Source organism: Chryseobacterium sp. CH25 (genome assembly GCF_004119455.1).
Taxonomy (GTDB): domain Bacteria; phylum Bacteroidota; class Bacteroidia; order Flavobacteriales; family Weeksellaceae; genus Chryseobacterium.
In genome coordinates this window covers 1-57,671 of sequence record NZ_NRQT01000005.1, presented here as the reverse complement: position 1 = coordinate 57,671, position 57,671 = coordinate 1, and the positions used below count along the sequence as shown (strand labels likewise).

At 35.5% G+C, this 57,671-nt stretch carries 46 protein-coding genes, 1 tRNA gene and 1 pseudogene (1 of these 48 running past the window's edge); 22 read left to right on the top strand and 26 right to left on the bottom strand.

The features are described 5' to 3' along the window. Nucleotides 1-956 carry the 5' portion of a tetratricopeptide repeat protein gene (locus BOQ64_RS13150; protein WP_129057299.1) on the bottom strand. 1,345 nt of this gene lie to the left of the window's left edge, so 956 of the gene's 2,301 nt are visible here — the first part of the coding sequence; its start codon is at nucleotides 954-956; the stop codon falls past the left edge of the window. Between the two features lie 314 nt (nucleotides 957-1,270). Here BOQ64_RS13150 and BOQ64_RS13145 point away from each other — a divergent pair, with 314 nt between their 5' ends. From BOQ64_RS13145 to BOQ64_RS13130, 4 genes are all read left to right on the top strand, one after another. Next, nucleotides 1,271-1,948 carry a hypothetical protein gene (locus tag BOQ64_RS13145; protein WP_228448367.1) on the top strand — a complete coding sequence of 226 codons (678 nt, stop codon included), beginning with the start codon at nucleotides 1,271-1,273 and terminating at the stop codon, nucleotides 1,946-1,948. A 167-nt stretch (nucleotides 1,949-2,115) separates the two neighbouring features. Continuing rightward, complete coding sequence (locus tag BOQ64_RS13140; protein ID WP_129057297.1) at nucleotides 2,116-2,868, top strand: hypothetical protein; 753 nt, start codon at nucleotides 2,116-2,118, stop codon at nucleotides 2,866-2,868. Between the two features lie 130 nt (nucleotides 2,869-2,998). Further along, nucleotides 2,999-3,943 carry a WG repeat-containing protein gene (locus BOQ64_RS13135; protein ID WP_129057296.1) on the top strand — a complete coding sequence of 315 codons (945 nt, stop codon included), beginning with the start codon at nucleotides 2,999-3,001 and terminating at the stop codon, nucleotides 3,941-3,943. A 156-nt stretch (nucleotides 3,944-4,099) separates the two neighbouring features. After that, the gene (locus BOQ64_RS13130) at nucleotides 4,100-4,546 is read left to right on the top strand and encodes a KTSC domain-containing protein (protein WP_129057295.1); all 447 of its coding nucleotides are present in this window, start codon (nucleotides 4,100-4,102) and stop codon (nucleotides 4,544-4,546) included. 373 nt (nucleotides 4,547-4,919) lie between these two features. Here BOQ64_RS13130 and BOQ64_RS13125 read toward each other — a convergent pair. The 4 genes and pseudogenes from BOQ64_RS13125 to BOQ64_RS13110 all read right to left on the bottom strand — a co-directional run bounded on the left by BOQ64_RS13125 (nucleotide 4,920) and on the right by BOQ64_RS13110 (nucleotide 11,212). Beyond that, a pseudogene (locus tag BOQ64_RS13125) lies at nucleotides 4,920-8,104 on the bottom strand (efflux RND transporter permease subunit). 7 nt (nucleotides 8,105-8,111) lie between these two features. After that, on the bottom strand, nucleotides 8,112-9,173 hold the full coding sequence (locus tag BOQ64_RS13120; protein WP_129057293.1) for an efflux RND transporter periplasmic adaptor subunit: 1,062 nt from the start codon (nucleotides 9,171-9,173) through the stop codon (nucleotides 8,112-8,114). 6 nt (nucleotides 9,174-9,179) lie between these two features. Beyond that, entirely contained in the window at nucleotides 9,180-10,532 is a 1,353-nt protein-coding gene (locus tag BOQ64_RS13115; RefSeq protein ID WP_129057292.1) for a TolC family protein, read from the bottom strand. A gap of 86 nt (nucleotides 10,533-10,618) precedes the next feature. Next, a complete protein-coding gene (locus BOQ64_RS13110; RefSeq protein WP_129057291.1) occupies nucleotides 10,619-11,212 on the bottom strand; it encodes a TetR/AcrR family transcriptional regulator in 594 nt (197 codons plus the stop codon). 177 nt (nucleotides 11,213-11,389) lie between these two features. Between BOQ64_RS13110 and BOQ64_RS13105 the strand changes: the two genes are divergently transcribed. Next, on the top strand, nucleotides 11,390-14,719 hold the full coding sequence (locus BOQ64_RS13105; RefSeq protein WP_129057290.1) for a T9SS type B sorting domain-containing protein: 3,330 nt from the start codon (nucleotides 11,390-11,392) through the stop codon (nucleotides 14,717-14,719). 33 nt (nucleotides 14,720-14,752) lie between these two features. Here the strand turns inward: BOQ64_RS13105 and BOQ64_RS13100 are convergent, their stop codons facing one another. Then, nucleotides 14,753-15,580: a S1 RNA-binding domain-containing protein gene (locus BOQ64_RS13100; RefSeq protein ID WP_129057289.1), complete on the bottom strand. Its 828-nt coding sequence runs from the start codon at nucleotides 15,578-15,580 to the stop codon at nucleotides 14,753-14,755. A 130-nt stretch (nucleotides 15,581-15,710) separates the two neighbouring features. On the opposite strand from BOQ64_RS13100, the gene BOQ64_RS13095 reads away from it, so the two are divergent. Further along, nucleotides 15,711-16,157, top strand: coding sequence for a hypothetical protein (locus tag BOQ64_RS13095; RefSeq protein WP_129057288.1), 447 nt, complete (start codon nucleotides 15,711-15,713; stop codon nucleotides 16,155-16,157). A gap of 367 nt (nucleotides 16,158-16,524) precedes the next feature. Here BOQ64_RS13095 and BOQ64_RS13090 read toward each other — a convergent pair whose 3' ends face one another. From BOQ64_RS13090 to recQ, 6 genes are all read right to left on the bottom strand, one after another. Next, a complete protein-coding gene (locus tag BOQ64_RS13090) occupies nucleotides 16,525-17,361 on the bottom strand; it encodes a DUF4476 domain-containing protein (protein ID WP_164975807.1) in 837 nt (278 codons plus the stop codon). 546 nt (nucleotides 17,362-17,907) lie between these two features. After that, nucleotides 17,908-19,311, bottom strand: a complete 1,404-nt coding sequence (gene lpdA / locus BOQ64_RS13085) for a dihydrolipoyl dehydrogenase (protein WP_045497739.1) — start codon at nucleotides 19,309-19,311, stop codon at nucleotides 17,908-17,910. 127 nt (nucleotides 19,312-19,438) lie between these two features. Further along, complete coding sequence (locus BOQ64_RS13080) at nucleotides 19,439-19,786, bottom strand: hypothetical protein (protein ID WP_129057286.1); 348 nt, start codon at nucleotides 19,784-19,786, stop codon at nucleotides 19,439-19,441. Between the two features lie 83 nt (nucleotides 19,787-19,869). Beyond that, a complete protein-coding gene (locus BOQ64_RS13075; protein WP_129057285.1) occupies nucleotides 19,870-20,262 on the bottom strand; it encodes a cupin domain-containing protein in 393 nt (130 codons plus the stop codon). A gap of 18 nt (nucleotides 20,263-20,280) precedes the next feature. Next, the gene (locus BOQ64_RS13070; protein ID WP_129057284.1) at nucleotides 20,281-21,363 is read right to left on the bottom strand and encodes a glycosyltransferase; all 1,083 of its coding nucleotides are present in this window, start codon (nucleotides 21,361-21,363) and stop codon (nucleotides 20,281-20,283) included. A 441-nt stretch (nucleotides 21,364-21,804) separates the two neighbouring features. Next, a complete protein-coding gene (gene recQ / locus BOQ64_RS13065) occupies nucleotides 21,805-24,009 on the bottom strand; it encodes a DNA helicase RecQ (RefSeq protein ID WP_129057283.1) in 2,205 nt (734 codons plus the stop codon). Nucleotides 24,010-24,167: 158 nt separating this feature from the next. Between recQ and BOQ64_RS13060 the strand changes: the two genes are divergently transcribed. The 7 genes from BOQ64_RS13060 to BOQ64_RS13030 all read left to right on the top strand — a co-directional run bounded on the left by BOQ64_RS13060 (nucleotide 24,168) and on the right by BOQ64_RS13030 (nucleotide 34,490). Beyond that, entirely contained in the window at nucleotides 24,168-25,127 is a 960-nt protein-coding gene (locus BOQ64_RS13060; protein WP_129057282.1) for an SIS domain-containing protein, read from the top strand. Between the two features lie 15 nt (nucleotides 25,128-25,142). Continuing rightward, entirely contained in the window at nucleotides 25,143-25,706 is a 564-nt protein-coding gene (locus BOQ64_RS13055) for a Crp/Fnr family transcriptional regulator (protein WP_129057281.1), read from the top strand. A gap of 100 nt (nucleotides 25,707-25,806) precedes the next feature. Then, nucleotides 25,807-26,493, top strand: a complete 687-nt coding sequence (locus tag BOQ64_RS13050) for a type 1 glutamine amidotransferase domain-containing protein (protein WP_129057280.1) — start codon at nucleotides 25,807-25,809, stop codon at nucleotides 26,491-26,493. A gap of 206 nt (nucleotides 26,494-26,699) precedes the next feature. Beyond that, a complete protein-coding gene (gene tatC, locus BOQ64_RS13045; RefSeq protein ID WP_129059730.1) occupies nucleotides 26,700-27,527 on the top strand; it encodes a twin-arginine translocase subunit TatC in 828 nt (275 codons plus the stop codon). 248 nt (nucleotides 27,528-27,775) lie between these two features. Next, entirely contained in the window at nucleotides 27,776-30,721 is a 2,946-nt protein-coding gene (locus tag BOQ64_RS13040) for a reprolysin-like metallopeptidase (protein ID WP_129057279.1), read from the top strand. Nucleotides 30,722-30,867: 146 nt separating this feature from the next. Further along, nucleotides 30,868-32,499: a M1 family metallopeptidase gene (locus tag BOQ64_RS13035; RefSeq protein ID WP_129057278.1), complete on the top strand. Its 1,632-nt coding sequence runs from the start codon at nucleotides 30,868-30,870 to the stop codon at nucleotides 32,497-32,499. Nucleotides 32,500-32,633: 134 nt separating this feature from the next. Further along, complete coding sequence (locus BOQ64_RS13030) at nucleotides 32,634-34,490, top strand: peptidase M61 (RefSeq protein WP_129057277.1); 1,857 nt, start codon at nucleotides 32,634-32,636, stop codon at nucleotides 34,488-34,490. 119 nt (nucleotides 34,491-34,609) lie between these two features. On the opposite strand, the gene BOQ64_RS13025 is transcribed toward BOQ64_RS13030, so the two are convergent. The 4 genes from BOQ64_RS13025 to pepE all read right to left on the bottom strand — a co-directional run bounded on the left by BOQ64_RS13025 (nucleotide 34,610) and on the right by pepE (nucleotide 38,831). Beyond that, entirely contained in the window at nucleotides 34,610-35,776 is a 1,167-nt protein-coding gene (locus tag BOQ64_RS13025; RefSeq protein WP_129057276.1) for a sensor histidine kinase, read from the bottom strand. Nucleotides 35,777-35,782: 6 nt separating this feature from the next. Continuing rightward, nucleotides 35,783-37,156 carry a D-alanyl-D-alanine carboxypeptidase/D-alanyl-D-alanine-endopeptidase gene (gene dacB / locus BOQ64_RS13020; RefSeq protein ID WP_129057275.1) on the bottom strand — a complete coding sequence of 458 codons (1,374 nt, stop codon included), beginning with the start codon at nucleotides 37,154-37,156 and terminating at the stop codon, nucleotides 35,783-35,785. A gap of 119 nt (nucleotides 37,157-37,275) precedes the next feature. After that, nucleotides 37,276-38,139 carry a hypothetical protein gene (locus BOQ64_RS13015; RefSeq protein WP_129057274.1) on the bottom strand — a complete coding sequence of 288 codons (864 nt, stop codon included), beginning with the start codon at nucleotides 38,137-38,139 and terminating at the stop codon, nucleotides 37,276-37,278. After that, the gene (gene pepE, locus BOQ64_RS13010; RefSeq protein WP_129057273.1) at nucleotides 38,139-38,831 is read right to left on the bottom strand and encodes a dipeptidase PepE; all 693 of its coding nucleotides are present in this window, start codon (nucleotides 38,829-38,831) and stop codon (nucleotides 38,139-38,141) included. Before pepE ends, BOQ64_RS13015 begins: the two co-directional genes overlap by 1 nt. A gap of 183 nt (nucleotides 38,832-39,014) precedes the next feature. On the opposite strand from pepE, the gene BOQ64_RS13005 reads away from it, so the two are divergent. Next, nucleotides 39,015-39,572: a tetratricopeptide repeat protein gene (locus BOQ64_RS13005; RefSeq protein WP_129057272.1), complete on the top strand. Its 558-nt coding sequence runs from the start codon at nucleotides 39,015-39,017 to the stop codon at nucleotides 39,570-39,572. A gap of 62 nt (nucleotides 39,573-39,634) precedes the next feature. Here BOQ64_RS13005 and BOQ64_RS13000 read toward each other — a convergent pair whose 3' ends face one another. Further along, nucleotides 39,635-40,123, bottom strand: coding sequence for a YdeI/OmpD-associated family protein (locus BOQ64_RS13000; protein WP_129057271.1), 489 nt, complete (start codon nucleotides 40,121-40,123; stop codon nucleotides 39,635-39,637). A gap of 372 nt (nucleotides 40,124-40,495) precedes the next feature. Here BOQ64_RS13000 and fsa point away from each other — a divergent pair, with 372 nt between their 5' ends. After that, nucleotides 40,496-41,149 carry a fructose-6-phosphate aldolase gene (gene fsa, locus BOQ64_RS12995; protein WP_123856173.1) on the top strand — a complete coding sequence of 218 codons (654 nt, stop codon included), beginning with the start codon at nucleotides 40,496-40,498 and terminating at the stop codon, nucleotides 41,147-41,149. 58 nt (nucleotides 41,150-41,207) lie between these two features. On the opposite strand, the gene BOQ64_RS12990 is transcribed toward fsa, so the two are convergent. The 5 genes from BOQ64_RS12990 to BOQ64_RS12975 all read right to left on the bottom strand — a co-directional run bounded on the left by BOQ64_RS12990 (nucleotide 41,208) and on the right by BOQ64_RS12975 (nucleotide 44,972). Then, nucleotides 41,208-41,774: a sugar O-acetyltransferase gene (locus BOQ64_RS12990; protein ID WP_129057270.1), complete on the bottom strand. Its 567-nt coding sequence runs from the start codon at nucleotides 41,772-41,774 to the stop codon at nucleotides 41,208-41,210. Between the two features lie 145 nt (nucleotides 41,775-41,919). Then, nucleotides 41,920-42,825 (bottom strand): GLPGLI family protein, encoded by a 906-nt coding sequence (locus BOQ64_RS12985; protein WP_129057269.1) that lies wholly within the window; start codon nucleotides 42,823-42,825, stop codon nucleotides 41,920-41,922. A 55-nt stretch (nucleotides 42,826-42,880) separates the two neighbouring features. Next, the gene (locus BOQ64_RS12980; protein ID WP_262708758.1) at nucleotides 42,881-44,104 is read right to left on the bottom strand and encodes a M56 family metallopeptidase; all 1,224 of its coding nucleotides are present in this window, start codon (nucleotides 44,102-44,104) and stop codon (nucleotides 42,881-42,883) included. Between the two features lie 254 nt (nucleotides 44,105-44,358). Next, a complete protein-coding gene (locus BOQ64_RS23950; RefSeq protein ID WP_228448365.1) occupies nucleotides 44,359-44,601 on the bottom strand; it encodes a hypothetical protein in 243 nt (80 codons plus the stop codon). A gap of 5 nt (nucleotides 44,602-44,606) precedes the next feature. Continuing rightward, entirely contained in the window at nucleotides 44,607-44,972 is a 366-nt protein-coding gene (locus BOQ64_RS12975; RefSeq protein ID WP_129057268.1) for a BlaI/MecI/CopY family transcriptional regulator, read from the bottom strand. A 317-nt stretch (nucleotides 44,973-45,289) separates the two neighbouring features. On the opposite strand from BOQ64_RS12975, the gene BOQ64_RS12970 reads away from it, so the two are divergent. From BOQ64_RS12970 to BOQ64_RS12960, 3 genes are all read left to right on the top strand, one after another. Further along, nucleotides 45,290-45,631 carry a DUF2511 domain-containing protein gene (locus BOQ64_RS12970; protein WP_129057267.1) on the top strand — a complete coding sequence of 114 codons (342 nt, stop codon included), beginning with the start codon at nucleotides 45,290-45,292 and terminating at the stop codon, nucleotides 45,629-45,631. 289 nt (nucleotides 45,632-45,920) lie between these two features. Further along, nucleotides 45,921-48,281, top strand: coding sequence for a TonB-dependent receptor (locus BOQ64_RS12965; protein WP_129057266.1), 2,361 nt, complete (start codon nucleotides 45,921-45,923; stop codon nucleotides 48,279-48,281). Nucleotides 48,282-48,287: 6 nt separating this feature from the next. Beyond that, a complete protein-coding gene (locus tag BOQ64_RS12960; RefSeq protein WP_129057265.1) occupies nucleotides 48,288-49,490 on the top strand; it encodes a hypothetical protein in 1,203 nt (400 codons plus the stop codon). A gap of 148 nt (nucleotides 49,491-49,638) precedes the next feature. Here BOQ64_RS12960 and BOQ64_RS12955 read toward each other — a convergent pair whose 3' ends face one another. Continuing rightward, nucleotides 49,639-51,762 (bottom strand): TonB-dependent receptor domain-containing protein, encoded by a 2,124-nt coding sequence (locus BOQ64_RS12955; protein ID WP_129057264.1) that lies wholly within the window; start codon nucleotides 51,760-51,762, stop codon nucleotides 49,639-49,641. Nucleotides 51,763-51,773: 11 nt separating this feature from the next. Then, complete coding sequence (locus BOQ64_RS12950) at nucleotides 51,774-52,982, bottom strand: PepSY-associated TM helix domain-containing protein (protein ID WP_129057263.1); 1,209 nt, start codon at nucleotides 52,980-52,982, stop codon at nucleotides 51,774-51,776. 458 nt (nucleotides 52,983-53,440) lie between these two features. Here BOQ64_RS12950 and BOQ64_RS12945 point away from each other — a divergent pair, with 458 nt between their 5' ends. Continuing rightward, nucleotides 53,441-54,022, top strand: coding sequence for a hypothetical protein (locus tag BOQ64_RS12945; protein ID WP_129057262.1), 582 nt, complete (start codon nucleotides 53,441-53,443; stop codon nucleotides 54,020-54,022). 333 nt (nucleotides 54,023-54,355) lie between these two features. Here BOQ64_RS12945 and BOQ64_RS12940 read toward each other — a convergent pair whose 3' ends face one another. After that, nucleotides 54,356-54,802 carry a GNAT family N-acetyltransferase gene (locus BOQ64_RS12940; RefSeq protein ID WP_129057649.1) on the bottom strand — a complete coding sequence of 149 codons (447 nt, stop codon included), beginning with the start codon at nucleotides 54,800-54,802 and terminating at the stop codon, nucleotides 54,356-54,358. A 193-nt stretch (nucleotides 54,803-54,995) separates the two neighbouring features. On the opposite strand from BOQ64_RS12940, the gene BOQ64_RS12935 reads away from it, so the two are divergent. From BOQ64_RS12935 to BOQ64_RS12925, 3 genes are all read left to right on the top strand, one after another. Next, nucleotides 54,996-55,709 carry a 2OG-Fe(II) oxygenase gene (locus tag BOQ64_RS12935; RefSeq protein ID WP_129057261.1) on the top strand — a complete coding sequence of 238 codons (714 nt, stop codon included), beginning with the start codon at nucleotides 54,996-54,998 and terminating at the stop codon, nucleotides 55,707-55,709. Between the two features lie 85 nt (nucleotides 55,710-55,794). Further along, nucleotides 55,795-56,055, top strand: a complete 261-nt coding sequence (locus tag BOQ64_RS12930; protein WP_129057260.1) for an Ada metal-binding domain-containing protein — start codon at nucleotides 55,795-55,797, stop codon at nucleotides 56,053-56,055. Nucleotides 56,056-56,107: 52 nt separating this feature from the next. Then, on the top strand, nucleotides 56,108-56,914 hold the full coding sequence (locus tag BOQ64_RS12925; RefSeq protein ID WP_129057259.1) for a class I SAM-dependent methyltransferase: 807 nt from the start codon (nucleotides 56,108-56,110) through the stop codon (nucleotides 56,912-56,914). Between the two features lie 632 nt (nucleotides 56,915-57,546). On the opposite strand, the gene BOQ64_RS12920 is transcribed toward BOQ64_RS12925, so the two are convergent. After that, nucleotides 57,547-57,619, bottom strand: a tRNA-Met gene (locus BOQ64_RS12920). Nucleotides 57,620-57,671 lie beyond the last annotated feature (52 nt).

Here is a 57,671-nt window from a genome sequence, read left to right as displayed (position 1 = left end):
TCATATAGGAATGTTCCTGCAAAATGATATCCTGAGAACAGTTCCGGATGGGAACTGATAACCTCAAGGGCATGATGATAGTAAAATTCCGTAGCAATATTCAGAAATTCAGGGTAGTTTCTCTCAATAATCAGCTGGTAATAGAAAACCTCAGGATTATTGTATCCGTTTCTTATGAGTTCTGCAAAGCGTTGATGCCACTCTGCTAATTTTTCATGAATATGAACTGCTGAGTTTTCTCCTTTGATCGCCTTCATCATCATCTTCAGAGAAAGGTCAGGAGCATTATTTTCAAATGCAATATCGGCAAGGTTGATCAAATCATATTCATTGTGGGTCACAAAAGTAGAATGTTCCTTCTCAATAAGGTTTGTAAGCTCTTCACCGGAAACCATTTTTGTACGGTCCAGCAAATAGATCTTTTTCATCCAGAAAAGTGAGGTATTCTTATCTCTGATCTCACGATTGTTGGCATGTGCTTTTTGAAAATAATATATTCCAGCTTCAAGACTGTTCAAAAGTGCTTTATTTTCTTCCAGAGATTCATATATTTTAACCAAAAAATCATACCCATATCCTGTGTAGTCAGGATCTTCCAGCATACGTTCTGCATAGCTTATAAACTCTGCTTTATTTTCCTGAGTAATATGTTTTTTGCTTCTGGCGATCTGCATCAGGGCATATTCATTGCCTAAAGGATAATCCAGGATATTGTAAAGTGCTTTTTGATGATTTGGATTCACCTGAAGTATTCTTCGTAAATAAGGAATAACATAATCTCTGATGGCATCATAAACCGCTTCATGTCCCTCATAGTAAACGATATCATGGTAAGCTACCGCCATTAAAAATAAGACTTCTTCGTCTTGGGGATGAGATAATAAGTATTGCTCTCCTTCTATAATACACTGGTCCAGATCTCTTCTGTAAAACAGTTGTTCTAAATTGTGGTACATTCTTAATATTTTGTTCTATAATTCAATCATTATATTTCCTGTCTGTCCCGGCAGTATCTGGAATTTATAATATAAGGGGTGCAAAATATAAAAAACACAAAGAAAAACAAATGACAAGCCTTATAAATCCCGGAAACCAGTGAGTAAATAATCCCGGATTATCACCGGATTTGAGATTTTAAGTTTTAATTTTGATCCGGAATTCAAAAAATAAATTTTTCAACGATACAGAACATGAAAAAATTATATACAGGGCTTTCCCTGGCATTCTCCGTGATGATGATTGCTCAAAAAGTTCCTGCTAAAAAAATCCTTTGGTTCTCTACGCTTATCAAACCTTTGGATGTGATGTTAAAGGGTATTTTGACCCTTCAAAATATAAAAAAGAAGAGATTGATGGCACTTACAGACTTTTATCTCCTTTAACCTTCTCTCCGTTTACTTCTCTCATTGTCTTTAACCCTGTAAAATACAATAAGGTTCGCAACAGCAGCACTCAGCTTTTAGAGCAAAATGAAAAAGAATATGTGGAGCGAAAAAAAGAACTTGAAGAACTCAAACCTATCAATCTTCCGATATGGAAAAAACAGCAGGAAGAAGCTCTTACCCTTTTGGAAAACGAGTATCAGCTCAATAAAGCATTACTTTTAGGCTATGCTGATCCGCAATCTCTTCCAAAAAGCAAGTTTTATACTACCTGTAAAGAGTATGTGGATGCCATGACGACTAAGGATAAAGAAAAAATGTATTCAGTATGGAAAGGTTTATTTGAGCCTAAAAAAGGCGAAGAAGTTTATTCCGGAACAAAGGATGCTTTTACTGCCAAATGGAATGATCCGAGAAAGGATGAGTATGCCATCATTGATCTTATGAATGCTTTCAATAATTGCGCAAACCATAGTTTCAGACCTAAAGCGGATGAGGATAACACTTTATTTACAACTTTTGAAAAAGTTTTCGTTACCATAAAAAGAGATTGTGATGAGCCTTAAAATGACAGAAAACGTCCTGTTTAAAGCAAAAAATTAAAATTCTCATTAAATAAGAAAAATAACTGTATAAAATTGGTTAAATTCTTTAGTTTTCGGATTTAAAGCCTTAATTTTGTGGGGAAATTTTAGAAAATTCGGATTCTTTCTACAACTATGCGCATGGAAAAATGATGGTCGGGCTCTCCCTGGCTTTATCTGCTATTGTTTCGGGGCAAAAAGGCCCTGTAAAAACCAACCTGACACCGTACAGCTATCAGACATTCAATTGTGATAACAAGGGATATTTTGATGCTTCCAAATATGAAAAAGAAGAAATAGACGGCGTTAATAAACTTTTATACAAATTCAATGGGGTTCATTTTGATACGAATCCTATTTTCAAAATTTCCAGCCTTGAAGAAATCCGCAGAAACAAAGATCAGCATCTGGAAAATCTGGAAAAACAGTACCAGGAGAAAAAACAAGAACTTTACAGCCTTAAAGTAATCAATCAGCCGGTTTGGAAGAAGTTGTATGAAAATGCCATTCAAACTTTTGAGAATGAATATGAGCTGAATAAGGAAGAAATCCTGGCCTTTTCTGACCCTACTACCCTTAAGAACAGTAGATTCTATGAAACCTGCAGAGAATCCATTGATGCTATATCTTCTCCCGACAGAGAGAAAATGTTTGCTTCATGGAAAGCCTATACCGAACTAAAAAGCAAGAACAACTCTGATCCACAAGGAGTAATGAACCGCTTCAATGCTAAAATGGAAGATCCACAAAGAGAAGATTATGCATTAATCGATATGATTGGACTTAGTTTTCACAATTGTGCCAACAGCAGCTTCAGACAGAAGCGCGATGAGGAAGGTAATGTTTACAGAGATTTCGACAAGATTTTCACAAAACTGAAGAAAAATTGCGACGAACCTTAGGATAATTGAAAGATTAAAATAATATATAACAGTACTCATTTTGGGTACTGTTTTTTATGCGATATAAATATTAAAACATACCTACTTTAAATGATCCGGATTTACTATTTTTATCGGCTAACTGATAACTATGAAAAAAGGACTGTACTGTTTTTGTATTTTTTTGTCTGTGATCTCTGTAAAGGCTCAAATTGATATCCCATTTAATCTCGTTACTCTGGTAAAAAACACATCCTCTCAAACTCCTAAGGACAGCATTCTTCCCACTTACCAAAATGGAGCCTTCATGTATATCAATCTGAAAGACGGACAGCCTGTTTTCAATAAAAAATTTAGAGAAGCCTACCCTTTTTACGGGAAATATGCTCTGGTTTTTGATTCTGAAACAAAATCATATAATGTAATTGACCATACAGGGTCTTTTATTTTAGACAAAGGAGTTTATACCAGGATTAATAACCGAACAACATGCAGCACTAATTTCATCAGCTTTTTAATGAATGAAAATAGCACTGAATACACTTTCAATAGGCACAATGGAGAATTTGAGCGCTGTTTAGGAACTTCCTGTGGTTATCCGGTTTTATTAAGATTCCCTTTCATAAAAAATGAAACAGGCCAGTATATTCTTTATACCAACAAATTTGAAGTTGAAAATGCTACGCCATTGGATGGCAATTATTTCATGGTACGAAAAGATGGAAAAATAGGGATTATCGACAGAACCGGAAAAATCCTGGTTCCCTTTGAATACGAAGAATCACCAGTCAATTTTATCCCAAACCGTGTCAATGTTGTCAATATACTTCCTCTTAAAAAAGATAATGTGTGGTACTATTATAATCCTGAAGGGAAATTGATTACCCAAAGTCTATGGCTATGTCAGACATTGTTATATGCACAAACTAAACTGGGAATTTATCAAAACGGACAAAAGTATGGCTTGCTTTATACCGATGGAACGACACTAGAGAAAGAATACGACTGGATTTCCGAGGATGGTATTTTAGCCAGAACAGGAAATGATTTCTATTTTATTTTGGATAAGAGAATTGTTCCTTATTATGTAAAATAATTTTGAAAGACTTCATCATCTTTAAAATTCAATTTTATCCACTTCTCTAACAATAACTTATTTCCAAAAAATCACAAAATAAATTAATAATGAATAAGTTACAGTTTATTCAATTAATTTCCTTAATTTTGCACCCCGAAAATAAGAATTCAAAATATGAAACGAATTGGTGAGCACAGAACCCTTCTTGGAGTTGATAAAAATGTAACTTTAAAAGAGTTAAAGACCATTTACAGAAATGTGATGAAAGATACACATCCTGATAAATTTATCAATGATGAAGCAGGAAAAGTGGCAGCAGAAGAAAGAAGTAAGTCTGTAATTGAAGCTTATCATTTCCTGGTAAGCATCAATCCTGAAACTCAGGAAAAATATAAAGAAGAATATACTGAGACCATTACCCAATCTAATATTCAGGATTTTTATCTTGAGAAATCGATTTTAACGGTTCAGCATTTGAATGGAAAAACCTATGAATACATGGGCGTTCCAAGAAATACTTATATCAAAATGGTTAACGCTGATTCTCCAAGCCGTTTCGCAAGAAGACACGTCTATGGAAACTTTATCTATAGAAAAGCTGGAGAGGCTATGGCAGACTAATTTTTTCAGATACAATATATGAAGGCTTTCGGTGGACACCGGAAGTCTTTTTTATTGATAAAATATACAAAATATTATGTTTTGGCTAAAGCCAATATTCATTATGTAATATTAAGCGGGCTAAAGCCCGCTCCTATTGATCCTGTTGATAGGTTATTATATAGAACATATCTCGGAAAAATTCTTTTTACAATTTACCTTATAACATCAATAGACATGGGCTTTAGCCCATGTTATAAGTTCAAAAATCCATACGGCTTTAGCCAAAACTTACAACTCATCTATTATCTTTACAACAACTATTCATATCAAAAACAAAAAAGCGCCTCAGAAATTCTGAGGCGCTTTCGATTAATTAAAGGTATATGATATTTTATTTGTCTAAATGTTTAGGCGTAAATCCGTCTTCATTTAGTTCTCTGTGTACATAATCTGCCTTCATTTCAGCTTCGTAGTCTACTTTGGTATCTTTACCCATTCTTCTTAGGATAGAGTCAAATAGAGAGTATACTACCGGTACAATAATCAAGGTAAGGAATAGAGACGATGTAAGACCACCGATTACTACCCATGCAAGACCTTTGTTCATCTCTGCTCCGGCACCTGTTGCCAATGCGATCGGTAACATACCGAAGATCATCGCAATAGTTGTCATCAGGATCGGACGAAGACGGGCGTGGTTAGCCTGAATTAGTGCATCATGTGTTGTTGCTCCAGCTGCTTTTCTGGCATTAGTAAAGTCAACAATCATAATCGCGTTCTTCGCTACCAATCCAATCAACATGATCATCCCTAGCATCGTGAAGATGTTCAATGAGTTAGCTGTTAAGGCAAGGATTACCATTACCCCGATCATTGCCAACGGAATAGAGAACAATACTACGAAAGGATATACGAAACTGTCATATAATGATACCATTACAAGATATACCAATACGATAGCCGCTAATAAAGCAATTCCTAAAGTACCGAAACCTTCCTGCTGGTTCTCCATATCCCCACTCCAGATGTAATCTACACCGATAGGTTTTTTCTCATTCATGAACTTAGCAGCCCATTCGTTCGCTACGTCTCCAACTGGTCTACCTACTGCTTTAGCTCTTACTTTTACTGAAGGAGACTTGTCTCTACGTTCAAGCAAACTTGGCCCTGAACCCATTTTTACTTCAGCAAACTGGCTCAAACGAACCTGCTGCCCCTGAGGGTTTGTAAACATCAGGTTTTTAACATCATCAATTGACTGTCTGTTCAAATCTCCGAAACGGATGTTAATGTCATATTCGTACTCTCCTGCTCTGAATTTCCCATCTGTATTTCCGTTAAATGCAGTCTGCATTGTCTGTCCTACACTTGAAAGATTTAAGCCTAGAGAAGCCATTTTATCTCTGTCGATATTTACCTGTACTTCCGGGTTACCAGAGTCCGTTGATAATTCTGCATCTACTGCTCCAGGAACTTTTTTCAATAGATCCAGGATTCTTGTAGCTTCTTTTACCGCTGTTGCGTTATCAGGAGCCGTTACTACCATTTCAATTGGAGCATTTTCTGCACCCATGATACCGATTGGAGCTGTTTTAAACTCTACTCCTGTAAATTTCTCTTCTAAGGCTCTTTTTACTTTTGCAGCCTTGATGTTGGTACTTTCAGAACGTTCAGATTTGTCTGTTAAGTTAACCTGAACCTCAGATTGGTAAGTTGTTGCCTGAGCTCCACCAAAACCTGTAGATTGCTGTCCAACAGTTGTAATTAAGTCTACAACATCTTTATCATTTCTCAGGTATTTTTCAACCTCTAATGTTAATTGGTTGGTCTTTTCAACAGTAGCATCTTTAGAAAGCTCCATCTGTACTAAGAACTGACCACGGTCAATTGGTGGGAAGAATTCCCCTCCAATGAATCCGAAGATTACTAACGAGAATGAACTGATTAAAACAATGAATGTAATAACCACTGTAGAAATTCTTCTTAAAGTTGTTTTCAGACACCATTCAAGAATATCTGTAATCCAGTGAGTGAACTTGTCGATTAGACCTTCAAACCAAAGGATGAATTTCTCAAACCAGTTTTTCCCTGTTAAATGCTCCAGTTTACCGAATCTTGATGATAACCAAGGGATGATGGTAAATGAAGCTAATAATGACAGTAACGTCGCAATAACCACCGTGACGCAGAACTGTGCTAAGATGTTAGCTACAAGCCCTGAACTCATCGCAATCGGTAAGAATACCACCACAATTACCAAGGTAATCGCAGCAACGGTAAATCCAATTTCTGATGCTCCGTCATATGCCGCTCTGATCTTGCTTTTCCCCATCTCCATGTGACGGTAGATGTTTTCCAATACCACAATCGCGTCATCCACCAGGATACCTACCACAAGGGAAAGACCTAGTAAACTCATTAAGTTCAAAGTATATCCCATCAGGTTCATTCCGATGAACGCTGCCACCAATGAAGCCGGGATGGAAACCATTACGATGAATGCGTTTCTGATACTGTGAAGGAACAATAGCATTACAATCGCCACAAGAATAATTGCTAAGAATAAGTCGAAAATTACGTGGTTAGCTGATTCAAGGGTAAATTCTGTAGTATCATTTACGATTTTTACTTTTACTCCCTGAATTTGTAAGCCTCTTCTACGGTTTTAATCGTTTTCTGAATACTTTCAGATACTGCTACTGCGTTCGCATCAGACTGCTTTTTAACCTGCATTAAGATCGTTGGAAACTGGTTGAATCTCGCTACTTTTTCAACATCTTTCTGAGAGTCAAAAACAGTGGCAATATCAGATAAACGAACCTGTGCTCCATTTTTGTTGGAAACGACAAGGTTGTTCATTTCCTCAGTAGACTTATATTTTCCTGATAATCTGATCGTAGATTTAGTAGTTCTTGTTTTCAAGCTACCTGTAGGGAAATCTAAGTTTGAAGAAAGGATTGCCTGCTGAACATCTCCAATAGAAAGTCCGTATCCCTGCAATTTCTTTTCATCCAGATTCACCTGAATTTCTCTCTCCTGCCCACCTACAAGGTCAACCTGAGCAACTCCGTTTACACGGGAGAAAATAGGTTCAATCTTTTTATCCAATAAGTCGTAAAGATCCTTACTGTTTAATTTATCAGATGAAATACTCATCGTGATAATCGGTAAATCATCTAAGGAGAATTTATTCAGTGAAGGGGCTTTCACGTCGTCCGGAAGATCTCCCAAGATTGCGTTTACCTTTCTCTGAGCATCATTCAAAGCAAAGTCTACATCGGCACCATTGTTCAGCTGAACCATGATAACGGATAAACTTTCATATGAAGAAGATTCTACTTTTTTTACGTTTTCCAAAGAACCTACAGCATCCTCAATCTTTCGGGTGACGGATGTTTCCACCTCGGCAGGTGAAGCTCCCGGATACACCGTGGAAATGGTTACCATGTTGGTTTCAAACTTCGGAATCAATTCGTATCCCATGAGCGTATAACTCAGGATACCTCCCAGCGTCAGAATTGTAAATAATACAATTACCAACGAGGGTCTTTTAATCGATATTTCTGCTAACTTCATATATCGTTTACTTTATAATGTTCACTTTAGATCCGTTGTCCAGGTTAATCTGTCCGCTGGTTACTATTTGCTCACCACCATTCAGCCCGCTTAATACCTGTACTTTGTCTCCGTAAACTTTTCCTACAGTTACTTTAATCAATTTAGCAACACCGTTCTGAACAACGAATAACTGTCCTGAACTTACTCCGTTTACAAACGCTTCAGCAGGAACAGTCAGCATATTCTGAGTTTCTGCACCATGGTTTGTTTTAAAGGTAGCGGTTGCGTACATCCCTGCTTTCAGGTTTCCTCTGTTCTGAACTTCGATTTCAACCGGGAAATTCAAAGATGCATCACTTTTAGGAGCGATAAATGTAATTCTACCTACGAAAGAGTCTTCCGGTAAAACGTTTACTTTAATTGGAACTTCCTGACCTAACTGGATTTTTCCAACCTGGCTTTCATCTACTAAAACAGAAAGTTTTAAGCTGTTGATATTAACGATCTCAAACATTGCTGTTCCCGGAGAAACTACAGTTCCCGGCTCCACCATTTTCTTATTAACTGTACCACTGATTCCTGCACGGATGCTTGTATCGTTTACTTTAACGCCTTGTGCTCTCACTGCAGCCTGCATATTTTTCAGTTGCAGTCTTGAATTATCAAGCTGTTGTTTAGTAACTCCACCTGTTTTATATGCATTTTCGTAACGTTGGTTATCGATAATGGCATTTTGTAGATTATTCTGAGCCTGAGTAACGTCAACTTCGATAGCATCTCTTTTGATGGTTGCTAAAACCTGACCTGCTCCTACTCTTGAACCTTCTTTCACTAAAACGCTAACAATACGTCCTGAAATCTCAGAAGCCTGATTCATTTCCTGCTTAGGAAGGAAGGTACCGTTTGCAGAATAATCTGTATCAATATTTTCTCTTGCTACCGTTACGATATTAACGTTGATTTTATCTACCTGCTTGGCAACCTCTTTTACTTCCTGAGTCTGCTTCTCTTTGTTACCTGCAATCTTGTAAGCTGCCAACCCAACCAGTACAGCTGCTACGATGATATATATTAAAGTTTTTTTCATTGCTTATTATGGGTTTTGTAGTGTGTTTAATTCTCCTTTTGCTTTCATTAACTGAATTTCAGCCTGCTTATAATCCAATAGAGCATTGGCATAGTTTTGCTTTGCTTCTGTTAATGAGTTATCTGTATCCAATAGATCTGTAAGTGTTGCTAAACCGTATTGATAGTTGGATTGTGTATTCGCCTGTACTTTTTCTGCCAGTGCAACGTTATCCTTCATACTCTGAATATTGATTAAAGCATTCTCCATATTGGTAGTTGCATTTTTATAATCTAAATTCAGACTTAACTGAGTGTTTTCAATATCCTGATTTAAATCCTGGATATCAATTTCGGCCTGTTGAATCTTAGATTTTGTAGCTCCACCCGTAAAAATCGGAATGTTTACATTTAATCCTACAGAGGCTGCATCACTCCAGTTTACACCATTACTGATACCGTTGAACCAAGGGAATTTTGTTCCCATTCCGTACCAACCGTAGTTCGCCTGAAGGCTTACAGTAGGATAAAGGAATGCTTCAGTAGCTTTTTTATTGAACTGTAAAAGCTCCATTTGTTTCTTAAGAACTTTAATTTCAGATCTGTTATCTAAACTAATCTGTCCTGAAATAAGCTCAGGTTTTGGTTCGATGCTTTTTTCTTCCAGTTCAATCTGAGAGTCTATTGGAATTCCCATATAAAACTTCAATGCATTTTTGGTAAGTTCTACTCCATTGATAAGCTTTTGCTTATTGGAAGCAATGTTTGTAAGCTGAACATTGGTTCTGTCAAGATCAATCGGCTTTGCTAAACCATTATCAACTAAACTTTTAATAACATTTCTTACTTTCTCTGTGTTGGCATAGCTTGTTTCCAATGTTTTCAGGTTTTCTTCCTGTACAAATACATTGTAATAGGCTGTAGCTACATTCACAATGATCTGTTCATTGGTAAGCTGAGAGTTAAGCACATAGAATTCTCTGGTAGACTTTGCAGCTTTTAAACCAATGAAAACTCTCTGATCAAACAATGCCTGGTTCAATGAAGCGGAAATATTGGAGTTCCATGGCTGTCCCATTTTGAAAATGTTTCTCTGCCCCATAATCTCTACCACAGTTTCCTGGATAATCGGGTTATAAGAAACACCACCGGCTACACTAATCTGTGGAAGAGCTCCAGCTTTAGCCTCATCAATCTTATATTCGGCTTTTTTTACCTGTAAGGCTGCTTTTTTAGCTTCTGCCTTATTCTGGAGTGCCTGTTTTATTGCTTCCTGCAGAGAAACCTGCTGCTGGGCAGACACCGATGAAAAACCGAAAATCATAAATGCTGCAGCTATCCCAATCTTTAGCTTTTTAGCAGTTATACGTTTTCTTTTCATAATTTTATACTTCGTTTATTTTTTTAATTTTTTCCTTGCTTTTATTTCTAACTGACGATTCATTTTAAGAAATACTTTAGATTTTGTTAGTTTTTAAATAACATATTGATAATAATCTCTTTTCTTTCTGAAATAATCTTATCATATTCTTCGTCACTAATCATCAGATTCTCCATAAACAAAGGTCGTATTGCACTTGGAAAAACCAGTAATGAAACCATATTCAGGATAAACTGAACGGGAGCCATTTTTTCAATATTTCCCAATTCCATTTCTTTTTCAATATCTTTATACATGGTTTCAAGAATATCTTCTTCTATTTCTCTCTGATGGCAGGTTCCTTTATTGATCTGTGAAACGATATACGTTTCCAGATATGGATACTGAAGGCTCGTAGAAAGGCTGCTTTCTATAAACTTGCTGATCTTCTCCTTAAATGGAAGATCCGAATTCTGAATGATCTTTGATTTTTCCTGCTCTACTTTCTGTGCTTCATCAAAGATGATCTGAATCAGTTTGTCTCTTGATCGGAAATAATAATTAATAAGGGTTCTATTTACTCCTGCTTCATCTGCAATCTCCTGCGTAGTAGCATCAAATTTTCCTTTCACAAAGAATAATTTCTTCGCTGTCTCCTTGATCAATTCCTGTGTTTGGTCTTTTTTTGCTTGATTTGACATTTTTGTTAAACAAATTTGTGCAAATTTAAACCGAATTTTGTTTTTGACAAAATTGTTAAACAAAAAAATTAAACAAATTTGTTATGATTACATCATGTTTTTGAAATAAAATTTTGATTATTCACTATTTAACGAAAAATCAATTTTTATATCTTTGCCGCAAAAATTAATAACCTGATGAAGAAAATTCTTTCGCTGTTCATGATTTTGAGCGCCGTACTTCTATTTTCACAAAATCTGCTTTGGGATTTTCAAACTAAAAGTCATATTATAGAATCTCAGCATTTTATTGCTTTTAGCGATACAGATTCACAAGGAAACATTTATGTAGGAGGAAGATATGGTCGTTTTGCATTTCCCAGCATCAATGCTATTACATTTGATAACATCACGAAAACAACCACTGTTGATGAAGATTCAAGGGTGGTTATTGCAAAGTTTGACAAGAACAAAAATGTAATCTGGGTAAAAGAGATCAGATCAAAATATTATTCTTCATTAAATTCCTTAGTTGTAGATAAGCAGGATAATCTCTTACTTACAGGATATACAGATGGAAACGATTTAAAATTAGATCCTAATTCTGAGACTATTTTTAATACAGGAATTAACCAAAGCAGTTCATTTATGGTAAAATTAGACTCTAATGGAAATTTTGTCTTTGGAAATATTTACAACTATGTCTCTAATATGACCTGTACTATTGATTTGAATAACAATATTATCTCTACAGGAAATTATATTAATTATCCTCCATCATTTCTTACCGATTTGAATCCCGATCCTAATGCGGTATTTCATCTGCCACCTCCAAATGGGTTATTTATTATGAAAAATACCTCTACCGGAGCTTTTTCGTGGGCCCGTCCTCTTCATGCTCACAATACCCCAACAATACATACTGTAAAAACAGATCATAACAATGATATTATTGTTCTTGGAAATTTTGAAGCTTATTTAAAAATTGATAATAATACTTTTCCGTCCAGTAGCACTAATTATAATCAAAGTTTTCTAGCGAAATTCAATACGAATGGAAATTTTACGTGGTATCAGCCATTGACTTATTTCAGTGCTTATCTGGGTACTTCAAACTCAAAGATTGAAATTGATAACACCAATAATATTTACACTGCAAGTAATAATTATCATACTCAAAATATTACCTTTCCAAATACTACGATAAATATTCCTATGGATGGACGTACAGTGATTTATAAAATAAACACAAATGGACATTTGGTATGGAATTCACTCATAAAAGGAGATGTAAGCTATGACTTTCGTTCTATTAAACTCAATGCTGACAATACCATTAATTTTTTTGTACGTTATGCTGACAATATGATTAAAGTTATCAATGGAAATAATAATGCAACTGAAATTGTAAAAAGAATAGACATAGGTCTTAATTACAGCTATTTATCAAATGATTCTCAAACATATTATTTAAAGTTCAGAAATGATGGCAAATTAATATTCAATAAAAGCGATTTTTCTTCTTATACTTTTGACCAGAGTATAGATTATGAAGGAAACATGATTCTTGTCGGAAATTACACAGGATATCAAGACTTTAATCCAGATCTGGATATTAAAGATATAAAATATACAAATAATAATATAAGCTCTTTCATTCAAAAGTTCGGGAAGTGTTATAATGGTACACCAGATGGAGATAAAACACAAACATTTTGTTCATCAATCAATCCAACAATAAACAATCTATATCCTAATACATCTTATACAACCTGGTATGATTCTTTAACATCAACAACTCCTTTGAGCAGTACAACTCCTTTACAAAACAACAGTACTTATTATGCTTCCGTTCAGGATGAATCTTGTCCTTTTAATAATAAAAGATTAGCTGTAAAAGTAATCATCAAAAATGCACCACTCAAATTGACTGTAAACGATTTCTATTTTTGCAGTAATGTTAATCAAATGACCCTGCATCAACTGAACATTAATAATAATCAAAATACCAGATTCTATGATGCTGCCGGTAATTTAATTAGCAGTACATCCTATATTACTGGAGGGGTTCAATATTACGTTTCTCAATATAATTCGGATTGTGAGAGCGAAAAAGTTCCTTTTAAAGTATTTTCAATACAAAATACTATTCCAACAGCGCCCCAGCAGCAAACATTCTGCGCCACAAACAACCCTAAAGTTTCAGATATCCAGATCACAGGCCAGGATATAAAATGGTATGATGCAGCAGGTGTAAATTTACCTGTAACATCACCTCTGGTAAATGGACAGACTTATTACGCTTCTCAAACAATAAATAGCTGTGAAAGTAGTAAAATTGCTATTCAGGTTACTGTAAACAGTACACCTAAACCAGCAGCCAATATCAATCAGGATTTCTGTTCTTCAGCAAATCCTACACTGGAAAAATTAATTGTTGCAGGAACTTCATTAACCTTCTACGATGCTGCAGGAAATATTCTTCCTGTTACAACAACTCTTGTACATGGACAGACTTATTATGTAACCCAAAAACTAAACAATTGCGAATCCGAAAAGCTAGCCATTTCAGTAACCTTATCTTCAAATAATGTTCCGGCTAAAGGCTATGCACAGACATTATGTAATGACAATACAGGAAATACAATGATAGTTAATCTTCATACTTATGATGGTAATATCATTAATAACCCTAATAATTATATTTTCTCTTATACAGATGCAGCAGGAAATATTATTTCCAACCCTTCTGCTTATATTTTAAATATTGGTTCCAACCTTATTAATGTAAAGGTTAGTACTGCTGAAGGATGCTTTATAATGGTAAGACTGAGTCTAACACTTAATCCAAAACCTGTGGTTACATTACCTGAAAAATTGGATTTTTGTGAAGGTAAATCTGCTGTATTAGATGCTGGAACCGGATTCAAATCCTATCTATGGAATACGGGGGCAACAACTCAATCTATTACAGTATCTCTACCCGGGACCTATTCGGTAAAAGTAATCAACAATTTTGGCTGCGAAAGTACCAGCTCTACGAAAATAAATTATTCAGTTTTACCTCAAATTGTATCTGTAAATATTACCAACAATACAGCAACGGTTATTATTTCTGAAACAGGTAATTATGAATACTCTCTTGATAATACCACTTGGCAGGATTCCAATATTTTCACCAATTTACATTTGGGCGAATACACTGTATATGTAAGAACAAAATCCGGATGTGTAATTGGAAAGAAAAGCTTTTCTATTTTTAATATTCCAAATACAATTACCCCTAACGCTGACGGAATTAATGATATCTGGAGAATTGCAGGACTAGAAAACTATCCGGAGACTGAAGTTTATATATATGACAGAAAGGGACTTCTTCTCTATAAAGAAATAATCAAAAAGAAACCTTTCCAATGGGATGGAAAATATGATTTACAACCGATAGCGACAGGAAGCTACTGGTATACAATAAAAGTTTCTGATGGGAGAAATTACAGCGGTTGGCTGTTAGTTAAAAACAGAGAATAAAAAAAGGAGCAGAAAATTCTGCTCCTTTTTATTTTATAATAATTTTATTTTGTCGTCTGAAATATCGATGATTTTATCTTTATAAAGACCACCGATTGCTTTCTTAAAGTTCTTTTTACTCATCTGAAGTTCATCTTTAATCTCTTCAGGAGTAGATTTATCTGAAACATACAGAAGTCCATAATTTTCTTCTAATCTGTCCAAAATCTTCTGCTTGAATTCATCGATATTCTCAAATCCTTCTGGCTGTAGAGAGATATCAATTTTTCCGTCTTCACGAATAGCCTTAATATATCCTTTCTCCTCAGAAAGCGGATACAGTTTTTTGAAGACATCAGAAGCATATACCAAACCGATATACTTTTTATTGATGACAACATTCCAGCCCAGTTCACTTTCATTCATCATGATAAGATCTACCTTATCTCCTTTCTGGAACGGAAGATCTTCATATTGTGGATTTCTCTTGAATTTGGTAGTTCCGGTAATCAGTTCCATATCTTCATCTACATAAAGATACACAAGATATCTTTTGCCTTCAATAATTTTGGTTTTCTGCTGTTTGTATGGAACAAATAAATCTTTAATGATTCCCCAATCCATAAAAGCTCCACTTGGAAGACTCTGTACACAGCTCATTACCGCAAATTCACCTACTTCTGCCAAAGGAATTTCTGTGGTAGCCTTTAATTTATCATCATCCTGATATACAAAAACCTCAACATACTCTCCCACTTCCTGTTCTTCACGAATAAAGATTTTAGGAAGAAAAGCTTTTTCACCGGATTCTTCATCTATTAAGATCCATCCTGAATTGAGTTTTTCTGAAATTTGTAAAGTCTGAGTTTTTCCGAGTTGCATTGATGATAAAATTAGCTGACAAAGGTACGGAAATTTGAAGATTATAACCTAGTGAATACTTTTAAGAATCATTTTTATCTTTAAAACAGCCTTTAAAACCTGTACATTTGAACTGAAAAAACTGAAAAACATGAAAAAATATTTTGCCACAGCATTTCTTCTATCTTTTTTTATTTCAAAAGCCCAGTTATTGGATAAAGCAGCTCTCAATATAGCCTACCGATACACTGGAAGAAATGTTTTACAGGCCGGGTTGGAATTCAGGCTTGGAGAATCCAACTATCAATCTGTAATCTTAGGACCTTCTATGCTTTATACCCGTATTAATGAAACCAATAAATTTATTCCTGAGGTTAATATTTATTATATCAATAACGGTTTATTGTATGGCACTTCTATCAATCAATATGCACTAGAGCCAAGGATTGGAATTTCATTGTTCAATCTGCTATTTATCAATACCGGTTATGCTTTCCCTATACATAAAGAAAAGTATTTTAAAGGGATCACTTTTGGCATTCAGTTTAATATTGCGCCCAATCACTCCAAGTTTTATGATAAAATGAAGGTGATGTAAATTTACCTCTCACAGATATGGCCGATTCCATAGATTTTTCTATAATTGATAATTTATAGGATTAAATATCTGTGGCATCTGTAAGAGAAATTTAAAAAGCATCTTGTAGATAAATTATAGGATCAGATATCTACGCGGTCTATAAAATCTGCGCGAAAAAATATATCCATCATTCAATTTTATCGGAGATAACATCCTTGCAACTTAAAAACTGTAGCTTTTCAAAAAATAACTTCGCGACTTTGCGATTTTCAACATACTTATATTGTTGAGATTGCTTCACCTTCGGTTCGCAATGACCAAGCCTCTTATTATGTTTACACTTTTAGACAAAAAAAGAGAAGTCAAAAAAACTTCTCTCATTGTATTATAATCTGGAAATATAATCTCTAAGCTCCCTTTTACTGTTTTCAAAATCAAAAGCATCGTATACCACAAAATACTTATTCTTATCTACACAGTTCAGATACATAGACTTAGCCAGAGATAATTTATTTTTATCAAAGCTTAATGATTTCACCAGATCTCTTATCTGCACCGCAGTAAACATAGAATTTCTCATCTGTTGATTAATCATAGCCAGTTTTCCATCATCAAACTTTTCGTTTCTCTGCAACATTTCAAAAAACTGTCGGAAAGTACTGTTATCCATCACATTTCCTGGATTATTCCAATTTCCGGATTGGTTTCCATAAGGATTGTTCCAGATATCGTTCCAGTCATTAAATCCATACTGTCCCTGCACCGAATATGAGTCTAATAAATACAAACCTTGATTGGTGAAAAAATCTAATACCATTCTGCTGTTATTGCGAAGCATTAAAGAAGTTCTGTATATTAAAAATCCATTTTCATAGATGGATATTGGCATTCTTCCGGATTGAAGATCGAAAAAACGGTATTTACCAGAGCCATTAGCTATCATCTGATCACCAACTTCTACTGTAAAAAAGCCCTGTTCAGGAATTCTTAAAAAAACTTCAGCATAACCGTAATTTCTGTTCCATTGATAATTTGGGGTTTTCATCCTTCCATTTTGATTCCCTGAATTACGATCAAAAGTTTTATTTTTTAAATCTGTTTTTGGAGCCTGCATTTCAGTAGTTGAGGCTTCATTCCTCAACAATTCACCAACCTTACCTGCCTCTTGAGCAAAAGAGCTGATGCCCATCAAAAGCGTTAAACCTATAAAAATTTTCTTCATATTTAATTTTTCAAAATCAATCTCCATTTTTATGCCAAAAAAGGCTTATTATACCCTCTATACTGAAATTCTAAGCATTGACTTCTACTTGGTGTATGAATAAATCCTTTATGCACTCCTATTTAAAAGTATGGTCTTAAATATTTAATGAATTAAAATTGTTGGAAAAACACTAAGGCGCAAGGAATTTAAATAATATGCTGTTTTTAAGGCGCAAGAGAATCGAAGATTCTCAGCAAGAAAAGGTCATTTTTCTATTACAATATCCTATTTTCATTTTATAAGATTATTCGTGAATTCATACCCATTGAAAGCATGTTTTAGCAGTATACAATTTTATCGGAGATAAAATCCTTGCGCTTTAAAAACAGTAGCATACCAAAAAAACTTTGCGCCTTTGCGATTTCCAACATACTTACAAAACTGGAATTGCTTCGTTTTGCTCACAATGCCCAAACATTAGCCGATTCTAACTTTGTAATACAAAAAAAAGAGGAGCAGACCGCCCCTCTTTTACTATTTAAATGATTAAATTTTAATCAAATATTACATGTGAATAGATCTTTTTGCTGTAGCATCTAATGCAGCTTCTTTAATTGCTTCTGCATAAGTTGGGTGAGCGTGAGAACTTCTTGCGATATCTTCAGCACTTGCACGGAATTCCATAGCAATTACTCCTTCAGCAATAAGGTCAGCAGCTCTTGCTCCAATGATGTGCATACCTAAGATCTCATCAGTTTTTTCGTCAGCAATAATCTTCACAAGACCATCAGTATCACCACTTGCACGGCTTCTTCCTAATGCTCTCATTGGGAAAGATCCTACTTTGTAAGCTACTCCTTCTTCTTTTAATTGCTCTTCAGTCTTACCTACTCCTGCAACTTCCGGCCAAGTGTAAACAACACCAGGAATTAAGTTATAATTGATGTGGGGCTTCTGACCTGCTAATATTTCAGCAACAAGTACTCCTTCTTCTTCAGCTTTGTGAGCAAGCATAGCACCTTTGATTACATCACCGATTGCATAAATGTTTGCAACGTTTGTCTGTAAGTGATCGTTTGTTTTTACTCTTCCTCTTTCGTCAAGCTCTACTCCAGCTTTCTCAAGACCAAGGCCATCTGTATAAGGCTTTCTACCTACAGAAACTAAACAGTAATCTCCTTCTACTACTACTTCTTCTCCTTTTTTATCTTTAGCTGTAATTTTTACAGTATCTCCGTTTCTTTCCACTGCAGAAACTGCTGTAGAAAGCATAAACTTCATTCCTTGTTTTTTAAGAACTTTAGTTAATTCTTTACTTAAAGCTCCATCCATTCCAGGGATGATTTTATCCATGAACTCAACTACAGTTACCTGAGCTCCTAATCTTAGGTATACAGATCCTAATTCAAGACCAATTACACCACCACCAATTACTACTAAATGCTTAGGAACCTCTTTAAGGTTTAATGCTTCAGTAGAAGTAATCACTCTTTCTTTATCCAAAGAGATAAAAGGAAGTGAAGACGGCTTAGAACCAGTTGCGATAATTGTATATTTAGATTCGATCGTTTCAGAAGAACCGTCGTTTTTCGTAATTTTAATCTGAGTAGCGGATTCAAAGCTTCCTAATCCTTCAAAAACAGTGATTTTGTTTTTGTCCATCAAAAAGTTAATCCCTTTAGTTGTTTGATCTACAACTTCATTTTTACGCTCAATGATTCTTGCAATATCTACTTGTGGCTCGTTAATGATAATTCCGTGACCTGCAAAATTGTGTTTTGCATTTTCGAAATGCTCAGAGCTGTCAAGAAGCGCTTTTGACGGAATACATCCAACGTTAAGACAAGTTCCGCCTAAAGTTGAATATTTTTCAATAATTGCTGTTTTGAAACCTAACTGTGCTGCACGGATTGCTGCTACATAACCACCAGGACCAGAACCTATTACGGTAACATCGAATTGACTCATGTTATTTTATGAATTTGTTTATTATTATCTATCTTAAGTCTCACAAATTTACATATAAATTACTAAGCACCAAAGTGAGTTTTATCAATTTTGAGATCAAAAAATTTTAAATACCTTAACGCGGTTATCAATCTAGCTGTAACCTACCATTACCAATAGTTCCTGTGCTTTCAAAAAACGAACCTCCATAAACATACCATTCAATACTTTCCAGATACTCCACTGCATTTTCCGGAGTAATCTGTAAGCGGTCTTTTTTGGAAACAATTCCTTTGTACCATCTTCCTGATTTTGAATAATGTTCATATTCAACAAAATAATGTATCCATATTCTCTGGCATAACTTACACTGCTGAATGGTTACTTCTCCATGTCTACCGTTGGTATGATCTATACCTAATTCTGAACTTCTGTATTCAGTATAATTGTGATCAGGTTTTTCACAAGCGCACCCTATCTTGGGAATCGTTTTCATTGTCTCCTTTTTTGAAGCGCAAAAATACTAAAAAACCAATAAAATTGAGATACCATATAAATACCTGCTAACATCGCTCCTAACTATTTATTCAGGAACTTTATATTTTCCTCCTGCCCTTTTTTCAAATAAATTGCTGTAAAAATTAATGGCTTTTCTTTTGAAGCATTATCAAAATGAAGAATATTCACATTTTTAGGCTCATAGAAAGCCTCTCCTTCACGCAGTATTATACTTTCCTGTCCTTCTATCTGAAAAACAGCCTCTCCGGATTTTATGATTCCTACCACAGGACATGGATGCAAATGTTTGGGAGCAGCCTGTCCTCCTGCCATAGTTATTTCCTGAACCTCAGTATTAGTAACTTTTTGATTCATTGAAGCTTTCAGTAATTCTTTTCTGGCTATCTGGCTTTTTTGGGCCATTACTGTTGTAGAAATCAGCATGAAAGCAATAAATGAGATTGTTTTCATCATAACCTATTGTGATGTTGATTATTTATAGATTAAATCCAATAATACTTTTTCATACTTATCCAGAATAATATTTTTTGAAAATCTGGATTTGATAGAGTTTCTTATGGCATCACGATTATTGTCCTGATGCATAACGTTAATTACCTTCTGTGCAAAGCCATCATAATCTTCAATATTGGCAATTTCACCATTCACATTATGTTGGATGATTTCATTAATTCCCCCCGGACAATTATTGGCTAATGAATAAGTTCCGCAAGCTCCGGCTTCCAGAAGTACATTAGGAAAGCCTTCATATCTTGAAGAAAGGATAAACAAATCTGAATACTTTAAAAACTGGTAGGGATTTTCCTGTCGGCCATGAAAAATAACATTTTTTAATCCTAAAAATTCTTTCATCTGAAGCAGAACATCTCTATCCTTTCCATCCCCTAGAATATGGAGCATTATGTTTTCACTTTTAAGTCTGGAAAACACTCTCAATAAGTTATCAAAACCTTTCCTCGCTGATAAGTTACCAATTGCTACAACGTTCTTATAGTTGTATTTAAACCCTTCAGGCTTTAAGGATGTTCTCAGTTTTTCATCAATAAAATCAAAATCAACAGGATTATTGATCTTGACAATTTTTTTCTTTTTAATATTAAAATTATCAACAAGGTCCTTCATCATATCATCACTCTGCGCAATGATTTTCTGATAGTTATTGTAAAAATTATAGAAAAATTTGATCTCTTTTCTCGTAACATGCTGTGTAACCACGTTGGTTTCTCTGGCAATAAATTTTGTTCTCGGAAAAAGTTTGATGAATAATGATAAATAGGCATTTACTTCTCCAAAACCTGAAAATACGATATCAGGTCTTCTTCTGTAGATTTCTCCTAAAATAGGTTTCAAAGAATGCCTGATTCTTTCAGTATTAATATCGATGATTTCAACATCATTTTTAAGAAAATCAAGATATCCGCCCTGTTTACGTAACAGCAAAATCTTAGGCTCAAAACGATCCCTGGAAAGATGATTTGCTATAGTGGTAACTATTCTTTCTGCTCCCCCGGTTTCTAAGTCCGGCAGAATAAATATGACAGATATTTTTTTCATCAGTTAAAGTTACTAAAAAGTTTCATTATCTTTCAAATATTGGAGTATTGAAGATTTTCTATTTCTAAAAAACTAGCACCCAACAGCCATTATCAGCACTGTGAAGCAATCTGAATATTAAAGTTTATAAATCGCAAAGACGCAAAGCTTTTTTGATATGCTGTTGTTTTTAAGGCGCAAGGATTTTATCTCCGATAAAATTGTATACAGCTAAAATAGGCTTATAATTAATGGCCATGAATTCACGAATAATGATATCATGTGTCTTCTTTTATTTTCCATAAATCATTTTAAAGCAAAGCTATTCTTAATACCTTTAAAATCTTTATGAATCCTTAATGGTGAAAAAATTACGCTATATATTTATTTCAAATATTTCCATAAAAAAGAAGTTCATCCAAGTGGAAAAACTTCTTTTTATTTATTGTTTAATATTGTTAATTAGTTGGCAACGTCACTGATGAATTTAATTCTCAGCATTCTTACTTCTTCATCAGACAGTTCATCTCCAAATTCGTCCAGCAAAATTTTCATGCTGTCACTTTCAGACTCGTTCATGAATTCCATGAAGCCGTCTACGATATCTTCATCAAAATTATCTTCAATATAATAATCTATATTCAGTTTTGTTCCCTGATAAACAATTCTTTCCATTTCTTTCAGAAGTTCATCCATAGAAAGGTTCTTGGCTCTTGCAATATCTTCAAGATCAATCTTTTTATCCGTACTTTGGATAATGAAAACTTTGTGACTGGATTTGTTGGCCACTTGTTTCAAGACCATATCCTGGGTACGTTCTATATTATTGTCCTCAACATAGGTTTTGATATAATCAGCGAACTCTTTACCATATTTCTTGGCTTTTCCTTCTCCTACTCCATAAATCTTATTGATTTCATCTACCGTTATCGGATATTGTACCGTCATATCCTCTAAACTCGGATCCATAAACACCGTGTATGGTGGTATTCCGTGTTTTTTGGCTACTTTCTTTCTTAAGTCCTTTAACAGGTTAAACAGTTTTTGGTCTAAACCTCCTCCAGCTTGTTGCTGTAACTGATCGCTATCTGCCTTAGCTTGTGTAAGATCGAATTCTCTATCTTCAGCAATTAGGAAAACTTCTTTGGATTTACCTCCTACTACTTTTCTTCCTTTTTCTGCAATCTTTAAAACACCATAGGTTTCAATATCCTTCTGTAAGAAATTTTGAACAGTAGCCTGTCTCAGAATAGTCTTCCAATAATTGTCTTTTTCTTCTTTTCCAAAACCGAAATGAGGGTTCTGTTCAAGTTTATAAGACTTGGTAACAGCAGTTTCTTTTCCTACAATAACAGAAATAAGGTCTTTTGCCTTAAACTTCTCCCCTGTATCATTAATTAATTTAAGAACCTTCGTCAAATCAGCAGTAGCATCTTTCAATTTTGGTGGGTTGAATGAGTTATCACACATATTTGCCCCATCTCCTTTCACAGGATCAAAACTTTCTCCAAAATAGTAAAGAATATACTGTCTTCTGCTCATTGAAGTTTCAGCATAACCTACTACTTCATTTAAAAGTTGCAGCCCGATTTCTCTTTCAGACACTGGTTTCTGAGCCAGAAATTTTTCCAGCTTCTCAATATCTTTAGGATCATAGAAAGCCAAACAATGACCTTCGCCACCGTCTCTTCCCGCTCTTCCTGTTTCCTGATAATAGCTTTCAAGAGATTTTGGAAAATCGTAATGAATCACAAAACGTACATCCGGTTTGTCAATTCCCATTCCGAAAGCAATGGTTGCTACAATTACGTCTACTTCTTCCATCAGGAATTTATCCTGATTGGCAACTCTCACTTTCTGATCAAGACCCGCATGATAAGGAAGGGCATTAATTCCGTTAACCTGCAAAAGCTGGGCAAATTCTTCCACTTTTCTTCTGCTCAGGCAGTAAACAATCCCTGATTTCCCTTTATGCTGATTGATAAATTTAACAATTTCCTTATCTATATTAATTTTAGGAGTTACCTCATAATATAGGTTCGGACGGTTGAAACTTTCTTTAAAGACCAAAGCATTGGTCATCCCCAGTGTTTTCTGAATATCATCCTGTACTTTCGGCGTAGCGGTAGCCGTAAGGGCAATCACCGGTACACTGGCGATTTTATCAATAATCTGTTTAAGATTCCTGTATTCCGGTCTGAAATCATGTCCCCACTCTGAAATACAGTGTGCCTCATCAATAGCAAAGAAAGAAATCTTAACTTCTTTTAAAAAGTCCAGATAATCATCTTTAATTAATGATTCAGGAGCTACATACAAAAGCTTGGTTTTCCCGCTTTTAATATCGTCAAAAACCTGTTTCGTCTGTGTCTTGTTTAATGATGAATTCAATACATGCGCTACCCCGTCATCAGATGACAGCCCGTTTACGGCATCCACCTGATTCTTCATTAACGCTATTAAAGGTGAAACAACAATTGCCGTTCCCTCCGAAATAAGTGCCGGAAGCTGATAACATAATGATTTACCACCACCTGTAGGCATCAATACAAATATATCCTTCCCATTCAATAGGTTTTCTATAATCTGTTCCTGTTGTCCCTTAAATGTAGAAAACCCAAAATACTTTTTCAATTCGCCTGATAAATTGGCTTTTTTTGCGCTCATCTAATTTTCTATTGCTAAATTTGCATCTAACCCAAAGTTATAAAAATTCTGCTTAAAATAAAAGCGAACGAATTTATAAAAAATAAAATTTATATTAAATATTGTTTTTAAAATATAACGTTTTTTGAAAACTTTTTTGTATACCTTATTATCATAAAATGGATAGAACCAACATAATATCAATTGCTAAAAGCACTTTAGAAATTGAAATTTCAGAATTAGAAAAATTAAAAAACAGAATTGACGACCAATTTGCGCAGGCAGTAGAGATTATTCATGCTGCTAAAGGGAAATTAATTGTGGTAGGAATTGGGAAATCTGCTCACGTCGGCAATAAAATTGTTGCTACCCTGAACTCTACGGGAACTCCGTCTCAATTTTTACATGCTTCAGAGGCTATTCATGGTGATCTTGGTGTAATTCAGAAACAGGATGTGGTACTTTGTATTTCCAATTCCGGAAATTCTCCTGAAATAGCTAATCTTGTTCCTTATTTAAAGGATTATTCTTCAGCATTAATAGGAATGACAGGAAACAAAAGCAGTAAACTGGCTGAATTTTCAGAAATTATTCTGGATACTCACGTTGATGTAGAGGCTTGCCCTAATAAACTGGCTCCTACAAGTTCTACCACAATTCAAATGGCATTGGGAGACGCTCTTGCTGTAGCTTTAATGGAATTGAATGATTTCAAAGCGAATGATTTTGCAAAGTTCCATCCTGGTGGAAGTCTTGGTAAAAATCTGACATCCAAAGTTGAGCAATTCCTTTCTTCACAAAAGCCTCAGGTTTCAGAAGATGCACCTATAAGAGATGTTATTATTTCCATCAGTGCATCAAGCCATGGAATTACTGTTGTTACCAATAACGACCAGATCATTGGAGTTATTACCGATGGAGATTTAAGAAGAATGCTGATGAAAGAGGAAGACATTACTAAGGTTATGGCAAAAGACATTATGTCTGCTAATCCAAGGACTATTGAAAAGGACTTGCTTGCCAAAGAAGCTATGAAAATTTTAAAAGACAATAATATCGGTCAGCTTGTAGTTACTGAAAACGGAAAATATTTCGGGATCATAGATCTGCATACATTGCTGGACGAAGGAATCAATTAATTCTTAACGGTTAAGATGAGTCATTTTCTAAAAGAACATATTGAGGAGATTGTTACCGTTTCGGATGATGACTTTGAAATCATCCAAAGCTTTTTTGTTAAAAAAAGATTCCGGAAAAGACAGTTTCTGATTCAGGAACACCAGCCTGTACATGAAATTTTCCTGATAGAAAAGGGCATTCTTAAAAGCAGTTTCGTAGATAATACCGGAAAAGAACATATTCTTCAGTTTGCCGCTTCCAACTGGTGGATTTCAGATTTTGCAGGCTTTTTTAAGCAGGAAGTATCATCGTTGGCTGTTGACTGTATTGAAGACACAGAAGTGTATGCTATATCTTATGAAGAATTAAATGCTCTCTGTTCAAAAGTTCCGGCAATGGAACATTTTTTCAGATTAAAGTCTAATTTCGGGTATGTAGCCTTACAGCAGAGGATTCTTTCATTAATGAGCAAATCTGCGAAGGAACGCTATGAAGATTTTATAAAACAGTATCCTGGTTTTACAGACCATATTCCCAAGCAGCTTATTGCAAGCTACCTGGGAGTTTCAAGAGAAACATTAAGCCGATTATATTTATAATAAAGATGTGACCTGTGTCACATCTTTTTTTTGAGGTATATCCTTATAACCATTCTGCAAAAATGCCAATCTTTGTATTATAATTTTAACAACAATACCAATGAAAAAGAAAGCATTAATCGTAGTGACAAGTGTGGAAAAATATCCTGATATGGAAAGAGCAACAGGTCTTTGGCTGGGGGAAGCAGTACATTTCTATGAGAAATTGGAAGAGAAGGGCTATGAAATAGATTTTGTAAGTCCTAAAGGTGGCTATACTCCGCTTGATCCTATTTCTCTGCAAATGTTTGTACAGCCTGTAGACTGGAAATATTATGCAGATGAAACATTCAGAAATAAATTAGGGAATACATTAACACCAAGCGATATCAATCCTAAAGACTATAATGTTATTTACTATGCAGGTGGGCATGGTGTAGTCTGGGATTTTCCTGATAATACAGAATTACAGGAAATAGCCCGTACTATATATGAAGATGGTGGGATTGTATCGTCTGTATGTCATGGAGCCGTAGGTCTTTTTAATATTAAACTTTCCAACGGGGAACTTTTAATTCAGGGCAAGACAGTAACAGGTTTTTCAAATTCAGAAGAAATTGCTGCAGAACTGGCGGATCACATGCCTTATCTTACAGAAGATGTATTGAAAGACAGAGGAGCCCAATATGTAAAAGCTGATCAGGATTTTGTTCCTTTTGCTGTAGCAGACGGAAATCTGGTAACAGGACAAAATCCACAGTCTGGAGCTGCTGTAGCAGAAAAAGTACTGGAAATTCTGGAAAAATAACACATCCCCAGATATAAATGCAACAGGCAGCTCAAAAGGCTGTCTTTTTTACTTTTAAAAGCATCTTTAAAAATGAGTCAATGCTCTGTAATATTAACCTGAACAAATTCATGACTAATAAATTCTAAATACTGATTATTATTTCATAATTTCGCAGACTTAAACTGCTTGCCTTTTCCGGTTGGCATTTTGACAGATTCTATTATATGGACAATAACAAAGACATGTCCTTTCTTGGGCATATTGGAGAATTAAGAGGGCATTTGGTCCGTTCGATTATTGCTATCATCGTTGCAGCCTTTGTGGTTGGTTTCAATATCAACTGGATTATGGACCATATCTTTTTTGGACCTACCAGAAATGATTTCCCAACTTTCAAAATCGTTAATCATTTTTCAAGAATGATTCTGGGGGAAGACAGTATTCATCTTCCAAAGGATTTCCCGGTACGTGTACAAAGACTATATCAACAGTTCAATGTAATGATGGCGGTTTCCGTTTTCGGTGGAATGGTTGCAGCATTTCCTTATATTGTTTGGGAATTGTGGCGATTTATAAGCCCGGCTTTACACCCAAGAGAAAAAAAGAATTCCATCTATATCATTAATGCAGTATGGATGCTTTTTATGACCGGTGTATTATGCGGATACTTTTTAATTCTTCCTTTTGCGGTTAATTTTGGAGTCATCTTTAAAATTTCGGATATTATTGTTCCTCTTTATGACCTGAGTGATTATACTACATTATTTTTACAGGTAGTTTTAGGTATGGGAGTTATTTTCCTGTTCCCTATTCTGATCTACTTCCTTACCAGTATCGGAATTCTTACACCTGTATTTATGAAGACCTACCGTCGTCATGCGATTGTATTAATCATGGTGGTTGCAGCCATTATTACTCCGGCTGATGTTTTAAGTATGCTGATGGCAGCTTTCCCATTACTAATTTTATATGAATTCAGTATTATGATGTGTACCTTCACTTATAAAAGAGTACAGAACAGCAATGGCAACCTTCCTGCTGTACAGAAATAATCAGAAAAACGATATTAAAAAACTTTAAATAAGACCGATTTACCATTGTAGATCGGTCTTATTTTATGCTCTTCAGATCTAAACTTACTTTTTCATGGCTTAACCTTTTCTGCAAATTATTTCACGAAACCATCAACTGAAAAAAAATAATAATTTAAATAAAATTAGATTTTAATGTTATAAAGTCAAAAATAATTCGATAATTTTATTAATTTTAAACACATCAGTTAAATTACATTAAAAATTATATGAAAAAGAAAATTATTCTTGTTTGCGCTTTGGCTTTAAGCTTAACAGGTTTACAGGCACAACGCTGGTTACCTGTAACGGAAAAAGTTAGTCCTATAAGGAAAGAAGTAAAAATTGAGCATGCTTACACATTTGATCTTGCATCTCTGAGAGAAACTTTAAAAAATGCTCCGGAAGTAGGAACAGGCGGTAGCCCAATCGTTATTTCCTTACCAACCACTAGTGGTAAAATTGAAAAATTTGCGGTATACAGCTCTCCTACAGTTGCTAAAGCAATGGCGGAGAGATACCAGTTGGGATCTTATTCCGGAGTGGGAGTAGATGATCCTAATAAACAGATTAGATTCAGTACCGCTCCTGATGATTTCCAGTCTATGTTATTTGATGCTACAACAGGAAAATATGAATTTATAGAGCCTGTGAATAAAGAAAAAACGATCTACGGAGTATTCTTTAAGACTGACAAATCACATGAGAATCCTTTTGAATGCAAAACATCTGAATCTGCAAAGTCAAAAAAGGAAATGAAGCAGCTCATAAAAACTAAAAACAGTTTAAATGGTACAGGATCTATTAATAAGAGCAATAATCAAAAATACCGAACCTACAGGCTTGCCATGTCTGTAACAGGTGAATATACTCAGCTTGCAGGTGGCGTTCCACAGGCTGTTGCCCGTATAAATGCTACGATAAACAGGGTAAATGGAGTATTTGAAAAAGATTTCGGCATTCACCTGATTGTTCAGGATCTTCCTCAATTAATATTTATAGATCCTAATACAGATCCCTATAGTACTGTAACCAACGGAGCTCCTGCCGCCTGGAATCTTCAGCTTCAACAAACTCTTACCAATACTCAGGGAGTAGGCAATGAGGCCTATGATATCGGACATCTTTTCGGACATAAAGGTGGCGGCGGAAGTGCTGGTGATGTTGGAAATGTATGTCGAAATCCTGCCAGTAGTACGGACGCTACTTCAAAGGGAGCAGGGATTACTTCTCCCAGTGTTCCTAACCAACCTTTCGGGGATAATTTTGACATTGACTTTGTAGCTCACGAAATAGGACATCAGTTTGGTGGAGCACATACCATGTCAATTGCACTTCACGGAGCTCATATGGAACCTGGTTCCGGCTCTACCATTATGGGATATGCAGGAATTACCGACGCTGATGTTCAATTGCATTCTGATGCCTATTTCCATACTAAAAACATTGAAGAAGTACAGGATTATACAGGTTCTCAGACTTGTGGAACTATTACTACTGTTAACAATACTCCCCCAACAATACAGCCATTTGTTAACAAAGCCATTCCGAAAGGAACAGCCTTCGTATTAACTGCCTCAGCAACTGATGCTGAAAATGATCCAATGACCTACACATGGGAACAATATGATCTTGCCTCAGTTACTTTTGGACCGGTAAGTGATACTCATAATAATGGGGCTAACTTCAGATCTCTGAAGCCCACCACTTCCCCTACCCGTTATTTTCCGGCATTAACAACTGTTCTTAACGGTACTCTTGTTGATATTCCTGGTTGGGAAACTGTATCTAATGTTCCCAGAACCATGAACTTCAAGGTAACCGCAAGAGATAATAATCCTGCCATTAATCAACAACAGACACAAAGTTCATTGATTAAGCTCAATGTAATGAACGACGGACCTTTTAAATTAACTTCTTCCACCGTTTATAACAATACTCCTGGAGCCATTACCTGGGATGTAGTAAATACAAATAATGCCCCGTATAATGTACAGAACGTTAAAATAGACTACACAACAAACAATGGAGTAACATGGAATGTGATAGCTGCCTCTACTCCTAACGACGGATCTGAACCTTTTTCATTTTCTTCACTTGCTACAGGTGCCAATCTAAAAATCAGAGTAAGTGCCATTGACAATGTATTTTATGCTATAGGATCTGCTACGGTATCTGCATCAGCAAATGCATGTACATCAGCTGCACCAACAGGAATTACAGTTTCCGGAATCACAAAATCAACAGTAAGTGTAAACTGGACTGCACAGCAAGATGCAACATATTCCTTCATGTATAGAAAAACAGGAACGCCTACATGGACAACTGTCCCTGTAGCTACCAATTCCTATTACCTGTCTGGATTGGATGAAGCTACAGCATATGAAATTCAGGTGGCCAGTATTTGTGGATCTGGAACAGGAAGTTATTCTACCCCAAATAACTTCAATACACTGGCTTATTCCCTTTGTGAAGTAACCGGAACAAATTCTTCTGATGAGTATATCTCTAACGTTACTGTAACTCCAACAGGAATGGCTGCTGTTTCCAATACTACTGCTGCTACTCCTTATTCCGATTTCACAAACGACCCTACAAAATTAATCACCCTTACTCCTGGAAGTTCAGGCAATGCAATAAGTGTAAGCAAACAATGGGCTACTGCTATAAAATATAACGATGGAGTATCTGCCTGGATTGATTTTAACAGAGATGGTATTTTCTCTGACTCTGAAATGATTTTCACCAGCCTTCCTAACAAGATAACTCCTGTTTCAGGAACTTTCTCTGTTCCTATGGATGCTGTCACAGGAAAAAATCTCATCATGAGAGTTGCCCTGGCCTATGAGAACCAGCCACTAGACGGTTGTAACAGCCAGGAATATGGTGAAATAGAAGATTATCCTGTACTTATCCAACAACAGCTTTCTACAAGAGATGTTATAAAAGACAAAGCGTCTATCCAGATCTTCCCTAACCCAGTAAGTGATATATTGAATGTAACCCAGATTTCTTCTAAGGCACAATTCTCAATCACGAATATGGCAGGACAGAAAGTAATGAGCGGACAGATTTCTGATAACAAGATTTCTGTTTCAAGGCTGAGCACCGGAGCTTATATTATTTCAATTGAAGATAAGGGAACTACTTCAAACCTGAAATTTATTAAAAAATAAAAGTTCGCACCTTTTTATATCAGAGCCCGGCCAATGCCGGGCTTTTTTATACATTTAATAATAATTTCGTCAGTATTTTCATACCAACTTTATCCCGCTGTTAATTTAATTTTATACTTTTGGAAAGATTATTAATTTAATTTTAAATGAAAAAGCTGTCATACACACTTTTACTGATTTCTGGGCTTGCTTTTGGGCAACTTTTTGAAAAAGATAAAGTTTATACTAAACAAGATACATTGAAAGGTTCCAATACTCCATTCAGAGATTTTTGGGATGTTAAAAAATATAATTTTTCTGTAGAACCTGATTTTGAACAGAAAAGCATCAAAGGAACAAACAGAATTAGTCTTGAGATTATAAAGGATGTCAACAATCCTGTATTTCAGATTGATCTTCAACAGCCAATGAAAGCGGGAAAAATTACAGCAAGTTTTCCTATTGCCAGTTCTAAACAGGATGGAGATTTTATATTCATCACAACAAAGAAAAAGTTCAAAAAAGGCGAAAAATATACTATTGATATTGATTACTCCGGAAACCCTCTGATTGCAAAGAATGCTCCCTGGGATGGCGGATGGGTTTTCACTCAGGATAAAAACGGAAACCCTTGGATGAGCCCTGCTGTTCAGGGAATCGGGTCTTCAATCTGGCTTCCTACTAAAGATATCTGGAGTGATGAACCCGACAACGGAATCGTTATGAAAATTATTACTCCCAATGATCTTGTAGGAGTTGGAAACGGAAGGTTAATTGATAAAAAGACCAGCGGAAACAAAACTGCTTATACCTGGGAAGTGAAAAACCCTATCAATGATTACTCCATCATCCCTAACATTGGTAAGTATGTAAATTTTAAAGATACTTTTGATGGAGAAAAAGGAAAACTGGATCTTGATTACTGGGTACTTGACTATAACCTGGAAAAAGCAAAGAAACAGTTTGAGCAGGTAAAACCTATGCTTTCTGCTTTTGAACATTGGTTCGGGCCTTACCCTTTCTATGAGGATTCCTATAAACTGGTAGATTCTCCTTATCTGGGGATGGAGCACCAAAGTAACGTTGCTTATGGAAATGGCTATCAAAACGGTTACCGTGGAAGAGACCTTTCAGGAACAGGAGTTGGTTTAAAATGGGATTATATCATCATTCACGAAAGTGGCCACGAATGGTTTGCCAACAATATCACGGCTAAAGATGGGGCAGATATGTGGATTCATGAGAGTTTCACCATGTATTCAGAAGTTCTTTTTACAGAAAACTATCTTGATAAAAAGTCCGCTGACATTTATCTGGTAGGCCTTAGAGGAAGTATTGACAATGATATTCCTATTATTGGAAAATACGGAGTAAGAAATGAAGGCAGTGGAGATATGTATCCAAAAGGAGCCAACATGATTCATACGATAAGACAGGTTATCAATAATGATGAAAAATTCAGACAGATTTTGAGAGGATTGGGCAAAGAGTTCTATCATCAGACTGTGACTACAAAGCAGATTGAAGATTATATTTCATCAAAAGCAGGTATTGACTTCTCTACGGTGTTTGATCAGTATCTGAGAACTATTAAGATTCCTAATCTTGAATATACTCAAAATGGGGACACTCTGAAATTCAGATATACCAATGTGGTGAAAAACCTGAAGCTTCCAATCATCATCAATGGAGATCAGACGATTAACCCAACTGAAGAATGGCAGACGGTAAAGCTTAAAAAGAGCACTCCTGTTGAATTGAACAAAAACTATTATATTAATTATCTGAGTGTTCAGTAATAAAGAAAGGCAAATTTGCAGATCAGCAAGTTTGCCTTTTTATTTTTTATTTAGAACTTTTAAGAAAAGTTTAATACTATTCTCCGTAACAAAATGAAAAAACTAACAACTATTTAACTATAAATTTAAACCTAATGAGAAAAACAGCACTTAGCTTAGGCCTTTTTGCCGCTTTTTTAGCGAATGCACAGTCTATAAAAACCACCATTGACCTTGTTAATGTAAAAGATGATAAAGTAGCCGTTACGATGGAATTCCCGAAAATGAAATCGGGAGATATCAAATTCCATTTTCCGAAAACGGTTCCCGGAACTTATTCTGTAGATGATTATGGAAGATTTGTAGAGGGCATCAAGTTTTATGATAACAAAGGAAAGGAATTGGCCTTCACAAAAGTTAATGACAACAGCTATTCATTAAAAAATGCCCAAAACCTGAGCAAGATCTCTTATCTGGTGAATGACAGTTTTGATGAAGAAATGGATTCTTCTAAGCATAAAGCTGTGTTTTCTCCTTCAGGAACTGATATAGAAGCAGGAAAAGTTTATATGATCAATACTCACGGCTTTGTAGGATATATTGAAAATATGCAGGATGTTCCTTATCAGCTTATTATTCAGAAGCCAACTGATTTCTATGGCACCACAGCATTGGTAGATCAGGATAAATCTGAATCTACAGATACTTATACGCTAGCCAATTATGCTAAGGTGACGGATTCACCATTAATGTATACCAAACCGGATTACATTACCTTCAATGCAGGAGGAATGGATCTTGTTTTGGGGGTATATTCTCCAACCGGAAAATACAAAGCAGCAGATTTCAAAGATAATCTTGAGAAAATGGTTGTTGCCCAGAAGAAATTCCTTGGAGATATGAACACCAATAAAAAGTATGCTATCATGCTTTATCTGTCTGGTGGTGACGGACCTATGGTAAAAGGCTTTGGAGCATTGGAACATCATGAATCTACAAGTGTAGTTCTTCCTGAAGGAATGCCTAAAGATGCTATTGATCAAACCATTACTGATGTGGTTTCTCATGAATTTTTTCACACGGTTAATCCTTTGAAGACCCATTCTGAAGAAATCCATTACTTTAATTATGCAGATCCGAAAATGTCTCAGCATCTATGGATGTATGAAGGCGGAACTGAATACTTTGCCAATTTATTTCAGATTCAGGAAGGGCTTATCAACAAGGATGAGTTTCTTAAAAGAATTGGAGAAAAGATCACCAACTCCAAAAACTACAATGACACCATGCCTTTTACGGTAATGAGTAAAAATGTATTACAGGACGCCTATAAGGACCAGTACAGAAATGTATATGAAAAAGGAGCTCTTCTGGCTATGTGCATGGATATTGAACTGAGAAAGCTGTCCAACGGAGAAATGGGTTACCGTGATATGATCAGAAAATTATCCCAAAGATTTGGGGAAAATAAGCCGTTCAAGGATGATAAGCTGATTGATGAATTGGTGACCGTAACAGGATATCCTCAGATAAAGGATTTTTATAATAAATACATTGCAGGAAGCCAGCCTACACCTTATGCAGAATATCTGAAGATGGTAGGTGTAGAAGTTCACAAACAGGAAACTCCTCCTATCTTCTGGCTTATTAAAGACCCTAATCAGACGGGTTATGATGATAAGAATAAAGCACTGGCTTTTGATGAAAACTCAACCTTATCTCCATTTGCTAAGAGTATAGGATTTAAAATTACAGACCAGGTGCTTGCTTTGGATGGAAAAACCATTGATATTCAAAAAATCCAGGAATTCATCGGGTATACCAAAACCATCAAAGAAGGACAGGATGTTACCGTAACTATTCTTAGAGACAATGCAGGTAAGAAAGAAAAAATGACTCTTAAAGGAAAAGCTATTCTGGATAAATTAAGTATGGAAACGCTTCAGTTTAAAGACAATCCAAGCCCGGAAGAGCTGAAACTACAGACTCAGTGGCTGACAGGCAAAAAATAAACAGAAAAGCGGGAAAATTTTCCCGCTTTTGTTTTTTTTAATATAAGTTATCTAAAACGTATTAATTACTCTAAGCCCTTCAGATTTATTTAATATTCATTTTACAGTCCGGTCGTCATCTATGCTTTTCTAATTGTAATTCTGAATGTAGTTCCTTTCCCAACCTCTGTCTGGGAAATCTTAATATCCCCGTTATGGTATTCATGAATGACTCTCTGAGCCAATGACAACCCTAGCCCCCAACCTCTTTTCTTGGTGGAATACCCAGGTTTAAAAGCATTTCTGGCCTGTTGACTCGTCATTCCGCTACCATTGTCTTTTACCTCAATCAGAATATTTTTATTTCTTTCAAAAACAGACATTACAATGGTACCCTCTCCTTTCATAGCATCTACAGCATTTTTCACGAGATTTTCAATTACCCAACTCATCAGGATTTTATTATGCGGAACCAATACAGTATACGCAGGAAGATGAAGTGTAAAATCAACTTTCCTGGAAATTCTTGTTTTTAAATAATCATAGTTCTCCTGAATTGTTTCATTGAAATTCATATCATTCAGCTCAGGAACAGAACCTATTTTTGAAAAACGCTCAGAAATTGTTCTCAATCTTTCAATATCTTTTTCAATTTCATGCACTCCTTCAGAATCGGGATTTTCCAGCTTCATGATTTCCATCCAGCCAATCATTGAAGATAAAGGTGTTCCGATCTGATGTGCTGTTTCCTTTGCCAGACCAGCCCAAAGATACCCTTCATCTGTCTTTTTAATAGTCTTAAAAAACCAAAATGTAAATCCGAAATACAACAGAATAAACAGTCCTAAAATATAGGGCGAATACCTTAAGTTATTCAGTAAGCGTGAATTGTCATAATACACAAACTGATTATTGCCATCCGGAACTTTAATTTCAATAGGATTGTAATTTTTCTCCATATTCATGATCAGATTATGAAGTTTTTCAGGATTTTTGATGGTGCTTTCAGGAATATTACGATAATATCCCAGCTCAAGGATAGGATTTTTATACTTATCCGTCACAATAAACGGAATGGTATTATTAATATTCAGAATCTCGGGTAACAGATCCAGAACATCTGTATCAGGGCTTTTCACTTCCTGTTGTATTCTTATGGCCTTGGAAAGGAGATTGATCCTTTTAATCTCCTCTTTTCTCAGGAAATTAATCAATGTGGTAGATGCTACTACAATGGCTATTACCAAAGTGGTCATTACAACAAAAATAATCCAGTTATTCAGTCTGGTTAATATGGACTTCCTCAAGGTTATTTATTTTAAAACAGTAAGAATTTTCTGCAGTTCTGCACTTCCACTCCCCTGATAATTATTGATGATAATTGAAAATACATATTTCTTTCCATCTTTTGAAGTATGGTAACCGGCAAAGGATTTGGTATCCCTCATCGTCCCGCTTTTCATTTTCATGCCATTATCCTGAACCGGAAATCCATCGTAATAAGATTCAAACCAGGATTGTTTTTTAGCATATAAAAGAGCCTGTACCTCAGCTTTTGCAGCTACATAATTCTGTGGAGAAAGTCCGCTTCCGTCAGCAAAATTAATCATATTAGGATTAATTCCTTTTGACTTCCAGAATTCTTTCAGATAGGCAACTCCACTTTTAAAAGCAGGATTCCCTTTTTTCTCTTTTCCTAAAGTCTTAATCATAGTTTCCCCATACAGATTGACACTCTTTCTCAAAAACCAATAGACTATTTTGTCAAGTGTCGGAGACTGATACGTAAGAATAACATTACTTTTAGGAGCTTCCAAAACTTGCTTTCCTTCTAATTCAAGCTGTGAATTGGTAACTGCTTTTCCGGAAAGTTCAATTCCGGATTCTTTTAACCATTGCCTCACTTCTGTTACAAGCTGTACAGGTGGGTTAGGGGTAGAACCTGAAACCGTTACAGTTTTTCCTCCCGGAAGCATTCCATTAATTAAGGCAACATTGGAATGAGGAGCTGTAAAGATCAGACTCTGATCGGAACTGCCTCCTGCTTTTAAATCATTCAGCCATTTTACGTTTTCTAACGGATAGGAAAAACTTTTAAACTCTGTTCCATTGATGTTGATATCAAACTGATTTTCTCTCCAGTTGATTCCCCAAACTCCTGCACCATAATAGTTTCCAAGGTCATCCCAAGGCCATCCACCCGGAATAGTCTGATGATCAAAATAAGAATCATCAATCACCAGATCACCGGAAATTTTTGTAATCCCTGAGCTCTTAATGGCTTCTATCAGTTTCTTTTTAAAACTTTCAGGTTTATAAGCATCGTATCTCCAGCTTCCCAGAGTAGGGTCACCATTGGAACTAATGAAGAGATTTCCGTTCAGATTCCCACCGGATATACTTCCGGAATAACTTGAAGTAGTTGTATAAGTGTAATTTTTCCCTAAGGTTTCCAAAGCAGCACCTGCTGTAAATATTTTCTGGGTAGAAGCCGTAGAAAGGCCTTTACTTCCCTGATATTCGTATATAAGATTTCCATTTTCATCTGACACATAAAATGATAAATTAGAAGCAATGGCACCTGAAGAATCCATAAGATCTTTGGTTGCTTTATCTAATTTCTGGGCCATATTCTGGGCCGAAACCATCTGTACAGAAAGGGTGAGAACTGCAAGTGTTTTTTTCATTTCACTGTTGTTTTTATGCTAAACTTTTGCTGATAGACTGAAACACTGCCGGCAACAATTATCTATTTTGCAGAGCAGTGGTTCAGGTTTTGTTATTTAAAATTCTAACTCAAATATAGTTAAAATAAAAGCTTTTTATATTCCTCGAGGTCAGCGGGAGTGAAAAGGATCTGATGACCAGGAATTTCCTCAAATGAGCGGTCATATTTAAAATACTCCTCATAGCCATCTTCATCTATGAAAATATCCATTTGACATTCTTTTATATAGTCTGCCTTTTCCTCATACTCTTCCTCATGATATTTACTGGCTCCCCAAGGTTCATGATGACAACGTAAACAGGATTTATGATCCAGTGCTTTATGCCCACATACCTCACAATCTTTCAGGTTTTGAAACAGATCTGAAATTTTACGCTGCATATCTTCTGGAAACAAATGTAGAGGAACAGCCTTTAAAAGCAGATAATAATTCGGTTCCTGCCTGGAAAAAGAGAAGTATTCGTCGGTATTGAGTGACTTTTGAGTGTAAAGTTTCAATTTTGTCCAATCAAATTCTACTTCTGCTTTTACAATATCTTGCATATTCAGAATAGATTTCTGTTTATACATGATATTCTGTTCTTCATCAATTTCCATGATGGGTTTCTGATCGATGAAGTGGTTAATACACAAGGTGGTTTCCCAGGAATTAATGATTCTTAATTTCCCTTCATTACCACAAATCTCACAGGTCTTTCCAGATAGTTGGGCATATTTATTAGTGATTTTTCTCAGATTGGCATTCAATTCTTCATCTTCAGAATAAATATAGCATCGAAGTCCCCCGAATTTCTCTTTTCCAAAGACATCATGTTCCATATTCCAGCCCGCAGCAAGCAATTCAGAGAGCATTCTTCCGATCAGATCATTCCAACCGGTGCTGTTTACTGAAAAATTCTTCAGGTTGCGTTCTATAAAGCTATTGATGTCCTGCTGTTCCATTATAACGAACTTCCCGCTTCTATTTCGTAAGGTTCTTTTCCTTTTTCAAAAATTCTGGTCAGTTCACTTCCTTCCACTGTAATGGTATTATTGATTCTTCTGATCCAATTACCTTCTCTAAGGCCTACTACTTTAAGGTCATTTTGAGTAAGAAATTCCATGATACGGGTTTCTCTTGTTTCTCCGTTATGTTTTAAATCCGGATTCGGATCAAGGTAATGTGGATTAAGGTTGAACGGAACTAATCCCATACAGTCGAAACTTGGCGGATATACAATCGGCATATCGTTCGTTGTTTTCATATTCTGTCCCCCGATATTACTTCCTGCACTGCACCCAAGATATGGTTTTCCACTGGTTACATTTTCTTTTAACACAGACATCAAACCTTCTTCGTGTAGAGTTTTAACCAATAAAAATGTATTTCCACCGCCTGTAAAAAAGCCTTTTGCCTGATGTAGAGCTTCCGTTTTATCTTCAAACTCATGAAGACCTTTTACTTTGATGTTGATGGTTTCAAAAAATGAACGGGCTTTTGCTGTATAATCATCATGGGAAATACCTCCGGGTCTCGCAAAAGGAACAAAAACGATCTCGTCAATTCCTGCATATAACTGAATTAATTCTTCTCTTAAATATTCCAGATATTCTCCACCGAAAAGTGTAGATGTGGAAGCTAATATAATATTCATAGGATATTTTGATTATAAAAATAGACTTACAAAGATAGGTTCAAACCCCAACGAATCAAAAATTAATCTAAAAAAAATAAGAATCCCGTTAATATTTTCTAAAAAAACTTAAAGCCTCTAAAATTTGAGCTTTTATGGAATTATTATTGAATTTTAGATTTCCGAATTATAAAATATAAGATTATGAAAATGCCGAAAGTTAACATCAAAAACCTATTTGCAGGTTTAATTCTTGTAGGAAGCGCTAGTTTTGTAAGTGCACAAACCACTCAAACGGACAGTGCAGCCAGTACAGCAACTCAAGCTGCTGCTACCCAACAAAACCCTACTATTGAAGGTCTTAAAAAACAAATTGAAACCAACCCAAAAGATACGGAAGCCTTAGCTAAATTGGCCACTGCTTACCAGGAAGCATCAGACTGGACCAATGCGATTGAAACCTGGAAAAAAATCTCCGTTTTATTACCGGACTGGGCTCCATCTTATTACAGCCAGGCTTATGCTTATCAGTCGGCTAAAGATGATACCAATGCAAAAATCGCCTATGAAAAGTATGTTGCAGCTGTGAAGCCGGAAGAAGTAGAACAGAATAAAAAGAACCTGGCCTATGCTTACTTCTACATTGCCTTCTCAGAACAGCAAACTGATCCTAGCAAGGCGAAAGAACATATTGCAAAATCATTAAAGTATGATCCTAACAACCAGGATGCTATAAAACTAAGCAAAGCTTTAAATTCATAACTAAAGAAACAAACTCCGGGAATATCTTCCGGAGTTTGTTTTTATCTTTCTACTAAACTTTATTACTCAATCTTCTTCCCGAAGAAATCTGTTTCTCCATGCAGATGTCTGATAATTTTCTCAATATTGCGCTGGATGCTGGCTTCTGTTTTCAGATTATTGATATACCGGATTAATTCATGTCGTCTGGAAGGAATCAGTTTTTCAAAGTTACTTGTAGCCAACGTACTGTCTTGTATTGCTTGTTCTAATTGAGGATGAATGGAAATACTTCGGTCTGAGTTATCATATTCCACCATCACTTCAATAATTTCTCCAATTCTTTTAGGGGAATTTTTCAACATTATTAAATTCACGTACAGCCTCCATTCACCTAGATATTTCATCAGATTCTGCTGAAATTCTTTCCCATTAACAGTTCCTTTTACCGGAATTGGGCTTTTATTTCTTCCTGAGGCTTCAAAAATCCCTTCCAGAATATCTTCAGGAATAAAAACAAAAGGATTGATGCCGATGATTTCTAAGGTGGCTGTAAAAGTGGTGTTTTTCATTGGGTATAAGCATTAAAGCAAAAGTAACTATTAGATTTTATATTCACTATAATTTCTTTTTTGCTATTACAATTATTCCTTATTGCTCATCGTAAACTACCCCGTCTTTTTGCGTTGCAAAATGCCACCCCTTCAGAGAAGGGGAATATAGGACATACTTAGTAATATTAATCAAAGTTGTTTTTTCAACTTTTTTATTATTGGTATTCTTTCTGTCTAAATTCACTTATTCTTCTTTACACTCTATAACACTCATCTCTCTATTACTCTAAAACTCTTTCACTCTCCTACCCCAACTTCAACCTTGAAAAAATCATATCCCAGAACTCAATTAAATGACTTATCTTTGTATCAATAAATCTATTTAACAAAATGAAATTTTTTATTGACACAGCTAATTTAGAGCAAATCAAGGAAGCTAAAGATCTTGGAATCTTAGATGGTGTAACAACCAACCCTTCATTAATGGCTAAAGAAGGTATTCAGGGAGCTGAAGCGATCAAAAACCATTATAAAACGATCTGCGAGCTTGTAGACGGAGATATTTCTGCTGAAGTACTTTCTACAACGTATGAAGAAATGATTAAAGAAGGAGACGAATTGGCTGCAATCCACCCAAATATCGTGGTAAAAATCCCAATGATTAAGGATGGTATCAAAGCTTTAAAATATTTTTCTGATAAAGGAATCAGAACTAACTGCACATTGATCTTCTCTCCAGGACAAGCTCTTTTAGCAGCTAAAGCAGGAGCTACTTATGTTTCTCCATTCCTTGGAAGATTAGATGATATTTCTACAGACGGATTAAACCTTATCCAGGAGATCAGATTAATTTTCGATAACTATATGTTTGAAACTGAAATCTTAGCAGCTTCTATCCGTCACTCAATGCACATCATCGACTGTGCTAAAATTGGAGCTGATGTTATTACATCTCCACTGCCTCCAATCTTGAGCTTATTAAAGCACCCATTAACAGACAGCGGATTGGCTCAGTTTATTGCTGATTCTCAGAAATTATCTTAATTCCTGACTGTTATTTCAGATATAAAAAATCCCGGAACAAAGTTCCGGGATTTTGTTTTTATTCATTTCCTTCAATACTTTTCACCACTTTACAGGGATTTCCAACCGCTACAACATTCTCCGGAATATCCTTGGTAACAACACTTCCGGCTCCTATTACAGAGTTATTTCCAATGGTAACTCCAGGTAAAACTACTACATTACCCCCCAGCCATACATTATCTCCCACCGTGATTGGATGGGCGTATTCCAGACCTGCATTTCTCTGTTTTACATCAAGCGGATGTCCTGCTGTATAAAAGCTGCAGTTAGGTCCAATAAAGACATTATCACCGAATCTTACCTTAGCACAGTCTAAAATCACAAGATTATGATTGGAATAAAAGTTCTCTCCCACTTCAATATTATAGCCATAGTCACACCAAAAGGAAGGTTCAATACACAGGTTTTCTTTTGTACTTCCTAGAATTCTTTTAAGCAATTGATCTCTACCTTCCTTATCAGAATTCTTCAATCCATTATATTCCAGGCACAAGTCTTTGCAGGCTATTCTTTCCTGTGTAAGTTCCGGATCATAGTTTGCATCATACAAAAGCCCTGCTCTACATTTTTCTTTTTCCGTCATAATATAAATGATTTCTGGTTTGAGGTTTAATGTTGTTAAAAATAGAAATTTTCCCTATAATACAATATCTCCACCCTATTACCTATTACCTAACAAAAAACAGAACAACCTTTTGAGTTATCCTGTTTCATAGAAAATAATAATTTTAGTTCACCAGATCCGGTTCTATCGGATTGTTGTCTTTTTGAAGCATCTCTTTTGTCCGCTTTTCCATTTCTTTGAGTACCTGATTAGGATCTGAAAATTCTTTACCATCTGCTGTTTTCACTTTAAAAGCCATTTTTGTTCCAGATTCACCCCCATTTCTCATCATCAGTTCTCTCACATTCTTTGTAGGATCGTTTACATAAGCTTTCCAGGCTTTCTTAAACTGCTCTTTATTAACTTCAATATCTTTGCCGTCCAGTCCCATTATTTTTATATTTCCAGGGAGCTGAAGCTCTTCTTCTTTTTCCTGAGCTTTTAAGGTTTTATTACCTATCAGTTGTATGCTGTGAGAACCCGTGGTATCTTCTATTTTTACAATAAGGCCCGGAAGTCCATAAAAGGTATACGGCCCATCCTGAATAGGGATATCTGTGGTAAACCATGCTGTCCAGTCTCTTCCTCCAAAACTTGTGGTAGCTTTCTGAGCGGTGTATTCTCCTATTTTTTGTTTATCCGGTAAAATTTTCCATTCCGGTTTTTTATCTTCCTTAATTTTGTATTTATCCATGGAAATACTTCTGAAAAGATAAGTTTTAAAATCTGGATACTGCTTGGTTACTCTATAAGAAACCATCCCCGGCTTTTCAGTTCTGTTCATGCTGATACTTCCACCTCCTGATTTCAGTTGTTTTTCAAGATTGGCCCGTGCAGTGGAATCTGCTACAAATTTATCATGACTGTAATAATTGGATCCGTTTTTATCAATATCCAGCAGCATCATTTCCTTCTTTACATCCTCTTTATTGTTAGAATCCGGGATAAATTTGTACTCATAGAAAAACCTGTTTATCTGGGCATTCGCCAGTATTCCCAGGAACATAAAAAACAGCACTTTATTTTTCATAATGGATGATAAAAAAGGCTTTGCCAATATTGTATTGACAAAGCCTGGTTGAACTTTATTTCTTTGTCTGAATTCTTATTTCATTCTGTGTTCCACGCACAGCATTTTCCTTAATGATATTGATGCTGGCAATAGTTTCAGGTCTTAATGCGTGGGCCTGTTCTTTGGAAACCTCAACTCCATCAATGAAGTATTTGATATTATCCATACCCTTCATATTATATTTCTTCACTCCATTCATGGTAATGTTTCCATTTCCATCTTTCTTAATGAAATCTGCCTGCAGTACCATTACTTTAGGAGAACCGTTTAATGTTGTGAAGCTCATATTTTTTGTTGCCATCTCGGCATCCTGTCTCGCCTGTTCTGCAATTACTTTAGCCTGCTCAGCGGCTTTTCTTGCTGCTTCTATATCAACTTTAGATTTTTCTACTTCTAATCTGGCCTGTTCAGCTGCTACTCTTCCGATTTCTGCAGCATCAGCACCCAATTTTGTAGCCTTCTTACCTATTCTTTTTGCTTCTTTAGCAGCTTTGGCAGCTTCTCTCTCAATTTTTCGAAGTTCTTTTTTATCCAGAGGATCCATATTTTCAAGCTCCTCCATTTGCTTTTTCCATTCAGGAGAATTAAAATATGCTTCTACCTGTTTGGTGGATTCATCTGTAATTTCAGTCATGGCAGAAACCAATTCCTCAATTTCTTCCATTTTCTTTTCAAAAGCATGGCTATCAGGATCCAGGTTACTTAGCTCTTTCTGTTTTTCCTCCATCTTTTTCTGAAGTTCAGCCAATTGTTTGTTAGAATCTCCAGGATCAGGAAGTCCGGTATCTGCTTTTTTTACTATTTTTTCTTTTACAGTATCTTTTTTAATTTCAGAAACGGCTTTTTTAATAGAAAGGTTAGTTTCTTCAATTTCTCTGTTCTTAGCATTTACCAGATAAGCAAAAGCTACGGTGAATAAAACCGGCAACGCAAGAATTCTACGCGCATACCCGAATTTGGTTTTTGGTTTTTGTAACATTTTAAGTCTTTTTTTAAGGTTTGAACTTAGAAATGGACTGGCAGCAGGCAACTGGGTTCCGGAAAAGTGGCTTGCTAAAAGCATCTGCGCAAATGCTTTGGTGTCCGAATTCTTTACGGCTTTTTTATCAGCCAGATATTCATGAATTAAACTAATTTCTCTTTTAATGATATGAAAGAACGGGTTGAACCAGAAAACAGCTGTAACTACCTCAATAAGAATCTTATCAAATGAATGTTTCTGTTCAATGTGAACCATCTCATGTTTTAAAATCTGTTTCCCCACGGCAGAATCCAGGGTAATGGTATTCTTCCAGAAAAGATTTTTAAAATATGAAAACGGAGCTTCGGTTAGGTCTGTACGGTAAAAATTGATCCCGTCAAAGCTTTCTTTCTGAAACTTTTCCTTAAACTGCTGAATCTTAAAGATTCCGTAGATAAGCTTCCCTAAAAAGTAGAGAGAAACCAGTCCCAGAGCTGAAAAAATAATGTTAAAATAAAGGTTACCATTGCTTACGTTTTTTGTGTGTTAAAATTCTGAATCTTATCAAGCAGCAAATACACATCACTATTGACCTCTATCGTAAAGTCATCCACTTTAATGAGCGGTAACAACAGTGAAATCACAATTGCCAGCAGAAGATAGAATCTGTTATAATGATGGAATGTCTTGTCTTTTAAAGACAACTGGTAATACAGAAACATTACACCAGAACATAAAATAACTTTTCCAAAGTACAGAAGTAGCGTTTCCATGGTTATTAGTCTTTGTTTTTAAGTTCGTTTAAAAGCATTTCAAGATCTTCTACAGTCATTTCATTCTTTTCTACCAGAAATGAAACAGCACTTTTATAGGATCCTTTAAAATAATTTTTCACAAGGCTCTTCATGGTTTTTCCAGAGTACTGTTCTTTGGTAACCAAAGGATAATACTCATGCTGCCTTCCATGTACATTATAGTCTACGAATTCCTTATCTTTTAATACTTTTAAAATAGTGGAAACGGTATTGGTATGCGGCTTTGGTTCAGGAAAAAGATCAAGAACGTCTTTAAGAAATCCTTTTTCCAGTTTCCATACATACTGCATTACCTGTTCTTCTGCCTTTGTTAAAGTCTGGTTTTTCATGTCCTTTCATTTATCATTAAAATGATATAAAAATCACCCTTTTTATATCACTAAGAAATTAGTTATACAAATGTAGAAATAAAATTGAATCTAACAACTATTTTTTTAGTGATAACCCAAGTTAATCATTTAAACGCCTGTAAATCAATGTAATAAATTTCATTCAAATATATTATTTTTTTATAAAATAAGACTAATACTTATTAACTTAATACAAAAACCATTGTTTTCAATTTAAATTATCATGATACTTTACGGAAAACCACAATAAATGCAATAAGCCCTATCATATATTTGAATACAATATATTCTGACCAATGAAAACATTTTATTATTTTTTACTGTTACTCATTACCATTTCTTGTTCCGGCCCTGCTTCACAGAATACCTTAAAATTTACACGGGAAGATTATCCTGGGAAATGGCCATTTTCTGTAGATGAAATTGAAGTCTACTGTTCGGGCTATAAAGAAATTTACTGTAAAACCAGTAATGGAAAAACCTACGCACTGAATGGTTCTGCAAAGGGTATTTCACACAATGATCCTTCTATAAGCAAGATTGAGGAAATATGGCTGGATGATCCTGAATTAGTTGGGTTAAAGCTTTCATACGGAGATTTTATCACAGAAAGATTGAAACTTTGTGAACATAAATAACATTAAAAACATGTTGTTTTGATATTAAATTTTCTCAATATTTCATCAAAACTGGTATATTATACAGAATATGACGGTTTATAACAGATGATATTTTTCATACCGAAAAGAAACAAAACCATCATTTAAACCACATTAATAATTGATTTTAAACCAATTACAACTATAAAACAATTTTATTTCACAAATTAAAATTAACACTAATTAGAATAATTAAAAATAAATAAGCCGTTTCCTTTGATGATTCAGATGAACCTTTTAATTTTGCTATTTATAATAATTATAAATAATGAAGTTATATCAGCGAATTTTTATCTTTCTCATTTTTACTCTTTCAATATCTCAAATTAAAGCACAGGATGCTGGTTTTGCGATTCAGGGAGTAGTACAGAATCAAACAAAACAAGGGCTAAACGGAGTAACCGTTTTTGTTGAAAATACAAAAATTAAGACGCAAACCGATCAAAATGGGAATTTTACCATTAATTACAAAAAAGGAGAAGCAACATTAGCCTTCAGTCTGGATGGTTATAAAAAATTCAGAAAGAAGATCAACTTTAGTAATGAAGAATCTCAGGTAAGCATTCAGTTAACAGAGGATCAATCGGTTGTAAAAGAAGTTATTGTACATGGTAAAGGTAAAGTGAAAGCACTGCAGGACGGTGCTTTTACTGTTAACGCAATAGATGTTGCAAAACTGGCTAATACTACAGCCGACCTTAATCAGGTTTTAAACAGAACCACAGGGATTAAAGTTCGCCAGCAAGGTGGTGTAGGCTCGGATTATAATTTCTCTATTAACGGAATGTCCGGTAAAGCGGTAAAATTCTTTATAGATGGAGTTCCTTTGGAAATGCTTGGAAAAGGTGTAGACCTGAGTACATTGCCTGTAAATATGGCCGAGCGTGTTGAGATTTATAAAGGGGTTGTTCCTATTCAGTTAAGTACTGATGCCATGGGTGGAGCAGTAAATATTATTACCCCCTCAAGCAGTAAGAATTATCTGGATGCCGGAATCAGTATAGGATCATTTAATACTCAGCGTATCAATCTGAACGGACAGTTTAAAGATGACAAAACAGGTGTTATTTTACGTATCAACAGCTTTTACAACCATTCGGATAATAACTATCTGATGAAAGATATGAAAATCTGGAATCCTGCTAAAAACGAGTACGAACTAAGAAATCTAAAACGTTTCAATGACCGTTATCAATCTGTCTTCGGGATGGCTGAACTTGGGATCGAAAACAAAAGCTGGGCAGACTCTTTCTTTATCGGAGCATCACAGTCAGTTTTCGACAAACAGATCCAGACAGGTTCCAACCAGGAAGTAGTGTATGGTGGGGTAAAACAAAACGGGGAAGCTCAGAATTATTTTATGAAGTATAAAAAAGCCAGCCTCTTCAATGACCATCTGGATGTGAATTTTTATGCTGGTTTCTCCAGAAGTGTTCAGAAAGCAACAGATACCCTTATGCGTAAATATAGCTGGGATGGTACTTTTGAACCATCGGCGACCAGTGAAAAGGGAGGCAGAAGTATCATTATGCAGCATGAAGACCGTCTTTATTCACAGGTAGGAGCTACGTACAGAATTGTAGATCATCACAAGCTGATTTTCAACTACGTTCTCGATTATCTTAAGAATACCACCTTCAATAAACTGGAAGAGGAAAAAGATGATGTAGTTCCGGCGAAGATGACCAAGCAGATCTTATCTATGGCTTATCAGCAGGAATTCTTCAATAAGCACTGGACAAATATTTTCTTTGCTAAATACTACAAAGTAGGACTTCAGAAAATGGTTTTCGATCAGGTAACCAGAACAGATAATCCGGTAAAAGATAACTTCAGCAACTGGGGGTATGGTTTTGCTACCACTGTAAAAATTACCAGAGATTTGGGGCTTAAAGGATCTTTTGAACGTTCTTACCGTTTGGTGGAGCCACAGGAAATTTTCGGAGACGGTGTTGCTGTAACCAGTAATATGAATCTGAAACCAGAAACCAGTGATAATGTAAATGTAGGATTCTACTACAGCCACCATTGGGGAGAACATGCTTTCCGTATAGAAGGTGCCGGATACATCCGTGATACAAAGGACTTTATTTTTACTGTTCCTAATCTGTACAACAGTACTTTCAAATATGAAAACCTTTCTAATATTCTCACCCGCGGATTGGAAGGAGAACTGAATTACCAATACAAAAGATTCCTGAATGTACTGATGAATGTAAGCTATAACAAAGCTTATGATAATACAAAATTTGCTAACAAAAGCGAAGATGTAATCTCTGCAACCTACAAAAAAGATGTTCCTAATCAACCTTGGTTATTTGGAAATGTGAACGTAAGCATCGGTAAAGATGACTGGTTCCAGAAAGACAGCCGTGTAGAGCTTTATTATGGTTTACAGATGACTGAATGGTTCTACAAAAACTGGAAAACCTACGGAAATCCACAAAATATTCCGATCATCCCAAGACAAACCCTTCATAACATAGGAATCAGCTATTCTATGAAGAACGGAAGATATAATGTGGCTTTCGATGTTACTAATCTTACTGATGCACTGGCCTATGACAATTTCAAACTTCAGAAACAAGGGCGTGCTTTCTATATAAAATTCAGATACCTACTTAAGTAAAAGACCATGACACAATATTTCAGAAACAGTATATTTTTATTATTTGCATGTTTAACCATCATTGGCTGTGAACGTGAACCAGAAGCAGGAAGCCCTACAACGGGTGAAAAAGATTATAAATATTTCCTTCTTTCCGCTTTAGGAAGTTGGCCCAACACGGTACACTATATGACAGCTACCAACGACCTTACAAAAGGAGCAATGGATATTACCAAAGAAGGTGATGAAATCAATTCTAAAGGAACTTATTCCTACATTGTAAAGAATGGTTTTATTTATAACTACAAAACCGACCAGGGCATTTTCAAAAAGTTTAAATATACACAGGACAGACTGACTACAGCAAAAGAAGTTCCTTATACCTATATCAGTGATATTTCCAGCTATGTATGGATAGATGATAATACTTTGGTATTGGTTGGGGAGACAGGTGATGGTCAGCATATCCGCTATACCGTTTTCAATGCATCAGACCTTAGTATTATCCGCCAGGGTGAGATTGAAGGATTTGGACCTTTCCCGGATGCTTATAATTTCTATTCATTAGGTTCTATGACCTACATGGACGGACAAATCTATCTACAGTACAGCTACCGCAATGGAAAATGGATTAGCCCGGAATATTACAACTTTGCAATAATAGATTATAGCACTTTCAAAGTAAAATATTCAGCAAGTGATAACCGTAGTTCAGGTGTGGCTAATGGTTCACCTTATTATAAAACCGCTTTCAGAAAAGATAATGAAGCTTTTTATTATGTCTGTTTCCCCCGCTCAGGAGCCGGATCCAGTAAAATTCGTCTTTTAAGAACCCTTAAAGGAGCCACTTCACCTGATCCAGGATATCAGATCAATCTTACAGATCTTGTAGGAGGTAAAACACTGGAAACTATGATTGACTATATTGGAAATAATAAAATGGTGGTTCTGTACCGTGATCCGGCATTGGGTAATACTTATAATGGCCGTTATGCTATTATAGACCTCGAAACGAAGCAACTGGTTAGAGTATTGGACGAACTGCCGGGAGATGAGCCTTATGAACAGTCTGCATTTGTTCAGGATAAAAAGCTATACATTGCTGTTAACGCTAGCAAAGGCGGTAATTATGTATGGATCTATGATCTACAAACTGATAAAATTACTAAAGGAATGAAGATTCCGGATAACATTTCAGGTTTTGCCCGATTTGATAAGCTCTATGATTAATTAGAGTTTATCAATTTCATAGAAAACATAAGATTTTTACTTCATAAAAAACGTTCTCAATCATTTTGAGAACCGTTTTTTTATGCTTAGACTATCACTATTAAGCTTCCCATCCTTGTCAAGGTTTAAAACCTTGACAAGGATTATTCTAAAGCTTATAGTTAAATGATAGAGTTACTACACGGCTATCCAAATTATATCTCTGTCGGATAGTGGAACTGAAATTATCACCTGTTACCCTGTAATTATTGGTTTTTAGTAAATCTGTTACGGCTAATTTTACAGTTGCTTTATCCTTCCATAATGTTTTTGAAACACCCAATGTAAGATCAAAGTAAGCATCGCGAATAAACAAACCGATATTTGATTTTGAAAAATATTGTCCATTCACCTCTGCTTTCATCCCTTTTACAATATTGAAACTGTTTTGGGCATTCAATGTAAATGCCAGCTGTGAGCTGTTTACTGAGTAATTCTGGTAATTCCCCTTATACTCATTGTTGAAAATATTAAACATCGAAGTAAGTGACCACCAGTTGAAAAGCTTTGTAGTAGCCGTTATATTGGCTCCATATACATAAGATTTGTTCAGATTATCCTGAGTTTTCACTAAAATCCCTGTATCCGGCTGATAGTTGTAAACTTCAGTCATTACATCATTGGTTACACTGAAGTAAGCGGATGCTATAATGTATTTTCCCCAAGTATATCCTAACTCTGTGGCATGGGTAAACTCTGGATTTAAATTAGGATTCCCCTGCCAGTAGTTGAATGGATCATCGTAAAAACGGAAAGGATTCAGATCAAAATGGCTCGGTCTGTTGATCCTTTTACTGTATGATGCATAAAACCCATGCTGATCATTCACCTGATATTTGACAGATGCACTTGGAAACAGATTCGTATAATCCCTCTTTCTTTGTTCCTGAGACGTTTTCTGATTAATATCTGTATGGGTCATTTCCGTTCTCAGTCCCAACTGGAATGTCCATTTCGTTAAATTAAGCTTATAGTTCGCATACAATGCATGAATCTGTTCTTTGTATACATATTCGTTACTTGCTTTATCATCGTTGATCCATTCTTCCCCCTGCTGTATAGAATACTCCGAAGGATTATTATTAGACTTTATGGTAGATTTTAACCCTGTTTCCAAGCTATGTTTTTCACTAAAAGGAAGGGTAAAGTCTACCTTTGCATTGAAGACTTTCAGACGGGAAGCAATGCTCCCTCTCCTATTGTTAAACGGCTCTGTCCCTTGGTTTACCAAAGCATCCGAAAGCTGATTCTGGCGGGAAGAAAAACGTGAAGTTTCATATTCCAGATCCACATCCACCTTATAATCCTTATCATTGAAGATGTGTGTTCCTTTTACATTATAAGTATAGTCATACCAGTTTTCTTTGCTTTTATTATCCGAAAGCACATGAGCAAACAAATTATCTACGGGTTGAAATATCCTGTTTTCACCTTTTGAAAAATCTTCATATCTTCCTATTTTAGCATCGAATAAAGCTCCAATACTTGTTTTATCACTGAAAGCATAGTCTGCACCTACTTTAAAATTATTGGACGTTAATGGCTCATTGGTCGTTGAATTCTGATCGGTTCTGCGGGTCATCAGCTGAGGCTGTTTTTCATCAAAGAAAACCTGGCTGAAATCCCTTCTTTCTTCTTCACCACGGAAAGTATAGCTATAATCCCCATGCAGAGATAGTTTCTTATGAGTATAATTCAAGCTTAATCCTGTATTAACTCTGTTCTTACGTCCTCTTCCACCATTCATATAATAATTCCCGCTAAGGCCTTCCAGTGAACTTTTTTTCAGCACAATATTAATGATCCCTGCATTTCCCGCAGCGTCATATTTGGACGAAGGATTGGCAATAATTTCAATATTTTTCACCAGTGTAGAATTTGTAGAGCGCAGCAGGTTAGCCAGTTCCTTCGTTGAAAGGGAGCTCAGCTTACCATTAATCATTACACTTACTCCTTTCTTACCGCGCAAAGATAGTTCACCTTCCTGCGAAACCACCACTCCAGGTGTTTTACCAAGAACTTCCAATACAGTAGTACCGTCTGACAATACACTGTTTTCCACATTAAAAATCATTTTATCAGCTTTCTGCTGAAAAACCGCTTTGTTTCCTTTTACTACGATGCCGCTAATCTCTGAAACTTTTTCCGTCTGCAAAGAATCGTTTTGGCTTTCCGTTTGCCCGTAAGCATTCAGGCTCGCCATTAATGGTAGCCATATATAGTGTTTCTTCATGAATAATGGGTTTAGGTTGTTGTTTTCTTTTTATTTTTCCTGCCCCACCAGATCATAAATCCGGTTACAGGTAATGAGGCACAGAATAAACTCATGATAAATGCTAATATTTTCCCTGGCATTCCGAAGAAGGCTCCCACATGCAAATCATAAGTAGCATCCGTAGCTCTTTCAGCCATAGCTTTACTTTCATGTGGCCGGTTAAACAGTAATTTCCCCGAATGCTCATCAAAAATCATCATGGAAGATTCAGCATAAGTAAATTCTTTTTCTTTAATCCAAATACTTAAGCTTTCATGTTTATGATCTGCTTCGGCATGATCTTCCAGGTCAACGCCAAAAGAATAGGCTTCCGGATAATAAATTTTTACCTGTTCTATAATTCTGTCTATTGTAGTTGCTGTTTCTACAGATTCCGGAGCTGTTGTTTTGTATTTACTGAAATCCGGTGTAGCTGAAGAAAATCCATTAAGAATCACATATACCCACATCTGGGTAATACGGAACGAATACATAATACCGGTAATAGCCACAATAATGGCCAAAAAGGAAGAATAAAACCCAAGAATATTGTGTACGTCGTAATTCTTGCGTCGCCAACCTTTTACCTTCTCCCACTGAAACCATAGGCGCTGTTTACGCATCTTTTTATTCTTTGGCCACCATAAGATAATTCCGGTAATCAGCATCACTACGAATATGATAGTAGATACTCCTACAATAGTACCTCCTATTTTATCACTAAGCAACAGCGAACGGTGCAAAGCCATACAGATAAAGAATGGATTATTTTTTACATCATATATAGCAAGTACTTTTCCGGTATATTGATTTACATAAACATTTTTATAGATAATAATACTGTTGAAGTGATTCCAGCCTTCAGGATTACCTTTAATCAATCCGAATTGATAGGAACGGGCCGGGTCGATAGGAATGGTTACTTCATCTGATTTTACAATTTCATTTTTAAGCTGCGCATTAACCAGATCTTTCAATGTATGTAAAGGGATAGGTTTCTTATGCTGAATATCTTTCTCTCCATGAAAAATATCTTCCTTACGCAATGCAGCAGTGATGTCTTCATTGAAAACAAAAAATGCCCCTGACAGAGAAACTATTAACACAATAATGCCGGAAAGTAGTCCTAGCCACAAATGAGCTTTCAGAATATATTTTTTAAAGGTACCCTTGGATTTCTTTTTACCAGTCTCTTGCATTTCTATCGTTATTTAGTCTTATTAAAAATAAAGGAATTGCAAATATAACTTTATTTACAATAATTCTAAACAGCGAGAGAACTTTATTTCACCTGAAAACCTGATTTTTATTAGGATTTATAAGAACTGATATTAGATTACGGCAAAGAAAAGATTGAATTATGAAAAATAACCTTCAAATCTTCACTTGAATATTTGAAGATCACTTTAAGTTTTTAGAATCAAAATGATGTATGTATAATTTGGTAATTTAAATATGAACATTCAACAAAGACATCAAATTTATTTATTATTAAGAAATTTTATAAAAAAATAACTACCACAAATGCCTTAAAAACATCATTTATACAAACATGAAGAGTTTATATTGAAAATTTGTTAAATTTTATTAAATAAAAGTAAAATGAATTTGTTAAAACCGGGAAATTATATTTATTTTAGTGCCTTAAAAATTTCTCATGAAAAGATATAATTTACTGATTGTACTACTGCTGCTCATTTTTAACTTTACTACAGCACAAAAGAAAAAATCTCCGGCTGCTGATCTTAGCATGTTAAAGGAGACTAAATCTAAAATTGAAGCTACAGTTCCATTGGTCATTCAACATCTTCAGGCTATCGCGACAAAAGAGGGCGACAATAATATCGTCATCAATGGAAAAACAGCACTGGGAAAAGAATATGGCATCTTAGAATCTGAATGGTTTTTATACAGAAACAATATGAAGAACTGTATCATGAACAATTCTTCCAAGAAAGCTAAAAAATGTATGGAATACCATACTCAATATCTTAGAAATACATTCATCAATTATAACAACTATATTTCTAACCTTACCAGAAAGAACGGATATTTAGGGGTAGAAGGTGATACTAAATTTGATTTCAAACCGGCTGATATTGCCACAAAACTTACCGAGGCTTACTTTAATGCCAACGATGCTGCAGGAAGAATGAAAGCAGATCAGAAAAGAGAATTCCTTGGAACTACAATGAGTGATGATAATAAGTTAACACCTTATGCTCAACTTGCTCAATAAAAAGATGACACCTTAACAATATAAAAAGAGAACTGCTTGGCAGTTCTCTTTTTTTGTAGCAAAAATCCCCGCCAAAAAGCAGTTTTGTGGTACTAATCATAAAACCTGGGGAAAAAGTAGAAATAAGGCGGAGATAATTTGCATAAACTCTATAGAATCAACTGTCCTACCCTTGATCTATAAGAGCTGTACAAAAATAGGGTTATGCACCCTACCCATAAAAGAATAGCTGTAGAATTAAATGTCGGCAATTGTAGAAGTAATACTACTTACTGTTACGTATAAATAACTAATGACAGAAGGCATTATCATCTCATTCAGCTTTATTTTTATCTATTTCCACCAATGGTAGTAATTGTGCAGCCCATCATATTCAAATCCGCAACGGGGATATAATGTATTTCCAATTTCGTTTGTTTTTTCTGTTTCAAGCATTAATCCACAAGCTCCGGTTTCTTCACACCATTGCTTGCTGCGATCAATTAATGCTACAGAAAGCCCTTTTCCTCTATAATCAGGATGTACAAACAAGTCGCTTAGCAACCATTGTTTTTGCAATTTGGTATAATGGAATAGTTTGTAAAGCTGTACAAATCCTACAGCTTTGCCGTCAACATAGCCAAGAAAAATATCCGATTCACTGTTCAGAATTCTTTCTTTAAGAAATGCTTTCCCTTTTTCCAGATCAGATTCCTGTCTGTAAAAAATACGGTAAAGATTAAATAATTCTGCGGCTTCATTAAGATCCTCAATACTCACTTTTTTAATAGTGTAATTCATTGTTATATTTATTTTGATTAACACTGCAAAAGTATCTTTAAACAGGACTATATCTGCCATCCAGATTTAAGTTATAAAGATAGTCCAGGCACTTGCAGCCCAATTAAAAAACATCCACAACAACCAAAATACCGCACGTTCCGGATTTTATACTTCCCTACATCTTCAGACCTTAGCTCAATAAAAGAAAACAATGAAAGATTTACTCCAAAGAATTGAAAATACAGACTGGCAGTCTATTACAGAATCTATGCATCATAACGGATATGCAGTTCTGCCTAATCTATTATCAAATGAAGAATGTGACAGTCTTGTTTCCGGTTACGATCAACCTGAACGCTATCGTAAAACGGTTGTAATGGCGCGTCATCGTTTTGGCTTGGGTGAATATAAATATTTCAACTATCCCTTACCGGAATTACTTCAGACCCTGCGTACCAGGATCTATCCATATCTTGCTCCCATTGCCAACACATGGTTTAAAGCTTTGAATATAGATCTCTCTTTTCCATTGGAGCATCAGAGTTTTTTAGAGCAATGCCATTCCAACAATCAACTAAAAGCTACTGTTTTGATTTTGAAGTATGGAGAAGGTGGCTTCAACACTTTGCATCAGGATTTATATGGTAACCTTTATTTTCCTATTCAGATTGTATTGATGCTTAGCGATCCGGAACTGGATTTTACAGGTGGAGAATTTGTCCTTACTCAGCAGGTTCCAAGAGCACAATCCAAAGCTATTGTTTTAAAGCCTAAAAAAGGTGATATCCTCATATTTACCACCAATTTTAAACCAGAAAAAGGAACAAAAGGATATTATAGAGTCAACATGAAACATGGTGTAAGTGAATTAAAAACAGGAAAACGTTATGCATTGGGAATTATTTTCCATGATGCTGAAAATTAAAAGTACGAAACCTGAGACTGGAAGTTATTCTTAAACGGAAAACTCACTATTATCATTTAATCCAATTTAAACCTATACTAAATTTATGCACCTGCATTCACAACTTTCAGATGCTGAACTGAGAAGTAAAATACGAAAACAGGAAATTCGCCTGGCCGGAAATAAAAACCTGAAAATATATGGTTTACTAAACTGTAAATCAGGGAAAAGAATAAAAAAGAAAAACAGGGTTTTCTTTACAAATGAAGCTGAGGCTTTACAAAATGGATACCGTCCTTGTGGCCATTGTATGAAGGAAAAGTATCAGCAATGGAAATACCAACTTCCCTATTATTTAAGGCAATGATAAAATTTGTGTAAATTAGTAACTTTCATATGATCAAAAACTAATTTACAAAATGAACTCAGAAAACAATTATATAGAAATCAACAGAAACTCATGGAATAACAAAACTGAAGCTCATATCAATTCAGAATTTTATGATGTTGACGGATTTCTGAAGGGAAAAACTTCACTAAATGATATTGAACTGAATCTGTTAGGAGATTTAAAAGGAAAGTCGGTCTTACATTTACAATGCCATTTCGGGCAGGACACCATTTCTCTAAACAGGCTTGGAGCAGAAGTTACAGGAATTGATTTATCGGATAAAGCCATTGAAAGTGCCCAACAGATGGCACGTGATACGAATTCAAATGCCCAATTTATCTGCAGTGATGTTTACGACCTGCCTAATCACTTAGACAAACAATTCGATATTGTGTTTACCAGCTATGGAACCATTGGCTGGTTACCGGATCTGGACAAATGGGCAAAAGTTATTTCTCATTTTCTAAAACCAGGTGGAAAATTTGTATTTGTAGAATTCCATCCGGTTGTCTGGATGTTTGATGACAATTTTGAAACTGTAGGATACAGATATTTTAATTCAGGAGCTATTGTAGAAACAACAAGCGGAACTTATGCTGACAGAAACGCAGATATCACTCAATCTACAGTAACATGGAACCATGGGTTAAGCGAGGTAATGAACAGTTTAATCAAAAACGGGCTTGAAATCAATGGTCTGGATGAATTTGATTATTCTCCTTACAACTGTTTCAATGGAACCATTGAATTTGAGCCTAAAAAATACAGGATAGCTCATTTGGAAGATAAAATTCCAATGGTTTATTCTGTAGTTGCTACAAAGAAAAATGATTAATGTTTTCTGAATTTCCGGATCTCCAAAGATTTCAGCAGGATTCCCGAAGTTAGAAGCAGACACAATATTTTTTGCCACAAATCCACGAATAAATAAGCATCGAGAGCCTATGCATCAAAGAGTGTGTTATAACCACATAGATACATTGGTTTTATGTGTAAATAAAATTATTCGTGCATTTGTGGCAATTATTTTATTCAGGCATCTGCAAAATCTACGAGAATTATTTAGGTTAGAAAACGCAAGGCCGCAAAGAATTAATAATAAAGAATGTTTTTAAGGCGCAAGAGAATCCAAGATTATCAGCAATGATCTACTTTATTTTTTGTCACAGATACACAAATGTTTTATGGTAACTACAATTTTATGGTAATCACAATAATGTAGTTTGTATCGTACAATTTTATCGGAGATAAAATCCTGGCGCCTTAAAAACAGTAACTATCAAAAAAAACTTTGCGACTTTGCGATTTCCAACCCATTTTCAAAATTGAGATTGCTTCGTTTTGCTTACAATGATAAAGATGCTGCCAGAATTATGCATCTATATATATAATCAGGGAAATATATGAAGGGGATTAACAACAGGAAATAAAAAAGAGAAGCAATATAAAATTACTTCTCTCGTTGAGTAGCGGGAACCGGACTCGAACCGATGACCTTCGGGTTATGAGCCCGACGAGCTACCTACTGCTCCATCCCGCGGTGTATTTTTAGAGTGCTTACCGAAAGCACTTAACTTAGTAGCGGGAACCGG

Bases quoted from the DNA above. Each gene is read 5' to 3' on its own strand.
- BOQ64_RS13140 (WP_129057297.1), top strand. From the start codon at position 2,116: ATGATGGTCGGGCTCTCCCTGGCTTTATCTGCTATTGTTTCGGGGCAA.
- BOQ64_RS13135 (WP_129057296.1), top strand. From the start codon at position 2,999: ATGAAAAAAGGACTGTACTGTTTTTGTATTTTTTTGTCTGTGATCTCT.
- BOQ64_RS13130 (WP_129057295.1), top strand. From the start codon at position 4,100: ATGAAACGAATTGGTGAGCACAGAACCCTTCTTGGAGTTGATAAAAAT.
- BOQ64_RS13120 (WP_129057293.1), bottom strand. From the start codon at position 9,173: ATGAAAAAAACTTTAATATATATCATCGTAGCAGCTGTACTGGTTGGG.
- BOQ64_RS13115 (WP_129057292.1), bottom strand. From the start codon at position 10,532: ATGAAAAGAAAACGTATAACTGCTAAAAAGCTAAAGATTGGGATAGCT.
- BOQ64_RS13110 (WP_129057291.1), bottom strand. From the start codon at position 11,212: ATGTCAAATCAAGCAAAAAAAGACCAAACACAGGAATTGATCAAGGAG.
- BOQ64_RS13105 (WP_129057290.1), top strand. From the start codon at position 11,390: ATGAAGAAAATTCTTTCGCTGTTCATGATTTTGAGCGCCGTACTTCTA.
- BOQ64_RS13100 (WP_129057289.1), bottom strand. From the start codon at position 15,580: ATGCAACTCGGAAAAACTCAGACTTTACAAATTTCAGAAAAACTCAAT.
- BOQ64_RS13095 (WP_129057288.1), top strand. From the start codon at position 15,711: ATGAAAAAATATTTTGCCACAGCATTTCTTCTATCTTTTTTTATTTCA.
- BOQ64_RS13090 (WP_164975807.1), bottom strand. From the start codon at position 17,361: ATGAAGAAAATTTTTATAGGTTTAACGCTTTTGATGGGCATCAGCTCT.
- lpdA (WP_045497739.1), bottom strand. From the start codon at position 19,311: ATGAGTCAATTCGATGTTACCGTAATAGGTTCTGGTCCTGGTGGTTAT.
- BOQ64_RS13080 (WP_129057286.1), bottom strand. From the start codon at position 19,786: ATGAAAACGATTCCCAAGATAGGGTGCGCTTGTGAAAAACCTGATCAC.
- BOQ64_RS13075 (WP_129057285.1), bottom strand. From the start codon at position 20,262: ATGATGAAAACAATCTCATTTATTGCTTTCATGCTGATTTCTACAACA.
- BOQ64_RS13070 (WP_129057284.1), bottom strand. From the start codon at position 21,363: ATGAAAAAAATATCTGTCATATTTATTCTGCCGGACTTAGAAACCGGG.
- recQ (WP_129057283.1), bottom strand. From the start codon at position 24,009: ATGAGCGCAAAAAAAGCCAATTTATCAGGCGAATTGAAAAAGTATTTT.
- BOQ64_RS13060 (WP_129057282.1), top strand. From the start codon at position 24,168: ATGGATAGAACCAACATAATATCAATTGCTAAAAGCACTTTAGAAATT.
- BOQ64_RS13055 (WP_129057281.1), top strand. From the start codon at position 25,143: ATGAGTCATTTTCTAAAAGAACATATTGAGGAGATTGTTACCGTTTCG.
- BOQ64_RS13050 (WP_129057280.1), top strand. From the start codon at position 25,807: ATGAAAAAGAAAGCATTAATCGTAGTGACAAGTGTGGAAAAATATCCT.
- tatC (WP_129059730.1), top strand. From the start codon at position 26,700: ATGGACAATAACAAAGACATGTCCTTTCTTGGGCATATTGGAGAATTA.
- BOQ64_RS13040 (WP_129057279.1), top strand. From the start codon at position 27,776: ATGAAAAAGAAAATTATTCTTGTTTGCGCTTTGGCTTTAAGCTTAACA.
- BOQ64_RS13035 (WP_129057278.1), top strand. From the start codon at position 30,868: ATGAAAAAGCTGTCATACACACTTTTACTGATTTCTGGGCTTGCTTTT.
- BOQ64_RS13030 (WP_129057277.1), top strand. From the start codon at position 32,634: ATGAGAAAAACAGCACTTAGCTTAGGCCTTTTTGCCGCTTTTTTAGCG.
- dacB (WP_129057275.1), bottom strand. From the start codon at position 37,156: ATGAAAAAAACACTTGCAGTTCTCACCCTTTCTGTACAGATGGTTTCG.
- BOQ64_RS13015 (WP_129057274.1), bottom strand. From the start codon at position 38,139: ATGGAACAGCAGGACATCAATAGCTTTATAGAACGCAACCTGAAGAAT.
- pepE (WP_129057273.1), bottom strand. From the start codon at position 38,831: ATGAATATTATATTAGCTTCCACATCTACACTTTTCGGTGGAGAATAT.
- BOQ64_RS13005 (WP_129057272.1), top strand. From the start codon at position 39,015: ATGAAAATGCCGAAAGTTAACATCAAAAACCTATTTGCAGGTTTAATT.
- BOQ64_RS13000 (WP_129057271.1), bottom strand. From the start codon at position 40,123: ATGAAAAACACCACTTTTACAGCCACCTTAGAAATCATCGGCATCAAT.
- fsa (WP_123856173.1), top strand. From the start codon at position 40,496: ATGAAATTTTTTATTGACACAGCTAATTTAGAGCAAATCAAGGAAGCT.
- BOQ64_RS12990 (WP_129057270.1), bottom strand. From the start codon at position 41,774: ATGACGGAAAAAGAAAAATGTAGAGCAGGGCTTTTGTATGATGCAAAC.
- BOQ64_RS12985 (WP_129057269.1), bottom strand. From the start codon at position 42,825: ATGAAAAATAAAGTGCTGTTTTTTATGTTCCTGGGAATACTGGCGAAT.
- BOQ64_RS12980 (WP_262708758.1), bottom strand. From the start codon at position 44,104: ATGGTTCACATTGAACAGAAACATTCATTTGATAAGATTCTTATTGAG.
- BOQ64_RS23950 (WP_228448365.1), bottom strand. From the start codon at position 44,601: ATGGAAACGCTACTTCTGTACTTTGGAAAAGTTATTTTATGTTCTGGT.
- BOQ64_RS12975 (WP_129057268.1), bottom strand. From the start codon at position 44,972: ATGAAAAACCAGACTTTAACAAAGGCAGAAGAACAGGTAATGCAGTAT.
- BOQ64_RS12970 (WP_129057267.1), top strand. From the start codon at position 45,290: ATGAAAACATTTTATTATTTTTTACTGTTACTCATTACCATTTCTTGT.
- BOQ64_RS12965 (WP_129057266.1), top strand. From the start codon at position 45,921: ATGAAGTTATATCAGCGAATTTTTATCTTTCTCATTTTTACTCTTTCA.
- BOQ64_RS12960 (WP_129057265.1), top strand. From the start codon at position 48,288: ATGACACAATATTTCAGAAACAGTATATTTTTATTATTTGCATGTTTA.
- BOQ64_RS12955 (WP_129057264.1), bottom strand. From the start codon at position 51,762: ATGAAGAAACACTATATATGGCTACCATTAATGGCGAGCCTGAATGCT.
- BOQ64_RS12950 (WP_129057263.1), bottom strand. From the start codon at position 52,982: ATGCAAGAGACTGGTAAAAAGAAATCCAAGGGTACCTTTAAAAAATAT.
- BOQ64_RS12945 (WP_129057262.1), top strand. From the start codon at position 53,441: ATGAAAAGATATAATTTACTGATTGTACTACTGCTGCTCATTTTTAAC.
- BOQ64_RS12940 (WP_129057649.1), bottom strand. From the start codon at position 54,802: ATGAATTACACTATTAAAAAAGTGAGTATTGAGGATCTTAATGAAGCC.
- BOQ64_RS12935 (WP_129057261.1), top strand. From the start codon at position 54,996: ATGAAAGATTTACTCCAAAGAATTGAAAATACAGACTGGCAGTCTATT.
- BOQ64_RS12930 (WP_129057260.1), top strand. From the start codon at position 55,795: ATGCACCTGCATTCACAACTTTCAGATGCTGAACTGAGAAGTAAAATA.
- BOQ64_RS12925 (WP_129057259.1), top strand. From the start codon at position 56,108: ATGAACTCAGAAAACAATTATATAGAAATCAACAGAAACTCATGGAAT.